Consider the following 46,968-nt stretch of genomic DNA (forward strand, 5'->3'; position numbering starts at 1 on the left):
GATCTTCGGGCATCGCCGTCGAATATGGCGCACATCCAGTGGACCAGCTGGCGGCCTGCAACCCGCTGTTCTCGGCCTGCACGGTGCCGCAACTGCATCAGTGGCTGAACGAGAACGCGTGATGACGGCGGAAATCCTGGTGTGCGCCGCCGAGGCGCTGCTCGAGGGCGGCAAAGGCATCCGTTTTCCATTGCGTGCCGGCGGCGAGGACACGACCGGTTTCGTGGTGCGCTACGGCGGCAAGGTGTATGGCTACCTGAACCGCTGCGCCCATGTGCCGATCGAGCTGGACTGGGCGGAAGGCGAGTTTTTTGAATCGAGCGGCTTATATATTATGTGTTCCACCCACGGCGCGATCTATATGCCGGAAAATGGACAGTGCGCCGGCGGCCCATGCCGCGGCGGCCGTTTACGCCCGATCGCGGTCAGCGAACACGACAACAACATTTACTGGCAGCCTGACGATTACGTAGGGCCACGACCATGAGCGACAATACCGAGAATACTGGCCAGCCGGCATCCAGCCCGGCACCGAACCCGGCGCCGGCGGCGTCCGACAACCCGCCGATCAAGTGGGAACGCGAAGTCCTGGAAAAACTGGTCTTCGCCACTCTGAAGGAACAGCGCGCCAACCGCCGCTGGAGCATCTTCTTCAAAGTGTCGACATTGGCCATCATTTTCTTCGCCGTTGCCAGCTATTTCGGCATTAACCTGATGGGCGGCGATGCCGAAGCGCTGGGCCGCCATACCGCCCTGATCGAAATCGAGGGCAGTATCGAAACTGAAGGCAGCGGCGCGGCCGATGTGGTGATCCCCTCGCTGAACAAGGCGTTTGCCGATACCGGCTCGGTGGCCGTGGTACTGCACATCAACAGCCCGGGCGGCAGTGCCGTCCAGGCCGGCATGATCGTGGACGAGATTCATCGCCTGCGCCGCGGCTATCCGCAAAAACCGCTGTATGTGGTGGTGGACGAGATTTGCGCCTCGGGCGGCTATTACATAGCCTCGGCGGCGGACCGCATCTACGTCAACAAGGCCAGCATCATCGGCTCGATCGGCGTACTGATGGATGGCTTTGGCTTTACCGGCACCATGGAAAAGCTGGGGGTCGAGCGCCGCCTGTTGACTGCCGGCGAGAACAAGGGCTTCATGGACCCGTTCAGCCCGCAGTCGGAAAAGCAGAAGCAGCACGCCCAGACCATGCTGAAGGAAATCCACCAGCAATTCATCGACGTGGTGCGTACCGGGCGCGGCAAGCGCCTGAAGGAAACGCCGGACATGTTCTCCGGCCTGTACTGGACCGGCGCGCGCGCCATCGAGATGGGCCTGGCCGATGACCTGGGCAGCGTGGACAGCGTGGCGCGCGACGTGGTCAAGGCGGAAGACATTGTCGACTACACCCAGCACGAAAACCTGCCGGAACGCGTGTTGAAGAAGTTTGGCGCCGCAGTGGGACATGGCGCCATCAAGGCGGCAGCGGATGCCGCGAAACCTAGCCTGCGCTAGGAGTTGGCTCAGCAGTCAACATTGGCATTTTTGCTTGCCATTTCCCCGACGTGGACTATATTGACGGTGTAGTTCGAGTCAAGGGGAGGGCGACAAGCAATCAATTCTTGAGGCAGACTACGCAGCCGCATCTCGGATGCGGAGTTGAGTGAATTCACATTCCTCGTTACTGTCTCTTTGGGAGGCAAGAGAACGGCGGCCTTTGGCCGCTGTTTTCGTTTCTGCAGCGTCTGCCGCCGTGGCAAAACCGCCCCGCACCATCCAGTCCGCCAGCTCGGCCTGGCGCGCCCGGCGCCAGGCGGCCTGCGGCATGTGCTCCGCCTGGCCGCTCCAGCGCGCCACCGCCAACTGGGTTTCCAGCGCAGCAGCATGGGCCAGCGCCAACGACTTCCGGTTGATGTCCAGTTTCATTTGCTGAGATCTCCCTAAGATATTCCTATAGCCCATTCAGCAGATTCCTAATGCTATTTAAGTGTAACAATTCGATCGTCACACCCTTTGATCTGCGTCAATAGGTAGGCTTGCGGTAACGTAAATCCGGTAAAATCCCGCCCCATGAGTAAATTATCCCTGGACCGAATCCTGCAGTCGCAAGGCTTCGGCACCCGTAAGTACTGCCGCGCCCTGATCGAAGATGGCGACGTGTCGATCGGCGGCGAAGTGCAGGACAACTATAAAGCGACGTATGAGGCCGAGGGCCTGGTGCTGCAAGTTTTCGGCGAAGAGTGGGTGGTGCGCGAGCGCGTCTACATTGCGCTCTACAAGCCATCCAACTACGAATGCTCGCGCAAGCCGAGCCACCACCCTGGTGTGCTGACCTTGCTTCCAGAGCAATTCACCTGGCGCGACGTGCAGCCGGTGGGCCGCCTCGACCATGACACCACCGGCATGCTGCTGATGTCCGACGACGGCCCGTTCATCCATGCCCAATCCTCCCCCAAGCGCCATGTACCCAAGGTGTACCAGGCCACCACCGCCGAGCCGGTAACCGATGAACTGGTGGCCCAGCTGCTGGCCGGGGTCCAGCTGCACGATGAACCGGCGCCGCTGGCTGCCGTCACCTGCATCAAGCGCGGCGAACACCAGCTCGAGATCGTGCTGGAGCAGGGCAAGTACCACCAGGTCAAGCGCATGCTGGCCGCTGCCGGCAACCACTGCGCCGCGCTGCACCGTTCCGCCATCGGCCAGCTGGAACTGGCCTCCCTCGGCATCAAGGAAGGCGAGTGGTGCTACCTGACTCCCGAGCAACTGGCGCTGCTGGCGCCGGCCTGACCTTTTTCTCCCGAATGGCCGCCTGATCCGCGGCCTTTTTCGTTGCCCAGCTTCCGTCTCCATGGAGCGTAGGCGCGTCATGCATGTACGTCGGTACGATGCCGCACCGGTTCGTATGTTTCCTTTGAGCGTTTGCGTATAGCCAAAACTACCAACCTGAGCTGCGCATAGACTGCCGGGATGGCCATGTCTTCGGATTCCGGCTTTAAACAGCTTTTCGCCTTTCCCGAACTGGCGAGGGAACTGTTTTGCTGTGCGGTCCAGGAAAGGTGGGCCAAGCGCCTGAAAATATCGGATTTTGCGCGTGTCAATGGAAGTTATGTCGGGCCACGCGGCCAGCAACGCCATGACGATATGGTTTGGCAAGTCCGTGTTGATCGTGCACTCCGCCTTTATTTCCTGGTGGAGTTTCAGGCGCGACAAGATCACTTAATGGATGCGCGATTGCAAAGCTATGTTGCTTTACTGCGTGAAGACCTCTTAAAACACGGCCAGTTGAGGGGGCGGGAAGTGCCGCTTGTGCTCCCCGTAGTAGTCTATAGTGGGCGGGGGCAATGGAAGTTCCGATCGAACGATAACACCCTGTTGCGACAGAAAAGTGTAGGCCTTGCGGATCTTCAGACGGAACAAAAGTACGTTGTGGTGGATCGAAAGACCAAGTCCGCTGTGATCAGAGCTTTACTTGAACTCGACCAGGGTGACGACCGGATAACCGACCCGAGACCGCTGATCGCAACATTAGCTGGTTGGCTGGCGCACCGCCGGAACAGGGCGCTGGTGGATACGGTGACAGATTGGGTCATTGCACGGTTGGCACAGCAATTTCCCGGCTTGGAAATCGAAGCAGGTCTTACGTTGGAGGAGGTTTACATGATGTTCGAACATGATTTCAGGACGTATACCGATTTGCTTGAGTACCAAACCCTGTTGCGGGGGCGAGAACAAGGCCTGGAGCTAGGTCGCGAGCAGGGTCGAAAGCAAGGTCGCGAAGAAGGTCGCGAGCAAGGTCGCGAGGAAGGTCGCGAAGAAGGTCGCGAGCAAGGTCGCGAGGAAGGTCGCGAGGAAGGCCGCGAGGAAGGCCGCGAGGAAGGTTGGCGCGAGGGACAGTGGGAAGCGACACAGCGCGAACGTCGCAACACGGTAAAGCTGTTGATAAAGCACACTGGAAGGCCACTTTCGTCCAGCGGTGCCGATCGGCTGCAAGCCGCGGGCGCCGAGCAACTACTGGCGTGGATTAACGAGCTCGCTGAAGGGCGGTCCCCGCCAGAGCTTGTCGAATAACTAGGCGGTAACGGTACGCAGCACGTGGCGATCGAACAAGCGGTCGTGCACGGGCAGGGCGATCACGTTGATGATCGGTTCCAGCACGGCCGCCAGGCCGCCGAAGGCGAGCGAGCCGGTGGCGCAGTACATCACGCCGAAGGCCACGCCGGCATGCATCAGCGTTTGCGAGCCTTTTTCGGCGGCGAGCAGCGCCAGGCGGCGACTAACAAAGCGGGCGCGCAGCTTGTGCCAGGTACGCTCGTGGTAAGGCAGCAGCGCGACATTGATCACCGGCTCAAGGACCGCCGCCAGGCCGCCAAAGGCCACCGAGCCGGTCAACACATACATCAGGCCGAACGCGATACCCATATGGGTGGTGACTTGGCTGAATTTTTTCGCTGCGACTGCCATGATGAGGAACTCCTTGATTTGTTGAGTCAAATGGTAATGATTCCCATCTAAGAGGTAAAATTGATTATCTCTACCGAATCGATAGCATTCCCATGAAACTCGCCACCCTGAAGGACGGAACCCGCGACGGCCAGCTGATCGTCGTGTCCCGCGACCTGAAAACTGCCGTGGTCGCCGATGGCATCGCGCGCAGCCTGCAGCGCGCCCTGGATGACTGGGCATTCATCGCGCCCCAGCTCGACGAGCTGTATCGCCAGCTGAACGACGGCAAGGCGCGCCGCAGCTTTGATTTCGAAGCGAAACATTGCATGGCGCCGCTGCCGCGCGCCTACCAGTGGGCCGATGGCTCGGCCTACGTCAACCATGTGGAACTGGTGCGCAAGGCGCGCAACGCCGAAATGCCGGCCTCGTTCTGGGAAGACCCGCTGATGTACCAGGGCGGCAGCGACGATTTCATCGGCTCCTGCGACGATATCGAGCTCAAGCACGAAGAGTGGGGCATCGATTTCGAATCCGAGATTGCCGTCATCACCGACGACGTGCCGATGGGGGCGACGCCCGACCAGGCCTTCCAGCAGATCCGCCTGCTGGTGCTGGTAAACGACGTTTCCCTGCGCAACCTGATCCCGGAAGAGCTTGCCAAAGGTTTCGGCTTCTTCCAGTCCAAGCCGGCCAGCAGCTTCTCGCCGGTGGCGGTGACGCCGGACGAGCTGGGCGAGGCCTGGAAAGACGCCAAGGTCCACCTGCCGCTGCGTTCGACCTGGAATGGCAAGCTGGTCGGCCAGCCGAACGCCGGTGTCGACATGGTGTTCAACTTCGCCCAGCTGATTTCGCACCTGGTGAAAACCCGCAATGCGCGCGCCGGCACCATCGTCGGCTCTGGCACCGTGTCGAACAAGGACGCCAAAAAGGGTTATTCCTGCATCGCCGAGAAGCGCTGCCTGGAAATGATTGCTGATGGCAAACCGATAACTTCCTTCATGTCCTTCGGCGACACCATCAAGATCGAGATGCTGGATGCGGACGGCAAGTCGATTTTCGGCGCCATTGACCAGCAAATCTGGCAATTGGGCCGGCCCAAGGCTGCGCCGGAAGCCGTCCCGGCCCCTGAGGCAGCCGAGTAAAGCCGGAATTCCCTGCCTTTTCCATCGATAGCTCTTGCCCCGCCGCAGCCATAATGGCACGGTCGATAACAGGAGCGGTAGATGGCTGAAGATAGCGAAGCCGAAAAAACAGAACCCGCGTCACAGAGGCGCCTCGAGCAGGCGCGTGAAGAAGGGGACGTACCCAGGTCGCGTGAAGTGGCGACCTTTACCGTCCTGATGGCGGCGGGTGCCGGCCTGTGGATCACCGGTTCCAGCCTGGTGCGCGAGTTGAGCCGCAGCCTCACGTCGGGGCTGTCGCTGACGCGCGAGCAGGTCTATAACCCCGACGTCCTGGTCAACCGCATCCTGGTCGATGTCGTGCATGTGCTGCTGGCCTGCCTGCCGCTCGGTGTGGCGGTGATGGTGGTGGCGCTGGCGTCGCCGCTGCTGGTGGGCGGCTGGCTGTTTTCGAGCAAAGCCTTCACCCCGAATTTCATGAAGCTCAACCCCCTGACGGGCTTGGGCAATATGTTCTCCACCAACTCGCTGGTGGAGCTGGTCAAGGCCATCATCAAATCCATCCTGGTCGGTGTGGTGGCGTATGTGGTCATCGCGCGCCAGCAGCAGGAGGTGATCGGCCTGATGGCCGAGCCGCTGCATATGGGCAGCGTGCACGTGCTGAATATGCTGGCCTTCAGCTTCATGGTGATCGTCGGCGCGCTCGGCTTCATCGCCCTGATCGATGCGCCGTACCAGATGTGGCACTACGCGAACAAGCTGAAAATGACGCGCCAGGAGGTGATCCAGGAGTCCAAGGAATCGGACGGCAACCCGCAAATCAAGGGCAAGATCCGCCAGCTGCAGCGCGAAATGGCGAAGAAACGCATGATGCAGGAAGTGCCGACCGCCGACGTGGTGGTGACCAACCCGACCCACTATGCGGTGGCGCTGAAGTACACCGAGGGCGGGCAGGGCGCGCCGCGCGTGGTGGCCAAGGGTACCGACGAAGTGGCGGCCAAGATCCGCGAGCTGGCGAAGGAGCACCGCGTCGCCATCCTGGAAGCGCCGCCGCTGGCGCGTGCCCTGCACAAGCACACCGAAATCGGCGACGAGATCCCGCCGCGCCTGTACGCCGCCGTGGCGGAAGTGCTGGCCTATGTGTTCCAGGTCAAGGCCTATCGTCCAGGCCTGCGTTATCCAGACCGTCCGACCAGGCTCGATGTGCCGGACGATATGGACCCATTGAACAAGAAACAGTAACGGAGTAGAAGAATGAACGCCCTGAATATGCCGCCATGGATGAAAGGCCTTTCCGGCAACGGACAAGCCTTGGCTGCGCCAATCCTGATCATCATGCTGCTGGCGATGATGATCCTGCCCTTGCCGGCGTTCGTGCTCGACCTGTTCTTCAGCTTCAATATCGCGCTGTCGATCATCGTGCTGCTGACCAGCCTGTACACGGTCAAGCCGCTCGATTTCATGGCCTTCCCGACCGTGCTGCTGATCTCCACCATGCTGCGCCTGGCCCTGAACGTGGCCTCCACCCGCGTCGTGCTGACCGAGGGCCATACCGGCCCGGACGCCGCCGGCAAGGTGATCGAAGCCTTCGGCCACTTCCTGATCGGCGGTAACTACACCGTCGGTATCGTGGTGTTCGTGATCCTGACCATCATTAACTTCGTGGTGGTCACCAAGGGCGCGGGCCGTATCGCCGAAGTGGGCGCGCGTTTCGCCCTGGACGCGATGCCGGGCAAGCAGATGGCGATCGACGCCGACCTGAATGCGGGCCTGATCGGCGAGCCGGAAGCGCGCCGCCGCCGCAACGAAGTGGCACAGGAAGCGGAGTTCTACGGCGCCATGGACGGTGCCTCCAAATACGTGCGCGGCGATGCGATCGCGGGCATCCTGGTCACGGTGATCAATATCGTCGGCGGCCTGCTGGTGGGCATGATCCAGCACGACATGCCGTTTGCCGATGCGCTGAAAAACTATGTGCTGCTGGCTATCGGTGACGGCCTGGTGGCGCAGATCCCGTCGCTGGTGATCTCGATCGCGGCCGGTATCGTGGTCTCGCGCGTGGCGTCGGAATCGGATATCGGCACCCAGGTGATCGGCCAGCTGTTCGCCAAGCCGCAAGTCATGTACATCACCGCTGCCATCATCGGCGGCATGGGCCTGATCCCGGGCATGCCTAACCTGGTCTTCATCCTGCTGGCTGCCGCCCTGGGCGGCGCCGGCTACCTGCTGCAGAAGCAGGCCAAAGAGAAGGCGCAGGCGGCGGAGGCGGAGAAGGCGGCCGGTCCCGGCGGCGCAGGCCCCGGCGGCGGCGCCCAGGCCGCGCCGGAACAGGAAGAGGCAACCTGGCAGGATGTGCTGGCGGTCGATACCCTGGGCCTGGAAGTGGGCTATCGCCTGATCCCGCTGGTGGACAAGACGCAGGGCGGCGAGCTGCTGAAGCGCATCAAGGGCATCCGCAAGAAATTCGCGCAGGAAGTGGGCTTCCTGGCGCCGCCGGTGCATATCCGCGACAACCTGGAACTCAAGCCGTCCGCCTACCGCATCACGCTGAAAGGCGTGGAAGTGGGCACGGGCGAGGCCTTCAACGGCCAGTTCCTGGCGATCAACCCGGGCATGGCCAGCGGCACGCTGCCAGGCATGGTGACCACCGACCCGGCCTTCGGCCTGCCGGCCATCTGGATCGACGCCGCGCTGCGCGACCAGGCCACCGGCATGGGCTATACCGTGGTCGATGCCGGTACCGTGGTGGCGACCCACCTGAACCACCTGATCACCACCCATGCCTCCGAGCTGCTGGGCCGCGCCGAAGTGCAGGCGCTGCTCGACCACCTGGCCAAGGAGTCGCCGAAGCTGGTGGAAGACCTGGTGCCGAAGATGCTGTCGCTGTCGGCCCTGCAGAAAGTGCTGCAGAACCTGCTGGCGGAAGGCGTGCATATCCGCGATATGCGCACCATCATCGAGACCCTGGCCGAGTTCACGCCGCATACGCAGGATCCGAACGACCTGACGGCGCAGGTGCGTATCGCGCTGGGCCGGGCCATCGTGCAGCAGCTGTTCCCGACTGGCGGCGAGCTGTCGGTGATGACGCTGGATAACCGCCTGGAGCGCCTGCTGGTGCAGGCCATGCAGACCGGCGGGGCGGACGCGGCGGGCATCGAGCCGGGGCTGGCCGATACCATTGCGCAGCAGGCGGCGGCGGCCACCGCGCAGCAGGAGGCGCTGGGTGTGACGCCGGTGCTGCTGGTGCCGGGCGCGCTGCGTCCGCTGCTGTCCAGGTTCCTGCGCCGCGCGCTGCCGCAGCTCAAAGTGCTGTCGCATGCGGAGATCCCGGAAACCAAGACCATCCGCGTGACTTCGCTGGTCGGCGCGCAGTAAACCGTGGTTTCCCGGTTTTGAATTAAGAGGCATTTCCCAAGCTATTCCACCGATTGTTACCTCCATGCATCGTCAATAATTTGACCATGTGAGAAATCTGCGGAGTAGCTGGAATGAACGTCAAAAAATTTACCGCCCCAACGTCGCGCGAAGCGCTGCGCAAAGTGCGTGAAGCACTGGGTCCGGATGCGGTGATCCTGTCCAACCGTGCCGTTGACGGCACCGTGGAGATCCTGGCCCTGGCCGGCGACGATGCCGCCGCCCTGGCCCCGCACTCCGCCGATTCCCCCATGTCCGCCCCGGCGCCGCAACTGGAGCTGCCGACCAGCGTGGCGCCGGCTTTCGCCCCGCTGGCCCCGGCCGCCCCGGCAGCGGCCGGCTACGAGCCCGCGCCAGCCCTGGTCGCCCAGCCGGCGGCGCAAGTGGTGCGCGCCAGCCCGCGCCCGGCCCCAGCGGCACCGCGCGCCCCGCTGCGCGCCCCGGCCCCGGCACCAGCACCGGCACCGGCACCGGCCGCGCCCGCGCTCGACATGGACCGCATCTCCAGCCTGGTCGCCGAGGCCGTGGCCAACGCCAAGGCCAACGCCGCGGCCGAAATGAGCAGCATGATGAGCGAGCTGCGCGCCATGCGCGGCATGATGGAAACCCAGCTCAATGAACTGGCCTTCAGCAACACCGCCCAGCGCGAACCGCACAAGACCGCCGTCATGCGCGAGCTGCTGGCGGGCGGCTTCTCGGCCAGCCTGGCGCGCTACCTGGCCGACAAGCTGCCCGCCGCGCGCGACGCCGCCGAAGCGCTGCAGTGGGCGCGCACCGCCCTGGCGCGCAACATCAACGCCATGAGCAACGAGGACGCACTGCTGGAAAAGGGCGGCGTGTTCGCCCTGGTCGGCCCGACCGGTGTCGGCAAGACCACCACCACCGCCAAGCTGGCCGCGCGCTGCGTGATGCGCCACGGCCCGGAAAAACTGGCCCTGATCACCACCGACGCCTACCGTATCGGCGCCCACGAACAGCTGCGCATCTACGGCAAGATCCTGGGCGTGATGGTGCACTCGGTAAAGGACGAAGCCGACCTGCGCATCGCCCTGAATGAACTGAAAAACAAGCACACCGTGCTGATCGACACCGTCGGCGTCAGCCAGCGCGACCAGATGGTGGCCGAGCAGGTCGCCATGCTGCAGGGCGTGTCGAGCGCCGTGCAGCGCATCCTGTGCCTGAACGCCACCTCGACCCAGGAAACTTTGTCGGAAGTGGTGCGCGCCTACCAGGGCAGCGGCCTGGCCGGCGCCATCATCACCAAGCTCGATGAAGCCGCCTCCATCGGCTCCGCGCTGGACGTGGTGATCCGCCATAAACTGCGCCTGTTCTACGCCTCCAACGGCCAGCGCGTGCCGGAAGACCTGCACCTGGCCGACCCGGCGGCGCTGGTGGAACGCGCCTTCGGCGGCCAGTCCGCCCCCAGATTCGGCGACGCCGAGCTGCCGCTGCTGATGGCCGGCGCCGCCCACGACCCAATGCTGCGCGAGGTACGCCTTGGCTAATTTCGATTTCGACCAGGCCGAAGGCCTGCGCCGGATGCTGGCCGGGCCCCGGCCACGCATCATCACCTTCCTCTCGGCCACGCCGCAGGACGACAAGGGCGCCATGCTGGTCAACCTGGGCGCCTCGCTGTCGCAGGCCGGCAACGACGTGCTGCTGGTGGACGCCTGCGCCAGCGCCCATGGCGTCGCCTCGCGCCTCGGCCTGGACGGCGGCGCCAGCCTGCTCGACGTGGCGCGCCAGCGCTGCGGCCTGAACCAGGTGATCCACGCCGCGCCGCAGGGCTTCAATGTGGTGTCGATGACGCGCGGCGAAGCGCGCCGCGGCCCGGACGAAGGGCGCCGCCTGGCCAAGGCCTTCGACGTGCTGGTCAAGCAGACCGGCATCGTGCTGGTGGACGGGGAATTCGACGGCGAGGCCTTCCCGGTGCCGCTGATGGCCAGCTCGGAAATCGTGGTGCAGGTGTCAAACAGCGCCACGTCCATCAAAAATGCTTATATGATGATCAAGCGGCTCAACCATGAACTGGGCCGCCGCCCCTTCGGCATCCTCGTCACCGGCGCTTCGGAGGCCGAAGCGAGGGTGGTTTACGATAATATGGCGCATGCGGCAAGTCGTTACCTGGCAGTCAACCTCGTTTCCATGGGGTCGGTGCCGGCGGACGAATACCTGCAGCGTGCCGCGCGGCTGGGTCGGGCGGTGGTGGACGCCTTCCCGCTGGCTGGGGCTTCGGTGGCGTTTCGCCAGCTGGCCGGTCGTTTTGCAATGGGGAGCTGCAACCATTTTAGAGCCTGAAAAGAATTAGAACCTTTATGTACACGGTCAAAGGGAAGGTGGACAAGGATTCCTTGCTGACGGAGCATATGCCGTTGGTCAAGCGCCTGGCCCACCATATGAAGGCAAAATTGCCGCCCAGTGTGGAAGTGGATGACCTGGTACAGGCAGGCATGATCGGCTTGCTCGACGCAATCAGCCGCTATGAAGAAACCCATGGCGCCCAGTTCGAGACTTACGCGGTGATGCGCATCCGCGGCGCCATGCTGGATGAACTGCGCAGCTCCGACTGGATGCCGCGCTCCATGCGGCAGGACATGCGCAAGATTGAAAACGCCATGGCCACCTTGCAGCAGCGCCTGGGGCGTCCGCCGAGCGAATCGGAAGTGGCCAAATCGCTCAAGCTCTCGCTGGCCGACTACCAGGAAATGCTGTCCGAAGGCGGCGGCCACCAGCTGGTGTACTACGAAGATTTCCACGAGGAGGACGGCAATGACAGCTTCCTCGACCGCTATGCCCATGATGAAGATGCCGATCCGCTGCGCGCGCTGCTCGACACCGACTTCCGCCAGGCTGTGATCGACGCCATTGACGCACTACCGCCACGCGAGAAAATGCTGATGGGCCTCTACTACGAAGAAGAGTTGAACCTGAAAGAGATCGGCGCCGTGATGGGCGTGTCCGAGTCGCGGGTTTCGCAATTGCACACACAAGCCGTGGCGCGCCTGCGTGCCTCGCTGCGGGAGCAGGCATGGACTGGTCCAGCGTAGCCGGGGTGCTGCTGGCGCTGGCCGGCATCATCATCGGCCAGGGACTGGAAGGGGGCAAACTGAGCTCCCTGCTGCAGCCGGCTGCGTTCTCGATCGTGATCATCGGTACCTTCGGCGCCGTCCTGCTGCAGACCCGCGTGCCGACCCTGCGCCGCGGCCTGTCGATGCTGCGCTGGGTGTTCCAGCCGCCGCCGGACACGCGCGCCCAGCTGGCGCGCGACATCAACAACTGGAGCCAGATTGCGCGCCGCGACGGCCTGCTGGCGCTGGAGCGCCCCATGCTCGGCGCCAAGGACAAATTCATCGCCAAGGGCCTGCGCATGATCGTGGACGGCATCCAGCCGGACAAGATGCGCCAGATGCTGGACATGGAAATCACCGCCTTCGAAACGGCCGAACGCCAGGCCGTGCGCATCTGGGAATCGGCGGCCGGCTACTCGCCCACCATCGGCATCCTGGGCGCGGTGCTGGGCCTGATACACGTGATGGAAAACCTGACCGACCCGAGCAAGCTCGGTTCCGGCATTGCGGTGGCTTTCGTCTCGACCATTTACGGCGTCGGCCTGGCCAACCTGTTCTTCTACCCGATCGCCAACAAGCTCAAGGCCATCGTCACGCGCCAGGTCTACCAGCAGGAGCTGGCGGCGGCCGTGTTCTACGATATCGCCACCGGCGACTTCACGCGCGTGATCGACGAACGGATCGCGACGCTGATGCGGGAGCCGTGACATGCAATACCGCCGCGCCCGCCGCAAGTTCGACGACGATCCGGAAAACCACGAGCGCTGGCTGATTTCCTACGCCGATTTCATCACCTTGCTGTTTGCCTTCTTCGTGGTGATGTACGCGATTTCCTCGGTCAACCTGGGCAAGTACAAGGTCTTTTCCGATGCCCTGGGCGACGCCTTCGGCGGGGCCGGGGCCGCGCCGCCGACCAATACCGAAGTCCAGAGCCTGCCGATCCCCAACCCGGCGCAGCGCAAGCGCAATGAGCAGATCAAGCGCGAGAAGGAGCAGATGCAGCGCCTGGCCAAGGACTTGTCGAGCACCCTGGCGCCGCTGGTAAAAGAGGGCAAGGTGCGCGTCACGCAGAACAGCCGCGGCGTGAGCGTGGAGATCAATGCCTCGGTCCTGTTCAATCCCGGCGACGCGCGCCTGACCTACGAATCGCGCGAGGCGCTGACCGCCGTGGCAACCTTGCTGAAGGACGACCCGCACGCGGTGCAGGTGGAAGGGCATACCGACAACACGCCGATCCGCAATGCGCTGTTCCCGTCGAACTGGGAGCTGTCGGCGGTGCGCGCCGGCACCGTGGTGCGGCTGTTCATCGAATCCGGCATCGCGCCTTCGCGCATGACGGCCGTGGGCCACGCCGACAACCAGCCGGTGGCGCCCAACGAAGATCCGGAAGCCCGCGCCCGTAACCGGCGCGTCGCGATCACCATCCTGTCCGGGATTCCCGATCCGGCGACCGAAATTCCAACCCGGTAAACCTGGGTCAGACCCAAGGGTCTGACCCTTGGGTCTGACCCAGGTTTACCGGGTTATACGGGTTCAAGCCCGCAACCGTTCGCGGGTTTCCACCACCACACCGCGCCCGCGCCGCTGCCGGCGCCACCACCACAGCGCCCCCAGTCCCAGCGCCGCCGCCAGTGCCGCCGCTGCGGGCCACAGCGGCGCCTCGGCATGGCGCCGCGCCTTCTCATCCATCAGCTCCTGCGGGAACGGCCGCGGCGCCGTCGGCACCACCTGCCACTTGCTGCGGTCGGCCGGCGCACGCGCCATGAACTCATCGATCGAATAAGCCGGCGCCGAGCCGAACGCACGGCTGGACGGCACCTGCGGAATGCGCACCAGCAGCAAAGCCGCCACATCGGCGCGCAGCTGCTGCTCGAAGCCGCCCAGTTGGCGCCCGGCGCGCCCCTCCAGCATGCGCAGCAGGTCATTGCCCAGCGCATCAAACGCCACCGCCGGGTAAAGGCGCGTCTGCTCCTCCGTGAAATAGGCATACGCCTTGCGCCCGCTGGCGATACTCATCTCGCTTGCCGCCATATAGCCGAACGCGCCGAAGGCCTTGAGCCGGTTGGTCGGCCCGTGCAGCGGCCACTGCCAGCCCAGCTGGCGCAGCACGTCCAGGCTGATGCCGGCGCAGTTTGCCTGCGCATGCTGGTAGCTGAAATGGTGCGCATAGAAGGACTGGAACACCTGCTGCACATTGCGCTGGTAAGCCTGCGCCGTGCGCGCATCGTCCAGCACCGCCACCAGCATGTAGGAGGGGCGGTAGTACTGCTGGCCGCTGTTCAGGTCCATCAGGTAGGCATCCATCGGCACCATGGAGGCCACGATGCCTTTCTCGCTGTACGAATCGAGCCCGTAGAAGTTGTTGACCAGCCAGTCCGACCATTCGCCGCGCGGCCCGATCTTGCCGGTCGCAATGGCAAAGTGGCCGCCGTACGCCTCGTCATCGTCGCCCTGCGCGCCGTTCAGCATGAAGGCCAGCACCGGCTTGCCGGCCAGCGCCTGCGGCGCGGTGCCGGGCCGCTGCCAGATCTTGCGTACGGCGAAGTCGCTACGCGCACCGCCGCCGGCTTCGCGCACAAAGGCTTGCAGGCCGTCCGCGCCGGCCACGGGGCGCACCGGCGCCGCCGTATTGAGCGTGAAGTCGCGCGGCCAGATGGTGCGCGCTACGAACTGCGCACTGCCCGGATCCCATTGGCCGCGCACGCGCACCTCGCGCTGGCGGAAGAACGCTTCCGAGCTGGCATCGAAGTAGGAGCGGTTGCTGGCCAGACGAGGCGCCAGGCGCAGGTCCAGGCTGGCGCCGTCGGGCAGGTGCAGGGCCTTGCCGTCGTAGCGCGCCTGCGGCACCAGCTGCGGCGAACCGAGCCAGATCAGCCCCGGTGATTCAGCTGCAGCGCGGGGCTGGCTCGGCACGGCCACCAGGTCGTCCTGGAAATACCACAGCGCTTGCGGCTGGCCGCAATCCTGGCAACGGCCGTTCGCCAGGCGGAACTGGTCGGCACGGTACAGGCCGAAATGTTCGCCGGCCAGTGCCGGCTGGGTGACCGCGTGGGCGGCGAGGGGGAATGCAGCCTGGGCTGCGAGAAAAAGTGCTGGAAAAAATGGGCGCATTCGCCCATTATGCAATGTTTAATCCCGGCACCGTTTGAGAAAAATCAACCCGCGATAAAGCCGCGGCGGGTACCACTGCCCGTCGTCATGCCGCTCGGGCCGTAGACGGTGGTTTGCTGCGGGCGCAGCGCTTGCAGGGCGCCCTGGGTGTGGCCCAGGTGTTTGTTGATCAGTACGCCGTTCAGGCGGTTCAGTTCTTTGGCGGCGCGGGTCTGGTCCAGCAGGCGCTGCCACAGCATATTGGCGGCGTCGTCATGCTGCGCGTCCAGCCACGATTCCATGCCCGCTTCCATGGCGGGATAGCCGGCATCGGCCAGCGCCTGGTGGCGCACGGTGGCCAGCGCGGCCATTTCATTGACCAGGGCCGATTTTTGCGGCGTCAGCGCGGTCAGGTGCTCGATGTCTGCCGCGACCAGGTCCTGCTGTTCCTGTTTCAGGACCTCCAGCAGTGCGGTGATCTTGTCCAACTCAGCCTGCAGGCTGTGTTTCGGCGAGACAGCGGCCATCATATTTCCTTAACGTTGCTTACGCGAGTGCAGCAGGTCGCGGACTGTTTCCAGCAAACCGTCTGCCACTTTTTCCGAATTGACCTGGAACTGGCCGTCAGCAATCGCCATCTTGATGCGTTCGACTTTCTTGGTGTCGAACACGGCGTTGCTACCGGCAGCGCCACTGGCCGCCAAAGCCTGTCCTTGCGCGGACAGGCGCACATTGTCGGTACTTGCCTGCGGTGCGGACGCGGTCGCGGCGGCGGCTTTTTCCGCGCCACGCGCGTTCGTGCCCGTCGCGGGCGAACTTGGCAAGCCCGGCGTGTTCTTCAATGTATCGTTGATCTTCACAGCTTTATCCTCGTCTGGTTGGAGGCCTTTACCCCGGCATACGAGTCTTTTACGGCAGCCTCCGGCCAAACTTTAGCTGGCGACCGGCAATTCCTTATTATTTTTTGTCAAAATGTCACTTCCACCAAACCGCCCGGGCGGGCAATGCCGCTGATTTGCTGGCCATTGCCGGTACGCACCGCCACCACCTGGCCATCGGCGGCCGAGCCGGCTGCCTTGCCTTCGGCCGACACCGAGAAGCCATTGCCTTTCGAGACCAGCTTGACCAGCTGCCCTTGCAGGACCACCGGTTTCGCTTTCACCAGGTCGAGCCGCAAGGGCGTACCTGCCGAAATGGAAAGATTGCTGGTGCGGCCAATCAATTGCGCCTTGTCCGTAGCAATGCCAGGGGGCAGGGCGGTCAGCTCGCCTTGCATCAGCGCCAGGTGGCCTTCCTCGATCGCCTGGCCCTGGGCCAGCGGCACGGCGGCGGCCACATAGCTGCCCAATACCGATACCTGGGATTGAATATATACCGTCCAAGGCGAAGGCGCCGCACAGCGTACACCCACCGTGGTCTTGCCCCAGGCGCGCGCGCCTGGCATCAGGAAAGCTTCCGGCGCCGGGCAGGGCGCCAGGTTCAGGCGCGGGTCGACGGCGCCCACGCTCACTGTAACCTTGCCCGGCAGACCGGCGGTCTGGACTTGCAGGAACTGCTCTGCCGCCTGACGCAGCGCGGCCGGCTCCATGCGGGTTGGGGCGGACGCTGCCGGGGCGGCCATGGCGACGGCGGTGGCGGCAATGGTGGCCACCAGCAGGGCGGCGGTGAGGAGTTTGCGTTTCATAGGGCACATCTTAGCCCTCGCGCGAAGAGTGAAATGGAGGAATAGGGGTAAAAACCCCGTCTTACTCTTCCGATCAAGCAAGGCCATTGCTCCGTATTATCGAGCCTGTCATCAAGCGGAGAAGCGCCATGTTAGGCAAACTCGACAATCACCTGCTGTTCAACGAAACCGCCCTCAGCCTGCGCGAAAAGCGCCAGGCCGTGCTGGCGTCGAATATTGCCAATGCCGATACGCCGAATTACAAGGCGCGCGACATTGATTTTTCCGCCAACCTGCAGGCGGCGCTGGACCGCGCCAAGAACCCGCCACCGTTGAATACCACCGCCGGCAAGCATTTCCCGCGCCCCCCGCAAGACGGCAGCACGCTGCCCGACGGCACGCCGCTGCTGTACCGCACGCCGGCCCAGGGCGCGGTGGACGGCAATACGGTCGACATGGACGTCGAGCGCAACAACTTTGCCGACAATGCCTTGCGCTATGAGGCGGGGGTGACGTTTATCAACTCGCAGATCAAGGGCCTGATGGCCGCGATCCAGGGAGGCCAGTAATGTCCTTGTTCAGTATTTTCAATGTGTCCGGTTCGGCCATGAGCGCCCAGGCCCAGCGCCTGAACGTGGTGGCCTCCAACCTGGCCAACGCCGACAGCGCCACCTCGGCCAGCGGCGAAGCCTACCGCGCCAAGCAGGTCGTGTTCGAAGCCACGCCGACTGCCAACGGCGCCGCCACCAGCGTCAAAGTGCGCCAGGTGGTGGAAGACCCGTCGCCGATGAAGCAGGTGTACGACCCCAAGCATCCGCTGGCCGACGACAAGGGCTATGTGACGATGCCGAACGTGAATGTGGTCGATGAGATGGTGAATATGCTGTCGGCCTCGCGCTCCTACCAGACCAATGTGGAAACCATGAATGCAGCCAAGACCATGCTGCTGAAAACCTTAACGATTGGACAGTAATCATGGCCGTAGCAAGCACCGATAATTCAAAGACCGTCCCGCCGGCGTTGCTGAACGCCATGAACCCGTCCAAGACCACCAAGACGGGCGTGGAAGCGGACCAGGACAAATTCATGACGCTGCTGATCGCGCAGCTGAAGAACCAGGACCCGATGAATCCGTTGGACAATGCACAGGTGACCAGTCAGCTGGCGCAGTTGAACACCGTGACCGGTATCAACAAGATGAATGAAACGCTGAATTCGCTGAAAGCCGATTACCAGGCCTCTGCGAACTTGGCGGCCACCAACCTGATCAACCATGGCGTGCTGGTCGAAGGCAATCAACTGACGCTGGCAGACGGTAAGTCCCTGTTCGGTGTTGAACTGGCGTCGCGCGCCGACACGGTGGAAGTGGAGATCCGTTCTTCCGGCGGCAAAGTGGTGCAGACCGTCACCATGAAGAATGTCGACGCCGGCGTCCTGCCCCTGGCATGGGACGGGAAAATGGCCGATGGCACGACCGCCGCGAACAACACCTACACCATGACAATCAAGGCGACCCGCGGTACCGAGCAGCTGAAGGACGCCAAGACCCTGCAATTCGGCACCATCGCCAGCATCTCGACCGGTGCCAGCGGCGTCAAACTGAATATCCCGTCGCTTGGCCAAGTGACCATGGACGCAATCAAGCAAGTACTGTAAGCAAGCGCAATCTGAATAGGGGAATACCATGTTTCAACAAGGTCTCAGCGGCCTGAATGCCGCCTCCAAATCGCTGGACGTAATTGGTAACAATATCGCCAATGCCAGTACCGTGGGCTTCAAGGGGTCGCAGGCGCAGTTCGCCGACTTGTACGCGAACTCCCTGAACGGCCTGGCCGGCAACAACCCGGGTATCGGCGTATCGATTTCGCGAATTGCGCAGCAGTTCACCCAGGGCAATATCGAAACCAGCAACAACCCGCTGGATATTTCGATCAATGGCGGCGGTTTCTTCCGCACCGTGACCCCGGGCGGTTCGGTCCAGTACACCCGCAACGGCCAGTTCCAGCTGGACAAAAACGGCACCATCATCAACGCCCAGGGCGCCGCCATTACCGGCTACCTGGCCAACAAGGATGGCGTGATACTGCAAGGTGCACCTACCCCGATCACCATCGATTATTCCGACCTGGTGCCGGTACAAACCACCAAAGCCAATTTCCAGATCAACCTGAGCTCGGCCACCGTTTCGCCGAGCAAAGTGCCGTTCAATGTCAACGATCCTCTGACCTACAACAAGCAGACCGTGATGGACGTGTACGACAGCCTGGGTAACGCCCACGTGATGTCCATGTTCTATGTGCGCACCACAGGGAATAATTGGGACGTGTACACCGCCATCGACGGCGTTGAGATCACCGCGCAGGCAGTGGCGGCAACGGTATTCACCGATAGCACCAACGCTGGTATTGAAGCCGCTGCGCGCCAAGCCTACCTGGATGCGGTTGCCTCCGGTATTCCAGCTGATATCACGACACGTAAAGAAGAGTATGCCGTGGCCGTGGGCACGATTATTTCTGCCGCAGCCGCAGCCGCTGGCGCCAGCCCTGACACCATCGCTGCGATCGACGCCATGTACACCGCCCCCACCAACATTGGCAGCTTAAGCGACGAAACGCCGGACTCGATCCTGCGTAAAATTGGTGCTGCGGTTGTCGTGCCGGCGACCAAGACGGGGACTTTGGTGTTCAGCCGAGATGGCCTGCTGGACGCTACCGCCATGGCCGCGCTGATTCCGGCGCAAACCCTGCCGTTCTCCATCAGCCTGCCGATGTTCCCGGATACTGGCTCCCGTATGCCGCTGGTGGTGGACACCAACTTCACCGGCTCCACCCAGTTCGTGGGCGCCACTTCGGAGAAATTCTCGACCCAGGACGGCTATTCCTCCGGCCAGCTGCAGCGCTTCAGCACCGGCCCGGATGGCGTGATCACCGGCCAGTACAGCAACGGTAAATCGCGCGCCCTGGGCCAGTTCGTGCTGGCCAGCTTCGCCGCGCCGGAGGGCCTGATCCCGCTCGGCAACAATGCCTGGACCGAAAGCGCCGCCTCCGGTGTGCCGCAGATCGGCGCGCCGAACACCGGCTCCTGGGGCCAGCTGCGCTCGTCCTCGATCGAGGCATCGAACGTGGACCTGACCGAAGAACTGGTCGACATGATCACCGCGCAGCGCGTCTACCAGGCCAATGCGCAGACCATCAAGACCCAGGACTCGGTGCTGCAGACCCTGGTCAACCTGCGCTAAGCGTAAGGGAGCGAGCAAGCCATGGACCGCCTCATCTACACCGCCGCCACCGGCGCGCGCCACCTGCTGGAGCAGCAGGCGACGACGTCGAACAACCTGGCCAACGCCACCACGACAGGATTCCGGGCCCAGCTCGATTCCTTCCGCGCGGTGCCGGTGGTGGCCGATGGCTTGCCGACCCGCACCTTCGTGGTCGATAACACGGTCGGTTCCGACTTCCGCCAGGGCGCGATGCAGACCACCGGCCGCGCGCTCGACGTGGCCCTGCGCGGCGATGGCTTCATTGCCGTGCAGTCGGCCGACGGCTCGGAAGCCTACACCCGCAACGGCAGCCTGAAAGTCAGCGAAAACGGCATGCTGCAGACGGCGGCCGGCCTGACCCTGGTGGGCGAGAACGGCCCGATCGCCATTCCGCCCGACGCCCAGGTGGCAATCGCCGCCGACGGCACCGTGTCGGCCATCGACACCACCCAGACCCAGCCCGGCCCATCGAATGTGCTGGGCCGCATCAAGCTGGTCAATCCCGACACGCGCGGCCTGGTGCGCGGCGACGACGGCCTGTTCCGCCAGCAAAGCGGGCAGCCGGCCGACGTCGACCAGGGCGTGCGCCTGGTGGACGGCACGCTGGAGGGCAGCAACGTCAACGCCATCGATGCCATGGTCAACATGATCAGCCTGGCGCGCTCGTTCGAAACGCAGATGAGCCTGCTGAAAAACGCGGAAAACAATGCCGCCAAGGCAACGCAAATCCTGGCCTTGAATTAAGTTGCTTGCATCATTGTTGCCACTTGGCAACAGTGTGGCCTATCCGTCATTGCGCCGGGCGCGCGAATTGCCCATCATGGTGCTTTGCCATCCACCAGAGCCAGCCCATGCGCTCGTCCCAGGAACGATATGCCGCCGTGGTATTGCCGTTCGCGCTCGCCGTTGCCGCGCTGACGCTGGTGGCTGTGCTCAGCGTTTCCATCATGTCCACGCTGCGCGCCTATGTGGCCGGGGAAAGCCACTGGTCGAAAGGGCAGAAGGCCGCCATCGCCACCTTGCAGCGCTACCTGGCCACGGCCGACGAGCAGGATTTCCAGCAATTCCGCGCTGAACTGGCGGTGCCGCTGTCCGACCTCGTGGCGCGGCGCGAGATGGACAAGGAGCAGCCCGACTACGCGGTGGTGCGCGCCGGTTTCGTCGGCGGGCGCAACGCCGCCGAAGATATCGACGGCATGGTCTGGCTGTACCGCAATTTCAAGCACGTGCCACTGATGGCGCGCGCCATCACCTACTGGAAGCACAGCGACGAACACTTGCTGCGCCTGCGCGACCTGGGCGAGCGCCTGCACGCCACGCCGCTGGCGGCGCGCCCGTCGCAAGACGTGTTCCTGCTCGAACTGCAGGAAATCGATCGCCGCCTGTCGCCGCTGGCCATCGGCTTTGCCGCGGCGGTCAACGAAGCGGCGCGCCAGGTCACCAATGCCTTGCTGGGCGTGCTGGTGCTGGCGGCCGCCCTGCTGGCGTTGAGCTGCCACCGCTACCTGCGCCGCTCCTTCCTGCGCCGCGAACGCCTGCTGCAGCAGTTGCAGCACAGCGAAGCCGCAGCCTTTGCCGAGAAAGAGCTGCTGCAGGTCACGCTGGCGTCGATTGCCGACGCCGTCATCACCACCGACCGCGCGCAGCGCGTCAGTTACTGCAACCGCAACGCCGAGCAAATGCTCGGCATGCCGGTCGCCAGCCTGCTCGGGCGCCCCCTGGCCGAGGTATGCCGCCTGGAGGGCGCCGAAGGCGGCCTGCAGCTGCTCGCGGCCGATGGCCGCCAGCTGCCGGTCGACCGCCAGCTGGCGCCGATCCACGCGCCGGACGGCCAGGCCATCGGCCAGGTGATCGTGCTGCACGACGCCAGCGAAGCGCGGCGCCACGCCGCCCAGCTGTCCTACCAGGCTACGCACGACGAGCTGACCGACATCCTCAACCGGCGCGAATTCGAGCGCCGCCTGTGTGAACTGCTGCGCGCCATGCACGAGGGCGAAGAAGGCGAACATGCCGTGCTGTACCTCGACCTGGACCGCTTTAAAGTCGTCAACGACACCAGCGGCCACGCCGCGGGCGACGAGCTGATCCGGCAAGTCAGCCAGCTGCTGCGGGCCACCCTGCGCGAGCGCGACATTGTCGGCCGTCTTGGCGGCGACGAGTTCGGCATCGTGCTGACCTACTGCAGCCACGCCGACGCCGTGCGCGTGGCCGAGAAGGTGCGGCAAGCCGTGGTCGAGCTGCGCTTCCTGTGGGGAGTTCGCAGCTACCGCGTCGGCGTCAGCATCGGCGTGGTGCTGCTGGCCGGGCGCCAGGGCAACCTGAAGGAGGTGATGAAGTCGGCCGACGCCGCCTGCTATATGGCGAAAGAGAAGGGCCGCAACCGCATCCACCTGTACAGCGCCGACGATGCCGAACTGTCGGTGCGCCAGACCGAGATGGAAGCGGTGTCGCGCATCCGCGCCGCGCTGGAAAACGACCGTTTCTGCCTGCACCTGCAAACCATCGCCCCGCTCAAGCCGGGCGGCCAGGCGCATGCCGAAGTGCTGGTGCGCATGCTGGACGAGCAGGGCGGCCTGGTGCCGCCCATGGCCTTCATCCCGGCCGCCGAGCGCTACGACCTGATGCCGCTGCTCGACCGCTGGGTGATCCGGCACGCCTTTGCCGCGCTGGCGCAGCAACCGGCCGGCACCAGCTGGGCCATCAACCTGTCCGGCGCCTCGGTGTGCGACGAGGACTTGCTGGAATATGTGCTGGAACAGCGGCGCGCCAGCGGCGTGGCGCTGGAGAACGTCTGCTTCGAAATTACGGAAACGGCAGCGGTGGGCAACCTGGCGCACGCCGCCGCCCTGATCCAGGACCTGCAGGCCCAGGGCTGCCGCTTCGCCCTCGACGACTTCGGCGCCGGCATGTCGTCCTTCGCCTACCTCAAGCACCTGCCGGTCGATTATGTGAAGATCGACGGCAGCTTCATCCGCGGCATCCTGCACAGCCCGACCGAGCGCGCCATGGTCGAATCGATCAACCAGATCGCCCATGTCATGGGCAAGCAAACCATCGCCGAGTTCGTGGAAGACGAGGCCGTGCTGGACTGCCTGCGTGCCATGGGCGTCGACTACGCCCAGGGCTATGGGGTAGGGCGGCCCGAGCCCATGCAGGAGCTCAGGCAATCATATAAAGAAGCCGCGCTTTGAGCCTGGCGCCTACATCAACTGGACACCCCACCAGAACTGCAGGATCATCGCCATCTCTTGCGACATGCCGTAGAGCTGAAGCGCGCCACTCTTGTTTCTCGAAAAAACAAGCGCTGGGAACGTACCGCGTACCAGGCTGCCATGCGCAGGCAGGGCGGCCTGTTTAAACGCTTGGAGCGCACCGCGGTCGTCCGGATCGAGATCGACATACCAAAGCTCCACCGTGTTTCCGTCATCGATGAAGCTGCCGCCGAATCCAGCCGGGCACGCTTTTCCTTTGATTTTTTCAAGCATGGAACCCAACGGTGAAACTACGCCCCGTGGCGACGGCCGAATGAGCTCGGCCAGCAGCGCATCGCCTTTGGCCCCTGTCGCAACGGTTTCCGCAAAGGCGGTGCGCATCACGTTCAGTGCGGCGGTTTCGCCGATGCGCGATGGCTCGATAGTATCCACGTCATCGATCGCCTTCCGTAGGCGCTTCTGGAAGTCGGCAAACTCCGCTTGCGCCTTCGACTTGTCGAAGCCTGGTTGAATGAAATCGGACGAGGTGCAAAGTGCCTGCCGAAGATCGCGGGGCAGCGCCATGCCTGGCCGCCATTGTGTTGCCGCTGCATTCAAGCGGGCGAGCCGTTCGGGTGGCAGCGTTTGCAGGATCTTGTGTAATTGTTCTGCGTCTTGCTCGCGTCCAGGCAATCGCTCCTGTGAGACTTTCAGCAGGACTCCCGCCAGTTCCGGGTCATAAGGCATTCCTTTGTTTCCCAGGCTCAGTTCGGCCAGGATGCTGGCTGCCACGGGATTCCCATTGTCGGCCATTGGCCAGAGTTGCGCGACAGCCTTCGAATACCATTGCTTGCTCTTGGCCGGGCTGTGCTCAACCCCATCCAGGCCACGCTGGTACTTGTAAGCCAGGCTGAGCTGGGCGAGTATGTATCCTGACGCCGCTGACTTTTCAAGAAGTACGAATGCCAGTTGCTGTTGCGAAGGTTCCGACAGGGATTGCGACAAGGTGAAGTCGGTAATGCGATCGGAGCCGCCTGGCATCAACGCCAAAGCGGCAGGCGGAGCTGCTGCATGCTTTTTGATGTTAGCTTCCCACGCCGCCACCTGCTTTGCCGCTGGCGTCGCAGCGGAGCGGTTTCGCTTATGTTCCTCCACCAGATGCTCTTGTGCGCCAATATGGCCGCCCTCGGCTGCGAGGACGTAAAGTCGCTTCGCTCGCCTGTCATCCCGCCCAAGGTCGCCGCGATACTCATGGGCCCTCGCCAGCAGGAACAGTTTCTCGGGGGTGGGCATATCGGTTTTCTGTTGAAGTTCGAGCATCGCCGTGATGTAGCGATTCTCTTTATCCGTAAACGCGATTTCAGTTCGTGCAACGGAGGTCAAGGGCAGGGCGCTTAGCAGCGCGGCGGCAAGATAGATGGCAGCGGTCTTGTTCATTTTCGGTTCAAACCTGTCTTCCTCTGGACGGTTGCTATTGTCTTTGGGGAAATAATTGTCAAACTTGAAACGATAGCAGGGCTGAGCAATGCATGTCACACGCTTGAATAGGCGGGGGAAAACCAGCCAGATCGACGCTTTGAGTTGACGCTCCGCACGGGATAATGCCTGCATAGGAAAACCGTAATTGGAGCAGGCAAATGATTCGATCACTGTGGATTGCCAAGACTGGCATGGAAGCACAGCAGACCCAGATGGACACCGTGTCCAACAACCTGGCGAACGTGCAAACCAATGGCTTCAAGAAGTCGCGTGCGGTCTTCGAAGACCTGCTGTACCAGAACATCCGCCAGCCGGGCGCGGCCTCGTCGCAGCAGACGCAGCTGCCGTCCGGCATGCAGCTGGGCACGGGCGTGCGCCCGGTGGCCATCGAGCGCATCCATACCCAGGGCAATCCGCAATCGACCGGCAACGACAAGGACATGATGGTCAACGGCAACGGCTTTTTCACCGTGCTGCTGCCCGATGGCACTACCGCCTACACGCGCGACGGTTCGTTCCAGCGCGATAACAATGGCCAGATGGTCACCTCCAGCGGCTTCGTGCTGCAGCCGGCCATCACCATCCCGATCAATGCCCAGAGCATTACGGTCGGCCGCGACGGCACCGTGTCGGTAACGCTGCCGGGGCAGGTGGCGCCGCAGCAGATCGGCAGTATCCAGCTGGCCACCTTCATCAACCCGACCGGCCTGGAGTCGAAAGGCGAGAACCTGTATGTGGAAACCGGCGCCTCCGGCGCGGCCACCGTCAACCAGCCCGGCACCAATGGCACCGGCGTGATCCTGCAGGGTTATGTGGAAACCTCCAACGTCAACGTGGTGGAGGAGATGGTCAACATGATCCAGACCCAGCGCGCTTACGAGATCAATTCGAAGGCGATCACCACCTCCGACCAGATGTTGCAGCGCCTGTCGCAGCTGTAAGGATTTGCCATGCGCCCGAACTTCGCCGCCCTTGCCGCCGCCGCTGCCGCGCTGCTGCTGTCCGCCTGCGCCACGGCGCCGTCGTCCATCGTCAGCGGCCCGACCAGCGCGCGCCCGCTGCCGCCGCCATATCCGCCGCTGGCGCAGACCAATGGCGCGATCTACCAGGCCAATACCTACCGCCCGGCCTTCGAAGACCGGCGCGCGCGCCATGTGGGCGATGTGATCAATGTCGTCATCACGGAAAACACGTCGGCCGTAAAAAATGGCGCCAGCTCGGGCAACAAGTCGGGCAGCGTCAATTTCGGCATCCCGGGCGTGTTCCAGAACAAGCTTGGCACCAACGTCGCCACCAGCGCCGACAACAAGTACGCCGACGCCGACAACCAGAGCATGAGCAACACCTTCACCGGCACCATCGGCGCCACCGTGGTGGAAGTGCTGCCCAACGGTAACCTGATCATTGCCGGCGAAAAGCAGGTCGGCCTGAACAAGGGCACCGAATACATCCGCATTTCCGGCATGGTGAACCCGGATTCGATCGTCAACGGCAATTCGGTCACCTCGACCGCGATTGCCGATGCGCGCGTCGAGTACCGCACCAAGAGCAATATCGACCGCGCCGAAGTGCAGTCCATGCTGTCGCGCTTCTTCCTCAGCCTGCTGCCATTCTGACCATGAAGACTCTCAAGCTCCTCGCCCTGTGCGCCGCGCTGGCGCTGGCGCCCACCGTGCAGGCGGAACGCCTGAAGGACCTGGCCAGCATCGCCGGCGTGCGCCAGAACCAGTTGATGGGTTACGGCCTGGTGGTCGGCCTCGACGGTTCCGGCGACCAGACCACGCAAACCCCGTTCACCGTGCAGTCGGTGGCCTCCATGCTGCAGCAGATGGGCGTGGCGCTGCCGGCCGGCACCACCCTGCAGCTGAAGAATGTGGCCGCCGTGATGGTCACCGCCAGCCTGCCCGCGTTCGCGCAGCCGGGCCAGCAGATCGATGTCACCGTGTCGTCCATGGGCAATGCGAAATCGCTGCGCGGCGGCACTTTGCTGATGACCCCGCTCAAAGGTGCGGACGGCCAGGTGTACGGCATGGCGCAGGGCAATGTGCTGGTGGGCGGCGTCGGCGCGCAGGCGCCGGGCGGCGGTGCCTCGGTGGTGGTCAACCACCTGTCGGTCGGCCGCATTTCCGGCGGCGCCACGGTGGAACGCGCGGTGCCGACGGCGCTGGGCGACGGCAACCAGATCCGCCTTGAGCTGAACAATACCGACTTTGCCACCGCCAGCCGCGTGGTCAGCGCCATCAACGACAAATACGGCGCCGGCGTGGCCTATGCGCAGGATGGCCGCACCATCCGCGTCACCGCGCCATCGTCGAGCGACGCGCGGGTGGCCTTCATCGGCGACCTGGAAAGCCTCGACGTACGGCCGGCGCGCCAGGCGGCCAAAGTCATCATGAATGCGCGCACCGGCTCGGTGGTCATGAACCAGGAAGTCACGCTCGAGACGTGCGCCATTTCGCACGGCAACCTGTCAGTATCGGTCAGTGCCGACACCCAGGTCAGCCAGCCCAACCCGCTCAGCGGTGGCCAGACCGTGGTTGCCCAGCAGGGCAATGTGGACATCAAGAAAGATGCCGGCAAGGTCATCATGCTGAAGGGCGGCGCATCGCTGGCCGAAGTGGTGAAGGCGCTCAACGCCATCGGCGCGTCGCCGCAGGACTTGCTGGCCATCCTGCAGGCGATGAAGGCAGCGGGTTCGCTGCGCGCCGAGCTGGAAATCATTTGAGGACGCAGCCATGATCCCACGGACCGTCTCCACCGACCTGAACAACGGCCTGGCCATCGACAGCAAGGGCTTTGGCGATTTGCGCCAGTCGGCGCGCGCCGGTTCGCCGGAAGCGCTGAAGACCACGGCGGTCCAGTTCGAAGCCATGTTCGTCAATATGATGATGAAGAGCATGCGCGAGGCGACGCCGCAGGATGGCCTGTTCGACAACCAGCAGACCAAGATGTTCACCACCATGCTGGACCAGCAGACCAGCCAGGACATTGCCAAGAAGGGCATCGGCCTGGCCGACGTGCTGGTGCGCCAGCTGTCGAAAACCCTGCAGCAGCAGGACGTCAGCGCCGGCGACCCGATGGCGCGCGCCTTGCTCGACCAGGCCAGGCTGCAGCGCTCGATCGAAGCCAGCGGCGGCGCGGGCGCCATGGCCGGCAAGGCCGACAGGCCGAGCGTCGCCGCGGCCGACAAACCGGCCCACGTGCGCGCCTTCCAGGACAAATTGACCAGCCATGCGGAAGAAGCCAGCCGCGCCTCCGGCATCCCGGCCAAGTTCATGCTCGGCCAGGCGGCGCTGGAATCGGGCTGGGGCCGGCGCGAAATCAAAGGGCGCGACGGCAGCAACAGCCACAACCTGTTCGGCATCAAGGCCGGTCCCGACTGGAAGGGCCGGGTGGTCGAAACCGCCACCACCGAATATGTGAATGGCAAGCCGCAAGTGCGCGTCGAGAAATTCCGCGCCTACGACAGCTATGCCGACAGCTTCAAGGACTATGCGCGCCTGATCACCAAGAATCCGCGTTACGAAAAAGCGCTGGCTGCCGCCAACGGCACCGACGCCGCCGGATTCGCGCGCAACCTGCAGCGCGCCGGCTATGCCACCGACCCCAACTATGCCACCAAGCTGGCCAGCATTATCAAAAGGACATTGGCTTAATTGAGCCATTTCAAGTTTTGCTGCGCAGCGCCGTAAACTGAGACATCATGACTGCACTCTTTGGTATCGCGAAATCCGGATTAATGGCCGCCCAGACCGGGCTGACCACGACCGGCCACAATATCGCCAATGCGGCGGTGCCCGGCTATAGCCGCCAGACCGTCATCCAGGGCACCACGCCGCCGGTCAACCTGGGCGTCGGCTTTATCGGCACCGGTACCGAAGTGGCGCAGGTCAAGCGCGTCTATGATGATTTCGTTAACAAGCAACTGCTGGGCGTGCAAACCCAGCAGGCTTCGGTCGACACCTACCTGAAGCAGATCAGCCAGATTGACAATATGCTGGCCGATGCGACGGTCGGCCTGTCGCCGGCACTGCAAGGTTTCTTCAAAGGCATCCAGGACGCCAATTCGGCGCCGGCCTCGTCGGCCTCGCGCCAGGCCATGCTGTCGGCGGCAGAAACGCTGACCGCGCGCTTCCATACCATGAATGACCGCCTGCAGGACTTGCAGAACGGCACCAACAGTGCGATCACCGCCAACGTGTCGGAATTGAATGCCTTCGCCCGCCGCGTGGCCGACCTGAACAACCAGATCGCCGGCCTGTCGATCGATCCTTCGCGTATCCCGAATGATTTGCTGGACCAGCGCGACCAGATCATCAGCGAGATGAACAAGGTCATCAAGGTCACTGTGACGCAGGCCGACAACCATATGCTGAACGTATCGTTCGGCAGCGGCCAGCCGCTGGTGGTGGGCGGCAACTCGATGGCGCTCGGGGTCGGCACTTCGGATACCGACCCGAGCCGCGTAGTCGTGGGCTACCAGACTCAGAACAAGCTGGCGGTGCTGCCCGATTCGGTGCTGGTCGGTGGCCAGCTGGGTGGCTTGATGCAGTTCCGCAACGAAGGCCTGGACAAGGCGCAGAACCAGCTTGGCCTGATCGCTGCCGGCCTGACCGATACCTTCAACGACCAGCACAAGCTGGGCCTGGACCAGAACGGCCAGCCGGGCGGCAATTTTTTCAAGGATATCCAGGCCTATGTCGGTTACGATCGCGACAACGCTGACGCCAGCACACTGGACATCCAGGCCACGGTGGTCGACGGCGGCGCCCTGACCGGCGCCGACTACGACATGACTTTCGACGGCACCAACCTGGTGCTGACGCGCCGTACCGATGGCCAGCAGACCACTATCACCCCGTTCCCGCAAGGCGGCGTACCGCAAGTGATTGACGGCGTGTCCTTCAATATCACCGGGGTGCCGATGGCGGGCGACCGGGCGGAAATCCGGCCAACCTATTTCGCCGCTTCGCAAATGGCGGTGGCGATTTCCGACGGCACCAAGATTGCATTGGCGGCGCCGATCAGCACCTCGACCCCCAGCACCAATACCGGCAAGGCCAAGATGAGCCCGGGCGAGGTCGATGCCAATTACCTGTTGCCGGGCAATACCCTGGTGGCGCCGGTCAACCTGACCTACGACCTGGCCAGCAATACGCTGAGCGGCTTCCCGGCGGTCGACGTCACGGTGACCGACGAAGCCGGCGTGGCGACCGTGTTCCCGGCCGGCACCCCGGTCACCTATACCTCGGGCGCCAAGATCAGTTTCAGCGGCATCAGCTTCACGCTGAGCGGCACGCCGGGCGACCTCGACAAGTTCGACATCAAGCCCGGCAGTGGCGTCGGCGACAACCGCAACGGCGTGGCGCTGGCCGCGCTGCAAACCAAGAACACCATGCTGGGCGGTACGGCCAGCTACCAGTCCACCTATGCCGGCCTGGTGAATACGATCGGCAACCGCACGCGGGAAGCGGAGATCAACAGTGCCGCGATGGAAACCGCGGTTGCCCAGGCCACCGAAGTGCAGCAATCGATCTCGGGCGTGAACCTCGACGAAGAGGCCGCCAACCTGATCCGCTACCAGCAAGCCTACCAGGCCTCGGCGAAGGTGATGGCCACGGCCGCCACCCTGTTCGACACCTTGCTCTCGCTGGGCGGTTAAGCAATTTGAAGGAATAGCATCATGGTCATGCGCATCAGCTCCAACATCATCTACAACAACGGCGTCGGCCAGTTGAACACGCTGCAGTCGCAACTGCAGCGCGCCCAGCTGCAGCTATCGACCGGCCGCCGCGTGCTGACCCCGGCCGATGACCCGGTAGCTTCCGCGCGTGCGCTGGAGATCAGCCAGTCGAAAGAGATGAACACCCAGTTCGTCACCAACCGCACCAATGCGCGCAGCTCGCTGTCGCTGGTGGACCAGTCGCTGCAGAACACCGACGACCTGCTGCAGGATGTGAAGCGCCTGATCGTCAACGCCGGCAACCCGGCCCTGTCGCAGCAGGACCGCCTGTCGCTGGCGACCGAGCTCGAGGGCCGCCTGGACGACCTGCTGGGCCAGGCCAACGCCACCGACGGCACGGGCGGCTTCCTGTTCTCGGGCTACAAGCTGGCGACCCAGCCCTTTGCCAAGAATTCCACCGGCGCCGTATACCAGGGCGACCAGGGCGCGCGCGACCTGCAGGTAGCCACCTCGCGCAAGCTGCCGATCAGCGTTTCCGGTTCCGAAATTTACGAAGAGGTCCTGACCGGCAACGGCACCTTCGTCACCGGCGCCAATGCCGGCAACCAGACGCGCGGCGGCACCGGCGTGATTTCGCCCGGCTCGGTGGTCGACCGCACCTTGCTGACCGGCCACAAGTACACGATTGATTTCACGGTGGTGCCGGCCACGCCGGGCGTGCCGGAGGTGACCACCTTCACCGTCAACGATGTCACCAATGGCACCCAGCCGCTGCTGAACCAGCCCTACAAACCGGGCGAACCGATCATATTCGACGGCATGCAACTCGACATCAAGGGCAAACCGGCCGACCTGGACCAGTTCTCGGTCGACCCCAGCACCAACCAGTCGATGTTCACCACGATGCGCAACCTGATCACGGCGCTGTCGGCCAGCCCGTCCAATCCGGTCGCCGATGCCGAGCGCACCAACCAGCTCAACCTGGCCAACCAGAACATGAGCAATGCCCTCGACAAGGTCCTGTCGGTACGTGCCAGCGTCGGTTCCGGCCTGAAGGAACTCGACCACCTGGACAGCGCCGGCGACGACCTGAACATCGCCTACGCCCAGCAGATTGGCGACCTGATCGACGCCGACCCGGTGGAAACCATCTCCCGCTTCACCCAGCTGCAAACCAACCTGGAAGCAGCGCAAAAATCCTACAAGGCGTTGACCGGTCTGTCGCTGTTCAACTTCATCTGAGGCTTGCGGCTATCCCACTCGCGCGGCAGTTGCCGCGCTTTTTCTATGCCCTGGTTGACCAGGCTCTGGATCGGCATGTTCATGTAGGGCAGGGTCATGGTCAGCGTCAGGAAGCCGACGCCGAGGGTGATGGGGAAGCCGATGCCGAACAGGTTCAGCTGCGGTGCGGCGCGCGTCAGGATGCCGAGCGCGACGTTGGTGATCAGCAGGGCGGCGACGATCGGCAGCGACAGCTGCAGGCCGGCCGAGAAGATGGTGGCGCCCCATAGCGCCAGTTCCCAGAAGCCGTTGTTGTGGAAGGCGATGGCCGCCACCGGCAGCGTGAAGAAGCTTTCGGCCAGTGCTTCCAGCAGCACCAGGTGGGCGTTCACCGCCAGCACGGCCAGGGTCACCACCCAGACCAGGAACTGCGACACGGCCGACGAGCGGCCCTGCGACATGGGGTCGAAGAAGCTGGCAAAGCCGAGGCCCATGGTCAGGCTGGAAATCTCGCCCGCCATCTCCACCGCGGCAAACACCAGGCGCATCGCGAAGCCCATGCCGGCGCCGATCACGATCTCGCGCGCCAGCACCGACAGGCCGGCCCAGCCGGCCGGGTCGAGCGCCGGCATGGCGGGCACGGCGGGCGCCACCACCATGGCCATCAGCAGCCCCAGCGCGACTTTCACGCGCATCGGGATGCGGGCATTGCCAAAGATGGGGGAGGCGGCAACCAGCGCCAGGATGCGCGCCGTCGGCCACAGCAGGGCGGCAATCCAGGTATTGAGTTCGGCGGCGGTGACGACCAGCATGGTTCAGCTGACCAGGGAGGGGATCCCTGTCAGCACCTGGCGCATGTAGTCGAGCATGACGGACAGCATCCACGGCCCGGCCACCACCAGGGCCACGAACACGCCCACCAGCTTGGGGATGAAGGACAGGGTGGCTTCGTTGATCTGGGTGGCGGCCTGGAAGATCGAGACCACCAGGCCGATCACCAGCGCCACCAGCAGCAGCGGCGCCGCCACCATCAGGGTGACTTCCATGGCCTGGCGGCCCATGGTCATGACGGTTTCCGGATTCATGGCGCGCGCCCCTAATAGAAGCTCTGGGACAGGGAGCCCAGCAGCAGTTGCCAGCCGTCGACCAGCACAAACAGCATCAGTTTGAACGGCAGCGAAATCACGGCCGGCGACATCATCATCATACCCATCGACATCAGCACCGAAGCGACCACCATGTCGATGATGAGGAAGGGGATGAAGATGGCAAAGCCGATCTGGAACGCGGTCTTCAGCTCGGAGGTGATAAAGGCCGGCACCAGCACTTTCAGCGGCACGTCTTCCGGTCCCTGCAGGGCCGGGCTGCGCGAGATCTTGACGAACAGGGCCAGGTCGGACTGGCGCGTCTGCTTCAGCATGAAGGTTTTCAGCGGCGCGGCCGAGCGGTCCATGGCCTGCTGCATGGTGATCTTGTTTTCCTGCAGCGGGATCCAGGCGTCGGTATAAATCTTGTCGAACACCGGGCTCATGACGAAGAAGGTCAAGAACAGCGACAGGCCGATGATCACCTGGTTGGGCGGCGCCGATTGCGTGCCGAGCGCCTGGCGCAGCAGCGACAGCACGATTACGATGCGGGTGAAGCCGGTCATCATCAGCAGCGCGGCCGGGATGAAGGTCAGCGCCGTCATCAGGATCAGCGTCTGCAGCGTCAACCCATAGTTGGTGCCGCCGCCCGGCGCGGGCGTGCTGGTGAAGGCGGGGATGGTGGGCTCGGCGCCGGCCGCCAGCGGCAGCAACAGGGCGAGCGCAGCGCCGCCGGCAGCGGCGAGGCGCAGGGCGTGCTTATTTGCCATTGCGCTTTTCAATCGTCTGTTTGAACCATTCGGCGAAATTGGCGCCGGGCACTGGCTGCGCGCCCGCCAGGTCGGCATCGGCGATTTCCTGGCGCGGCATGGTGGCCAGGGCATTCATGCGGCCGGGCGAGGCGCCGACCACGATCCATTGTTCGCCCACTTCCACCACCAGGATGCGTTCGCGCGCGCCCACGCTCAGGGCGCCAACCAGCTTGACGGTGGTGCCGCCGGTGATGTGTTTCGGGCCAAAGCGCTTGAGCAGCCAGGCCAGGCCGACCAGCAGGGCAATGACAAAGCCGAGCGAGAGGATGGTCTGCAGCAGGGAGCCGGCGGCGGACGGCGCCTGGCCGGCCAGCACATTGGCCGGGGCCGGCGCATTGGCGGCGCGCGCGCCGGCCAGGGCGGCCTGCTGTTCGGGCGTCACCGCAGGCGCGGCGGCGGCCGGAGCTGCGGCAGCCGGTGCGGCGGCATCGGCCGGGGCGGCTTGCTGGCTGGTGGCGATGGTATCGGGGGCGGGGGCTTGCTGCGCCAGCGCGGGGGCGCCGGCAAGGCAGAAGGCGGCCGCCAGGGTGAGCGGCCGCAGGGCGCGAAGGACGGCGTGGCTTTGCTTCATTTATTCAGTTTTCGGATGCGTTCGGATGGCGTGATGATATCGGTCAGGCGGATACCGAACTTGTCGTTCACCACCACCACCTCGCCCTGGGCGATCAGGCAGCCGTTGACCAGCACATCCATCGGCTCGCCGGCCAGGCCGTCCAGCTCGACCACGGAGCCCTGCGCCAGTTGCAGCAGGTTCTTGATGGCGATCTTGGTGCGGCCCAGTTCCACCGTCAGCTGCACCGGGATATCGAGGATGAAGTCGATATCGTTATGGGTTTCAGTCTTGTTCGGCTGCTTGGAAAAATCCTTGAACACGGCGGCAGTGGCGGCCTGGTTCTGCATGGCGGCCGCTTCCGCAGCGGCCTGCTCGGCGATCGCCGCGCCCCACAGATCCTCTTCGCTGCTGGTATCGTCTTCTTGATTGTCCGACATGTTTCTCTCCTGTTTGCTGCTTTACTTCATATTATCGGTGTTTGCCAGCAGTTTCTCCACCTTCAATGCGTATTGCCCGTTCAACACACCATAAGTGCAGTCGATCACGGGCACGCCATCCACGGTGGCTTCGATGGTTTCCGGGATGGTGAGCGGGATCACGTCGCCCACCTTCATATTCAGGATTTCATCGAAACTGACTTTGGCGGTGCCGAGCTTGGCCACCAGTTCCACTTCGGCGATCTGGATCTGCTGCGTCATCAGGCGGATCCAGCGCTTGTCCACTTCCAGCGCTTCGCCCTGCAGCGAGGAGGTCAGCGCGTCGCGGATCGGCTCGATCATCGAGTACGGCATGCAGAAGTGGATCTGGCCCGACACCGAACCGAGTTCAATGGTGAAGGTGGACGCCACCACCACCTCGTTCGGCGTGGCGATGTTGGCGAACTGCGTATTCATTTCGGAACGGATGTACTCGAATTCGACCGGGTACACCGGCTCCCACGACTTGGTATAGGCCTCGAACACGATATCGAGGATGCGCAGGATGATGCGCTGCTCGGTCTGGGTGAAGTCGCGCCCCTCGACCCGGGTGTGGAAGCGGCCGTCGCCGCCGAACAGGTTGTCCACCAGCAGGAACACCAGGCCCGGGTCGAACACCATCAGCGCCGTGCCGCGCAGCGGCTTCATGTGCACCAGGTTGAGGTTGGTCGGCACCACCAGGTTGCGGATGAACTCGGAATACTTGGAAACGCGCACCGAACCGACCGACACTTCGGCGCTGCGGCGCAGGAAGTTGAACAGGCCCACGCGCAGCAGGCGCGCGAAGCGCTCATTGATAATTTCCAGGGTCGGCATACGGCCCCGGACGATGCGTTCCTGCGTCGCCAGGTTGTAGGTGCGGACACCGGTGGACTCCTCGGGCGCCGCGACGTCGTCCTGATCGCCGTTAACGCCCTTTAAAAGGGCATCAACTTCTTCCTGGGAGAGAAAATTATCAGCCATGCTTCACACAAACCTTACTGGATGATAAACGCTGTAAACAAAACTTCCGACACTTCCTGGTTGTCGCCGCCGTTTTCAAACGGCTGGTTGACCGCTTCCAGGATGTCCTTGCTCAGCTGCTGCTTGCCTTCCGGCGTGTTGATTTCGGAGGCGTGCTTGCTCGACAACAGCAGCAGGATGCGGCTGCGCAGCTTGGGCATATTGGTCTTGATCACTTCCGACTCTTCCAGGCTGCTGGCCTGCAGGGTGATCGCCAGTTGCAGGTACTGCTCGCCGTTCTCGGGCTGCAGGTTGACCGTGAACTGGTCCACCGGCACATACACCGGCGGCCCGGCCGGTTTGTTTTTCTTGGCCTTCTTGACCGGCTTGGCTTCCTCGGCATGCTCTTCGCCACCGCTCTTGAGCATGAACCATGCGCCGCCACCGCCGGCCAGGGCGAGCACCAGCACGCCAGCCATGATGATGATCAGCTTCTTCTTGGAACCACCGCCTACCGGTGCTGCTTCTGCCTTCGCATCAGCCTTCATTTTTGGATTCGCTTTCAATTCTGCCCTGGATGCAAGAGTTGGATCATGACGCCATTATGTCATTATCGCGAAAGCTTTCGGGAGGCGATGCGCTGAAAAGAGGCAGGAAGCAGGGCTATCTCTGCCTTAGGCGAAGGTATCGACTGCTCCCAGCACGCTGCGGCGTGCTGCTGGCGCAGCCGATGCCGCCTGGCCGTCATCGCCGGAGTTGTCATTCTGGCCATTGGCAACGCCGCGGCCACGGCCGGCGGCCGCCATCTGTTCGAAGGCCTGCTGCTGCTCCTGGCTGCCGGCCGACACGCTGGCGTCGCCCAGCGTGATGCCGGCTTCGCCCATGGTCTCGCGCAGCTTCGGCAGGGCCTGCTCGAGGGCTTCGCGCACCTCCGGCTGGGCTGCCATGAAGGCGACGCTGGCCTGGTCGTTGGAAACGTTCAGCACCACCTGCAGCGGGCCCAGGTCGGGCGGGTTCAGGGTGAGGGTGGCGCTTTGTTCGCCGCCGTTCACCATCCACACGACTTTCTGGCCGAGCTGGTGGTCCCAGCCCTGGCTGCCGACGCGGGCATGCAGCTGGTTGCTGGCCACCGCTTGCGCTGCTTGGGCATTGGCGGCGCCGGCGGGTGCCTGCGCGGTGGCCGCCTGCACGGCGCCAGCGGCCGGTTGTGCGGCCTGGGCGGCATCGCGTGCTGCAGCGTCGCTGCGGGCCTGGGCCAGGGTGGCCTGGAAGTCGGCTGGGGCGGCTGCTGCCGCGCCTTGCTGGGCATTGGCTGCGGCCCCTTGCGGCGCCAGCGCGGCCGCTGCCAGCTCGGGCGCTTCCGCGCCCGCTGCCGCAGCGGAAGCCTGGCTGGCCGCTGCCGCGCCGCCCTGCTGCGCGCTGCGCGCTTCCAGGGCGGCCAGGGTCTTGGCCATGGCGGCGGTGTCGATCTGCGCGCCGGCGGCGCTTTGTTCGTCGGCCTTGCCCATCATTTTGCGCAGGGCTTCGGCAGCCACTTCGGGGGCGATGCCTGCCGGCGGTTCGGCGCCAGCGTCCATGCCGGGCCAGTGTGGCAGGGCCGCACCAGCGCTGCGTTGGTCCAGCGCGGGGGCATCGCCCTGCGCCAGGCCGGCAATGGCCTGCCCGGCGCCGTCGGCGGGCGCTGCCGCCGGCGTGGCGGCCGGCTGGTTCAGGCTGGCCATCAGCATCAGCATCTCGGCGATCGGGTCGCTGGCCGCCTGGCTGGCGGCTTCCGCCGCGTTCGTCTCATCGGCCGGGGCGCTGGCGCCAGCAGTGGCGCTGGCAGCGGCGCCGGACGGATTGCCGCCCTCCGTTTGCTGGGCGGCGGTCGGGGCGGGCGCGGCCGGCGCGGCGTCCGGGCTGGCTGGGCCGGCCGGGGTGGCCTGGCCCGCCGGCTTGGCGCCGGGCGTCGCTTGCACGGGTTTGGCCGCCTGGGCCGGGCTGGCTTGTGCCGGGCGCGCCGGCGCGGATGGCTGGGCCTGCGGTTGCTGGGCGGCCGGTTTCGGCGCCTCGGCGCGCCGGGCCGGCGCGGCGGAGGGCGCCGGGGTCGGCGGCAAGGCAGCGGCCTGGCGTTCGATCTGGCGGTTCAGGGCTTGCTGGAACTGTCCATCAGCCTGCGCCGTCGGGGCGGTGCCCGCGCGCGGGCTGCCCGGGTTGCCGGTGAGGAGGGGATTGGTCTGGACAGTCTGGGTATTCATCGTAAAACCTAGCGTTTGAAAAATGCCTGGCGGGAGGCGTGTTCATCCATGGCCTTCTGGTCGCGCTTGGCTTCCTTCTTCAGCTCCTGGGCTTGCGCCCGGTCGCGCAGGGTGGAGAAGGACATGCGCTTGCGCTCGGCTTCCTGCCACGCCTGCTTTTCCTGGTCGCCGCGCGCCTTGGTGTGGCGCAGCACATCCTCCTGGCCCTTGATCGCCGCATCCAGCTTCTCCATGAAAGCCTGGAAGTTGCGGTACGCCATGGGCGTGATGCCCTGCTGCTGCGAAGCGTCGAAGCGGCGGCCATACTCGTCGCGGTAGCCGACCAGCATGTTCAGCTTTTCCTCGGCGTCGGCCACGGCTTTCAGGGCCGCGCCAAGGCGCTTGGCCGCATCGTCGGTTTCCCGCCGGGCCAGGTCAATCAGGGTTTCGAGTTGCTGGGTTGAGGCCATGATGGTTCATTATAGGCAAGGCCAGCCGTGTCAATCAGTCGAACAGCGTGGTTAATTGCCCCAAACTCTCGGGCATGGTGACTTGCTCGGTAATCTTTTGTTGCAAGAATTGCTCGATTTTGTCGTGCAGGGCGATGGCCTGGTCCAGCACCGGGTCGGTGCCCGGGGTGTAGGCGCCGACGGCGATCAGGTCGCGGCTGCGTTCGTAGCGTGAAAACAACTGTTTCAGCTTGCGCGCCTGGTCCTGGTGCGCATGCGAGGTGATCGAATGCATGGCGCGGCTGATCGATTGTTCGATATCGATGGCCGGGTAGTGGCCGGCTTCGGCCAGGCGCCGGTTGAGCACGATATGCCCGTCGAGGATGGCGCGCGCCGAGTCGGCGATCGGGTCCTGCTGGTCGTCGCCCTCGGTCAGCACGGTGTAGAAGGCGGTGATGGAACCGCCGCCCAGCTCGCCATTGCCGGCGCGCTCGACCAGCACCGGCAGCTTGGCGAACACCGATGGCGGGTAGCCCTTGGTGGCGGGCGGCTCGCCGATCGCCAGCGCGATTTCGCGCTGCGCCATGGCATAGCGGGTCAGCGAGTCCATGATCAGCAGCACATTCATGCCCTTGTCGCGGAAGTGCTCGGCAATCGCCGTGGCATAGGCCGCGCCCTGCATGCGCATCAGCGGCGGCGTGTCGGCCGGCGCCGCCACCACGCAGGAGCGGCGCAAGCCTTCCTCGCCCAGGATTTGTTCGATGAATTCCTTGACCTCGCGGCCCCGTTCGCCGATCAGGCCGACCACGATGATGTCGGCTTCGGTATAGCGCGCCATCATGCCCAGCAGCACCGATTTGCCGACGCCGGAGCCGGCGAACAGGCCCATGCGCTGGCCACGGCCCACGGTCAGCATGGCGTTGATGCAGCGCACGCCCACGTCCAGCGTTTCCACGATCGGCGCGCGGCCCAGCGGGTTGGCCGGGCGCACATTGATCGGCGCCGAATCGTTGGTCTGGATCGGGCCCAGGCCATCCAGCGGGCGGCCGGCGCCATCGACCACGCGGCCCAGCAGTTCGGGGCCGACCGGCAGGTGGCGCGCGCGGTCGCTCGGGCGCCGACGCGGGTGGCTGACGCTGCCCGGTTTCGGCACGCTTTGTTCGACCGGGAACACGCGGGTGCCGGGCACGATGCCTTCGACATCGCTTTGCGGCATCAGGAACAGCTTGTCGCCCTCAAAGCCCACCACTTCGGCTTCCACCTTGCCGCCGGAGGGCAGGGGCACGGTGCAGGCGGCGCCCACGGCCAGGCGCAGGCCGACCGCTTCCATCACCAGGCCGGCCACGCGCGTGACGCGGCCCGACACTTGCATTGGCTCGACGAAGTCGACCAGGGTGGCGCAGTCGTTCAGGTAGGAACGCCAGCGGCCGGCATGCACTTGCGGGTCAGGCGCGCCCATCTCAGTCCAGCCATTCCACGTCTTTGCCGAGCGCATGGCTCAGGCGCTGCCAGCGCGACTGCACGGTGGCGTCGATCTGGTTGGAGGCGGTATCGACCTTGCAGCCGCCGCGCTCGAGCGTCGGGTCGTCGATCACGCGCCAGCCGCCTTTGTCCAGCTCTTCGGCGATGCTGTCGCGCACCACCACGGCGTCTTCCGGGTTCAGGATCAGCAGGGCGGGCTGCTGCAAAACCGGCAGGTATTCGATGGCTTCGCGCACGATCGGCAGGATCAGCTCCGGCTTCACGTGCAGCGCGTTTTTCAGCATGCCCTTGGCCAGGTGCAGGGCCAGCTCCAGTACTTCGTTGCTGATCACCTGGTCGGCCTCGCGCAGCGCCGCGCTGAAGTTGCCGGCGATCTCGCGCACCGGCGCCAGCGCCTGTTCGGTGGCGGCGCGCTGCTCGTCCAGCGCCTGCGCCATGCCTTCCTCGTGGCCGGCCTTGAAGCCTTCGTTATAGCCTTGCTGGCGCGCGTCCTCGCGGATGGCGGCCAGTTCTTCCTCGGTAGGGTACTCGGGTTGCGGCGGATTGTCGGCCGCGTAGGCGGCTTCCTCCGCTTCGATGACAGCCGCTTCCTCGGCCGCCGCCAGGGCGCGCGCCTCGGCTTCCTCGCGCTCGCGCTGGGCGACCACGCTCGGGCGCGTGTCGCCGAAGGACTGCAATTCCCAGCGCTGGTAGGCGGTCTGCTGTTCTTTTGGAATATTCGACATCAAACGAAGGAATCCTCACCTTTGCCGCCCAGCACGATCTGGCCTTCGTCAGCCAGGCGCCGCACAATCTGCAGGATCTGCTTCTGCTGGGTTTCCACTTCCGACAGGCGGACCGGGCCTTTGTTCTCCAGGTCCTCGCGCATCATTTCCGAGGCGCGCGCCGACATGTTCTTGAAGATCTTGTCGCGCAGGTCGGGCGAGGCGCCTTTCAGCGCGATGATCAGCATTTCGGACTGCACTTCGCGCAGCAGCAGCTGGATGCCGCGGTCGTCGACATCGATCAGGTTGTCGAACACGAACATCTCGTCCATGATCTTCTGCGCCATATCGTTGTCGTAGTTCTTGATATTGTCCATCACGTTCTGTTCCTGCTCGCCGGACATGAAGTTCAGGATCTCGGCCGCTGCGCGGATGCCGCCCAGCGTCGATTTCTTGATGTTCTCGTTGCCGGACAGGAGCTTGGTCAGCACGTCGTTCAGTTCGCGCAGCGCGGCCGGCTGCACGCCGTCCAGGGTGGCGATGCGCAGCACCACGTCGTTGCGCAGGCGGTCGGTGAAGTGGCCCAGGATTTCGCAGGCCTGGTCGCGCTCCAGGTGTACCAGGATGGTGGCGATGATCTGCGGGTGTTCGTTACGGATCAGCTCTGCCACCGACTGCGAGTCCATCCACTTCAGCGACTCGATGCCGGACGCATCCTTGCCGCCCAGAATACGCGACAGCAGCACCGACGCCTTGTCGTCGCCCAGCGCCTTGGTCAGCACCTGGCGGATGTACTCGTCCGAATCGAGGCCGACGGTGGAGGCGGCCGCGTACTGGTCACGGAAATCGTCCAGCACATCGACCACCATCTCGTGCGGGATGTTCTTCATGGTCGCCATCGAGGCGCCCAGCTTCAGCACCTCGCGCGGGCCGAGGAATTTCATGACTTCGGCCGCTTCGGCTTCGCCCATGGCCAGCATCAGGATGGCGGCTTTCTGCAGCCCGGTGTTTTCACTAGTCATTGTTGCCTATCCATTCCTTGATGACGTTGGCGACGATGCGCGGATCTTCCGTCGCGAGTTTCTTCGCCAGCGCCAGGTTGTCGCGGTAGGTGCGGGCAGTGTTTTCTTCCATCTTGGCGATTTCTTCCGCCAGCAATTCTTCCGGCGTCGGGCCGACAGGTTCCACGATAGGCTCCGGTTCTGGTTCCGGTTCCGGCTCGTTGATCTCGTCGATCTTCTTGAATACCGGACGCATCATCGGACGCACGATGCGCAGCAGGATGTACAGCAGGATCAGGGCCGTGATCAGGAACTTGGCCAGCTCCTTCGCCAGCGGCAGGTTGGCCGGGTCGCGCCACCATTCGAGCGGCGGTTCCGGCTCCTTGTCGACGCCGTCGAATGGCGCGTTGGCCACGCTGACCGAGTCGCCGCGGTCCTGGTTGTAGCCCATGGCTTCGCGCACCAGGCTGTTGATCTTGGCCATCTCATCCGCACTGAGCGGCTTTACCACCACCTTGCCGTTTTTATCGATGGTCCGACGGTAGTTTACTACGACCCCGACCGTCATGCGCTTCAAGCCGGCCATGGCTTTCTGCTCATAGCGCACGGTCTTGTCGACTTCATAATTGGTGGTCGATTCCTTATGCGTCGGGCCGGCCGCCGTGGTGGCGGCGCCGGTGCCCGGCTGGCCGGGCGCGCCGGCCGCGCCCGGCGGCGTGGTGGTCAGCGGGGCGGTGGCCACACCCGGCGGCTGGTTCGACAGCGCGCCCGGGATGCCACCCGGGTTCTGGTTGGCATTGCCGGTCGTTTCGGTGCTCTGCTGGCTGCGGATGGCCGAGGCGGCCGGCGGCGAGTTCGGCTTATAGCTTTCCGCCGCCTGCTCGATGGCGGAGAAGTCAACGTCGGCCACTGCCTCGGCGCGCACATTGCCTTCGCCCACGATCGGGGTGACGATCGATTCGACTTGTTTGATGACCTGCTTTTGCAGCTCCTGCACGTACTTGAGCTGGGACGCGTCCAGGTTCTTGGCATTGTTGGCGGCGTTGCCGTTCTTGTTCAGGTCCGACACCAGGTTGCCGGCCTGGTCCACCACGGTGACGTTGGCCGGCGACAGTTCCGGTACCGACGAGGCCACCAGGTGCACGATGGCGCTGACCTGGGCCGGGTCGATCATGCGGTTGGCATGCAGCTGCAGGATGACGGAGGCGGTCGGCTTCTGCTGGTCGCGCACGAAGACCGACGGTTTCGGCATGGCCAGGTGCACGCGCGCCGATTCCACCGCGCCGATGGACTGGATCGAACGCGCCAGCTCGCCTTCCAGCGCGCGCTGGTAATTGACCTGTTCCAGGAACTGCGACACGCCCAGCTTCTGGTTCTCCATCACCTCGAAGCCGACATTGCCGCCCTTGGGCAGGCCCTGCTGCGCCAGGCGCAGGCGCACATTGTGCACCTGGTCGGTCGGCACCAGGATCGCCTGGCCACCCTCGGCCAGCTTGTACTTGACCTGCATCTGGTCCAGCGCCGCCGTGATGGCGCCGCCATCCTTGTCGGTGTAATTGGCGAACAGGACTTTGTAGTCCGGCTCCTTGTTCCACATCCACAGGATCAGGATGAGTGCCAGGATGCCCGCCACGGCCGCGCCGCGGATCACCATCTTGCCCATCGGGGTCTGGAAGAAGGCGAAGCGGCCTTTCGGCGCCTGCTGGGCGTCTGGATCGTCGATATCGAGTTGTTCGGCGGCTGCAGCCATGGGTAATCACTGTGGGTTAATGGGCCTGTTGCACATTATCAGGCGACATTGCGCCGGTTAAAGGCAGGAATAAGCACCCGTTTGCCTTGCTGCTCAGGGCAATCCCCTTGTGCGGGACACCGTATTCTGGAAGCCTGACAGTAGGAATCTATTGTAGCAAGGCAACATCCCACTGCAAAAATTTTGGAGTAAAAAGAAATGAGAACAGGCGGCATAGACAGCAGCCAGATACAAGCGATGATCGCCCAGCTGAAGGCCGCGGCGACCCGGCCCGCAGCCACGCCCCCGGCGATCCAGACTGAAAAAGTCGCCCCCAAGCCCGACTTCACCGACGCCATGAAAGGCGCGCTGGACGCCGTACAGGCCAGCCAGACCAAGGCCGAAGGCCTGACCAAGCGCTTCCAGATGGGCGACGACTCGGTGAATTTATCGGACGTGATGATTTCGATGCAAAAAGCCAGCATCAACTTCCAGGCCACCGTCCAGGTGCGCAACAAGCTGGTGCAGGCTTACCATGACATCATGAATATGCAGGTGTAGTGGAGTAAAAAAATGGGGACGAAAAAAAATGGGGACGTACCCCATTTAATGAGCAACATTCTCGGAGAGAATGTTGCTCATTAAATGGGGTACGTCCCCATTTTTTTCTGTTCAGCCGAGGCCGGCGATGCGGGCGTTGCGTTCGCGCTCGAGCTTGGTGATGTAGCGCTGGACGGCGTTCAGGGCCGAGCGTGGCAGCTCGACGAACTGGCAGCCGAGGCGGCGGTTGGATTTGTTGTTTAAAAGCGTCAGGTCGAGCGAATTGCGGATCTGCAGGCCGGTGGTGACCGTGCCGACCTCGGGCAATTCAATGCGGCAGTCGGTGTATACCTTGCCGATCGTGTCGCCCAGCACCAGGCTGTTGTCGAGGATGGCAATGCCGCCGCAGCTGATGTCGGCCAGCGGGAAGGCTTTGCTGCCGCCGCCCAGCTCGGCCGGCAGCGGTATCATCACGCGCACCGGGTTGCTGACCGGCGTGGCCATGCGGTAGAACTCGCGGCGCTGCAGGCGGATCAGGCTGGCGGGCAGGGCCATTTTGAAGGCCGGGCTGCCTTCGAAGGTGCATGGTTCGATGTGGTCGCCACCGAACATGATGCGGATCTTGTCCAGCGTGGTTTCGAAAGAAAGCCTTTTGGCGCCTAGGATGCGGCGGTTCTGGTCGGGGTTGATCGAGCAGTCGAGGATGACGCTGCCGGCGTCGGCGTCGACTTCCAGGATGGACGTGACGCACACGTCAGACTCGCCATGCACCAGCATGCGGATCAGCTGGCTTTTTTCGCCAATGCTGCGCAGCAGGGCGATGATCTCGCGGCGTGAGGACACCTCGAAGTCGTGCCAATTCTCCAAGTCCGAGTCCGAAATATAGCTGTGCATCAAAGTCCGTTGTCTGGGGATTCATTCGGTACGCTGAGATCGGGCGCCGGGGGCGGGGGCTGGCCTGTCTTTTGCGCTGCTTCAATATGATATAGCCACGCTAACAGTTCCGCAATTACACGGTAGAGCAGGGGCGGGATCTGGTGGTCCAGGTCCACTTCCATCAGCAGCGAGACCAGTTCCTTCGATTCGTGGATGAACACGCCGTGCTCGGCGGCGACGGCAATGATCTGCTCGGCCACCAGGCCGCGCCCTTTGGCCACCACCTTGGGCGCCGCTTCGCCGCTCTTGTAGGCGAGGGCGACGGCGCTTTGCAGCGGCTTGCGCGGCAGCTCGTTGGGGTCACCCTGGGCCATCTTTGCCTTCCGCATTGATGGCCAGTGAGCTCAGCGGTGCGCCGGCCGCTTCCAGCGCCTGCTGCAGGGTGCCGGCCCAGGCGCGCAGGGTGTCGGCGGTTTCCTCGCTGCCCGATTGGACGGCGATGTGGACCTGGTCGCCGACCAGGGTGACGTTGGCGGCCACCTTGCCCAGCAGCGGAAAGCGGAAGCGCACGCCGCTGCGCCAGACGGTTTCCGGCTCGCCGTCGCGGCCCTCGCGCCGGCTGCCCTGGCCGTCGCGCTGCTGTTCGCGTTCGACCAGCCACTGCATGGGCTGGCCCGGCCAGGCTTCGCCTTGCCACAGCACCTTGCCTTGCTCTTGCGTGTGGAGCTGCTGGTTGATCATCTGCGCCGCCGCCAGGTCGGGGCCGGCGGCCAGCCTGGCGGCCGCTTCCAGCGGGTTCTGCTGGGCGCCCTGGGTGGCGGCGTGGCGCTGCATCTGCGGTTCGCGCTGCAGGTCCTGCAGCGGGCGCTTGCCGGCGGCCCATTCGGCGACGTGCGACTCGTAGAACAGGCCGCTGTCGCCGAGGGCGCGCTGCAGGCCTTCGCTGAGCTTGCGGGCCTCGGGCGCGCCGCCGCTGCTGAGCGGTGCCTTGCCATTGATCGTGACCGGCACGCCGGGCGTGGTGTACGCAGTGGCCAGGGCGCTGGCGATGGCGCGCGCGGCCGGGCTGAGGGCCGCTTGCGGCGTGTCTTTGCCCAGTGCCGGCAGCTGTTCGGCGGGAACCAGCGGCGCTTTGCTGAGCAGGGCGGCGCCGGGGCTGAGCGGGCGCGCCTGGGTGTGCGCGGCGCTGGCCTGGTTGGGCTGTGCGGCCGGGCCCTCGGCCTCGGCCCCGGCGGCAGGGGCGCCGGCGGCGGCGGCGCGCGCGGCGGCCGCGGCGTCGCCGGCAACGCTGCCCGGCGGCGTCCCCGGTGCACCGGCCTGGCCAGGCGGCGGCTGCTTGCCGCTCAGGTTGATGATGGCGGCTTCCTGCGCGGGCAGGCGGCCGCCGCTTTCCGGCAGGTCGGGAATCTGGTCGCCGCTGACGAAGGTGGCCATTTGGCCCGCCTGCGGGCTGCCGGCGCCCACCTGCAGGGTGGGGCGCGGCTGGGCGCTGACCACGGTCAGCGGCAGTTCATCGCCGGCATTGAAGCCGGGCGGCAGCAGCATGCGCGCGTTGGTGTCGGCCACCCGCACCAGGAAACTGCCATCGTTGAATTTGCTGAGGACTTGGGCGGGCAGGGTTTGCCCGACCATTTGCGACAGGGCGCGCTGGAAGGCTTCCTGCCGCGGCGCGCCGACCGGCTGCGCCACCGGGGCGGCGCTGGTGGGGCTGACGCCCCGGATGTCCAGGCGCGGGGGCAGCATGCCAGCCGCCCCGCTCAGACGGCGCCGTAGGCGGCGGCCAGGCGCCGTTCAGTGCCGGTGTTGTTGATCAGTTTGGACAGCTGGGCCATCCAGGGCATGGTCAGGTCGCGGATCTGGCGGTCGTCGTCCAGCATCTGCTTGATCAGGCCGAGCTTCTGCTGGCGCTCGCCGGCGTCCAGCGTGACTGCCGCTTCATTGTCGCGCAGCTGGGCGACATGGCTGCTTACCTGCTGCTCCAGGCCTTCCAGGCCATCCCAGTCGGCCGCTGTCGCTGCCGCCACCATCTGCTTGGTCAGTGCTGCCATGGCGGCGTAAGCGCTCAAAACTTCCACGTTCGTCATTGTCATCCTCGGTTACATGCTGGCGAAGGCAGCAGGCTGGGTGTTGGTGGCCTGGGCGGCGCTGCCGCCGATCTGGTTCCAGGTGTCGCGCAAATCGGCCAGCAGGCCGCGCACTTCGTCCAGCGCCTGCTGGTCGTTGTGCAGGTTGGCGTGCAGCAGGCGGTTGCTCATGTATTCATACAGGGCATCCAGGTTGGCCGCGATCTCGCCGCCGACTTCCTTGTCCAGGCTGGCGCGCAGGCCGTTGTCGATGATCTGAATCGCCTTGGAAATGGCCTTGCCTTTTTCCTGGATATTGCCAGCGCCCATCTGCACGCCGGCAGTGGCGATGGCGGCCAGCGCGCCATCGTAGAGCATCACGATCAGCTTGTGCGGCGAGGCGGCGCTGACGCCGGT

Annotated in this window: 51 protein-coding genes (1 of these 51 cut by a window edge); 26 read left to right on the top strand and 25 right to left on the bottom strand. The window is 64.3% G+C overall.

What is annotated here, in order from left to right; translation table 11 throughout:
• The 3 genes in view from ACE3TQ_RS04045 to ACE3TQ_RS04055 are tightly spaced (each overlapping or abutting the next) and all read left to right on the top strand, a layout consistent with a single transcriptional unit that may run on beyond the window.
• Window positions 1-122 carry the 3' end of an HAD-IA family hydrolase gene (locus ACE3TQ_RS04045; RefSeq protein WP_374580659.1) on the top strand. It extends 538 nt beyond the left edge of the window, so the window shows 122 of its 660 coding nt (coding positions 539-660); the start codon falls outside the window, past its left edge; it ends in the stop codon at window positions 120-122.
• Window positions 122-487, top strand: coding sequence for a Rieske (2Fe-2S) protein (locus tag ACE3TQ_RS04050; RefSeq protein ID WP_374580660.1), 366 nt, complete (start codon window positions 122-124; stop codon window positions 485-487). Before ACE3TQ_RS04045 ends, ACE3TQ_RS04050 begins: the two co-directional genes overlap by 1 nt.
• Entirely contained in the window at window positions 484-1,506 is a 1,023-nt protein-coding gene (locus ACE3TQ_RS04055) for a S49 family peptidase (RefSeq protein WP_374580661.1), read from the top strand. The genes ACE3TQ_RS04050 and ACE3TQ_RS04055 overlap by 4 nt, the downstream gene beginning before the upstream one ends.
• A 117-nt stretch (window positions 1,507-1,623) precedes the next feature.
• Here the strand turns inward: ACE3TQ_RS04055 and ACE3TQ_RS04060 are convergent, their stop codons facing one another.
• Window positions 1,624-1,917 (bottom strand): hypothetical protein, encoded by a 294-nt coding sequence (locus tag ACE3TQ_RS04060; RefSeq protein WP_374580662.1) that lies wholly within the window; start codon window positions 1,915-1,917, stop codon window positions 1,624-1,626.
• Window positions 1,918-2,061: 144 nt separating this feature from the next.
• On the opposite strand from ACE3TQ_RS04060, the gene ACE3TQ_RS04065 reads away from it, so the two are divergent.
• Together ACE3TQ_RS04065 and ACE3TQ_RS04070 are read left to right on the top strand one after the other, a co-directional pair.
• A complete protein-coding gene (locus tag ACE3TQ_RS04065; RefSeq protein ID WP_374580663.1) occupies window positions 2,062-2,778 on the top strand; it encodes a pseudouridine synthase in 717 nt (238 codons plus the stop codon).
• A 186-nt stretch (window positions 2,779-2,964) separates the two neighbouring features.
• On the top strand, window positions 2,965-4,059 hold the full coding sequence (locus ACE3TQ_RS04070) for an Rpn family recombination-promoting nuclease/putative transposase (protein ID WP_374580664.1): 1,095 nt from the start codon (window positions 2,965-2,967) through the stop codon (window positions 4,057-4,059).
• Here ACE3TQ_RS04070 and ACE3TQ_RS04075 read toward each other — a convergent pair whose 3' ends face one another.
• The gene (locus ACE3TQ_RS04075; RefSeq protein ID WP_374580665.1) at window positions 4,060-4,452 is read right to left on the bottom strand and encodes a DUF2061 domain-containing protein; all 393 of its coding nucleotides are present in this window, start codon (window positions 4,450-4,452) and stop codon (window positions 4,060-4,062) included.
• A 92-nt stretch (window positions 4,453-4,544) separates the two neighbouring features.
• Between ACE3TQ_RS04075 and ACE3TQ_RS04080 the strand changes: the two genes are divergently transcribed.
• The 8 genes from ACE3TQ_RS04080 (at window position 4,545) to motD (ending at window position 13,507) form a co-directional block, all read left to right on the top strand.
• Window positions 4,545-5,576, top strand: a complete 1,032-nt coding sequence (locus tag ACE3TQ_RS04080) for a fumarylacetoacetate hydrolase family protein (RefSeq protein ID WP_374580666.1) — start codon at window positions 4,545-4,547, stop codon at window positions 5,574-5,576.
• A gap of 81 nt (window positions 5,577-5,657) precedes the next feature.
• A complete protein-coding gene (gene flhB / locus ACE3TQ_RS04085) occupies window positions 5,658-6,797 on the top strand; it encodes a flagellar biosynthesis protein FlhB (protein WP_374580667.1) in 1,140 nt (379 codons plus the stop codon).
• 12 nt (window positions 6,798-6,809) lie between these two features.
• A complete protein-coding gene (flhA, locus tag ACE3TQ_RS04090) occupies window positions 6,810-8,930 on the top strand; it encodes a flagellar biosynthesis protein FlhA (RefSeq protein WP_374580668.1) in 2,121 nt (706 codons plus the stop codon).
• Between the two features lie 113 nt (window positions 8,931-9,043).
• Complete coding sequence (gene flhF, locus ACE3TQ_RS04095; protein ID WP_374580669.1) at window positions 9,044-10,474, top strand: flagellar biosynthesis protein FlhF; 1,431 nt, start codon at window positions 9,044-9,046, stop codon at window positions 10,472-10,474.
• The gene (locus ACE3TQ_RS04100; protein WP_374580670.1) at window positions 10,467-11,267 is read left to right on the top strand and encodes a MinD/ParA family protein; all 801 of its coding nucleotides are present in this window, start codon (window positions 10,467-10,469) and stop codon (window positions 11,265-11,267) included. The genes flhF and ACE3TQ_RS04100 overlap by 8 nt, the downstream gene beginning before the upstream one ends.
• Before the next feature lie 17 nt (window positions 11,268-11,284).
• Entirely contained in the window at window positions 11,285-12,016 is a 732-nt protein-coding gene (locus ACE3TQ_RS04105) for an RNA polymerase sigma factor FliA (protein ID WP_374580671.1), read from the top strand.
• Window positions 11,998-12,744, top strand: coding sequence for a flagellar motor protein (locus tag ACE3TQ_RS04110; RefSeq protein WP_374580672.1), 747 nt, complete (start codon window positions 11,998-12,000; stop codon window positions 12,742-12,744). Before ACE3TQ_RS04105 ends, ACE3TQ_RS04110 begins: the two co-directional genes overlap by 19 nt.
• A gap of 1 nt (window position 12,745) precedes the next feature.
• Window positions 12,746-13,507, top strand: coding sequence for a flagellar motor protein MotD (gene motD / locus ACE3TQ_RS04115; RefSeq protein WP_374580673.1), 762 nt, complete (start codon window positions 12,746-12,748; stop codon window positions 13,505-13,507).
• Between the two features lie 63 nt (window positions 13,508-13,570).
• Here motD and ACE3TQ_RS04120 read toward each other — a convergent pair whose 3' ends face one another.
• The 4 genes from ACE3TQ_RS04120 to flgA all read right to left on the bottom strand — a co-directional run bounded on the left by ACE3TQ_RS04120 (window position 13,571) and on the right by flgA (window position 16,811).
• Complete coding sequence (locus ACE3TQ_RS04120) at window positions 13,571-15,148, bottom strand: hypothetical protein (protein WP_374580674.1); 1,578 nt, start codon at window positions 15,146-15,148, stop codon at window positions 13,571-13,573.
• Between the two features lie 44 nt (window positions 15,149-15,192).
• Complete coding sequence (locus tag ACE3TQ_RS04125) at window positions 15,193-15,657, bottom strand: flagella synthesis protein FlgN (RefSeq protein ID WP_374580675.1); 465 nt, start codon at window positions 15,655-15,657, stop codon at window positions 15,193-15,195.
• Between the two features lie 6 nt (window positions 15,658-15,663).
• Window positions 15,664-15,987, bottom strand: a complete 324-nt coding sequence (gene flgM, locus ACE3TQ_RS04130) for a flagellar biosynthesis anti-sigma factor FlgM (protein WP_374580676.1) — start codon at window positions 15,985-15,987, stop codon at window positions 15,664-15,666.
• Between the two features lie 107 nt (window positions 15,988-16,094).
• Window positions 16,095-16,811 (bottom strand): flagellar basal body P-ring formation chaperone FlgA, encoded by a 717-nt coding sequence (flgA, locus tag ACE3TQ_RS04135; protein WP_374580677.1) that lies wholly within the window; start codon window positions 16,809-16,811, stop codon window positions 16,095-16,097.
• Window positions 16,812-16,939: 128 nt separating this feature from the next.
• Here flgA and flgB point away from each other — a divergent pair, with 128 nt between their 5' ends.
• From flgB to ACE3TQ_RS04165, 6 genes are all read left to right on the top strand, one after another.
• On the top strand, window positions 16,940-17,359 hold the full coding sequence (flgB, locus tag ACE3TQ_RS04140) for a flagellar basal body rod protein FlgB (protein WP_374580678.1): 420 nt from the start codon (window positions 16,940-16,942) through the stop codon (window positions 17,357-17,359).
• Complete coding sequence (gene flgC / locus ACE3TQ_RS04145) at window positions 17,359-17,763, top strand: flagellar basal body rod protein FlgC (protein ID WP_374580679.1); 405 nt, start codon at window positions 17,359-17,361, stop codon at window positions 17,761-17,763. The genes flgB and flgC overlap by 1 nt, the downstream gene beginning before the upstream one ends.
• A gap of 2 nt (window positions 17,764-17,765) precedes the next feature.
• Window positions 17,766-18,446 (top strand): flagellar hook assembly protein FlgD, encoded by a 681-nt coding sequence (locus tag ACE3TQ_RS04150; RefSeq protein WP_374580680.1) that lies wholly within the window; start codon window positions 17,766-17,768, stop codon window positions 18,444-18,446.
• 28 nt (window positions 18,447-18,474) lie between these two features.
• Window positions 18,475-20,028 carry a flagellar hook protein FlgE gene (locus ACE3TQ_RS04155; protein WP_374580681.1) on the top strand — a complete coding sequence of 518 codons (1,554 nt, stop codon included), beginning with the start codon at window positions 18,475-18,477 and terminating at the stop codon, window positions 20,026-20,028.
• A 21-nt stretch (window positions 20,029-20,049) separates the two neighbouring features.
• Entirely contained in the window at window positions 20,050-20,793 is a 744-nt protein-coding gene (flgF, locus tag ACE3TQ_RS04160) for a flagellar basal-body rod protein FlgF (protein WP_374580682.1), read from the top strand.
• A 107-nt stretch (window positions 20,794-20,900) separates the two neighbouring features.
• Complete coding sequence (locus ACE3TQ_RS04165) at window positions 20,901-23,240, top strand: EAL domain-containing protein (protein ID WP_374580683.1); 2,340 nt, start codon at window positions 20,901-20,903, stop codon at window positions 23,238-23,240.
• A 9-nt stretch (window positions 23,241-23,249) separates the two neighbouring features.
• Here the strand turns inward: ACE3TQ_RS04165 and ACE3TQ_RS04170 are convergent, their stop codons facing one another.
• Window positions 23,250-24,890, bottom strand: coding sequence for a tetratricopeptide repeat protein (locus ACE3TQ_RS04170; RefSeq protein WP_374580684.1), 1,641 nt, complete (start codon window positions 24,888-24,890; stop codon window positions 23,250-23,252).
• On the opposite strand from ACE3TQ_RS04170, the gene flgG reads away from it, so the two are divergent.
• From flgG to flgL, 6 genes are read left to right on the top strand one after another with little or no spacing between them, the layout of a single operon-like run.
• Window positions 24,878-25,660, top strand: coding sequence for a flagellar basal-body rod protein FlgG (flgG, locus tag ACE3TQ_RS04175; protein WP_374580685.1), 783 nt, complete (start codon window positions 24,878-24,880; stop codon window positions 25,658-25,660). The genes ACE3TQ_RS04170 and flgG overlap by 13 nt on opposite strands.
• A 9-nt stretch (window positions 25,661-25,669) precedes the next feature.
• Window positions 25,670-26,335, top strand: coding sequence for a flagellar basal body L-ring protein FlgH (locus tag ACE3TQ_RS04180; protein ID WP_374580686.1), 666 nt, complete (start codon window positions 25,670-25,672; stop codon window positions 26,333-26,335).
• A 2-nt stretch (window positions 26,336-26,337) separates the two neighbouring features.
• Window positions 26,338-27,444 (top strand): flagellar basal body P-ring protein FlgI, encoded by a 1,107-nt coding sequence (locus ACE3TQ_RS04185; RefSeq protein ID WP_374580687.1) that lies wholly within the window; start codon window positions 26,338-26,340, stop codon window positions 27,442-27,444.
• A 10-nt stretch (window positions 27,445-27,454) separates the two neighbouring features.
• The gene (gene flgJ / locus ACE3TQ_RS04190) at window positions 27,455-28,375 is read left to right on the top strand and encodes a flagellar assembly peptidoglycan hydrolase FlgJ (protein ID WP_374580688.1); all 921 of its coding nucleotides are present in this window, start codon (window positions 27,455-27,457) and stop codon (window positions 28,373-28,375) included.
• A 47-nt stretch (window positions 28,376-28,422) separates the two neighbouring features.
• Window positions 28,423-30,381, top strand: a complete 1,959-nt coding sequence (gene flgK, locus ACE3TQ_RS04195) for a flagellar hook-associated protein FlgK (RefSeq protein ID WP_374580689.1) — start codon at window positions 28,423-28,425, stop codon at window positions 30,379-30,381.
• A gap of 21 nt (window positions 30,382-30,402) precedes the next feature.
• On the top strand, window positions 30,403-31,644 hold the full coding sequence (gene flgL / locus ACE3TQ_RS04200) for a flagellar hook-associated protein FlgL (protein ID WP_374580690.1): 1,242 nt from the start codon (window positions 30,403-30,405) through the stop codon (window positions 31,642-31,644).
• On the opposite strand, the gene fliR is transcribed toward flgL, so the two are convergent.
• From fliR to fliF, 13 genes are all read right to left on the bottom strand, one after another.
• Window positions 31,602-32,435, bottom strand: coding sequence for a flagellar biosynthetic protein FliR (gene fliR, locus ACE3TQ_RS04205; RefSeq protein ID WP_374580691.1), 834 nt, complete (start codon window positions 32,433-32,435; stop codon window positions 31,602-31,604). The two genes, flgL and fliR, sit on opposite strands and share 43 nt — an antisense overlap.
• A gap of 3 nt (window positions 32,436-32,438) precedes the next feature.
• Window positions 32,439-32,708, bottom strand: a complete 270-nt coding sequence (fliQ, locus tag ACE3TQ_RS04210) for a flagellar biosynthesis protein FliQ (RefSeq protein ID WP_374580692.1) — start codon at window positions 32,706-32,708, stop codon at window positions 32,439-32,441.
• Window positions 32,709-32,719: 11 nt separating this feature from the next.
• A complete protein-coding gene (gene fliP / locus ACE3TQ_RS04215) occupies window positions 32,720-33,478 on the bottom strand; it encodes a flagellar type III secretion system pore protein FliP (RefSeq protein ID WP_374580693.1) in 759 nt (252 codons plus the stop codon).
• Window positions 33,468-34,091, bottom strand: a complete 624-nt coding sequence (gene fliO, locus ACE3TQ_RS04220) for a flagellar biosynthetic protein FliO (RefSeq protein WP_374580694.1) — start codon at window positions 34,089-34,091, stop codon at window positions 33,468-33,470. The genes fliP and fliO overlap by 11 nt, the downstream gene beginning before the upstream one ends.
• A complete protein-coding gene (gene fliN / locus ACE3TQ_RS04225; RefSeq protein ID WP_161024872.1) occupies window positions 34,088-34,510 on the bottom strand; it encodes a flagellar motor switch protein FliN in 423 nt (140 codons plus the stop codon). The genes fliO and fliN overlap by 4 nt, the downstream gene beginning before the upstream one ends.
• A gap of 21 nt (window positions 34,511-34,531) precedes the next feature.
• Window positions 34,532-35,512, bottom strand: coding sequence for a flagellar motor switch protein FliM (gene fliM / locus ACE3TQ_RS04230; protein WP_374580695.1), 981 nt, complete (start codon window positions 35,510-35,512; stop codon window positions 34,532-34,534).
• Window positions 35,513-35,526: 14 nt separating this feature from the next.
• On the bottom strand, window positions 35,527-36,039 hold the full coding sequence (fliL, locus tag ACE3TQ_RS04235; RefSeq protein WP_374580696.1) for a flagellar basal body-associated protein FliL: 513 nt from the start codon (window positions 36,037-36,039) through the stop codon (window positions 35,527-35,529).
• A 126-nt stretch (window positions 36,040-36,165) separates the two neighbouring features.
• Entirely contained in the window at window positions 36,166-37,728 is a 1,563-nt protein-coding gene (locus tag ACE3TQ_RS04240) for a flagellar hook-length control protein FliK (protein WP_374580697.1), read from the bottom strand.
• Between the two features lie 8 nt (window positions 37,729-37,736).
• On the bottom strand, window positions 37,737-38,177 hold the full coding sequence (gene fliJ / locus ACE3TQ_RS04245; RefSeq protein ID WP_374580698.1) for a flagellar export protein FliJ: 441 nt from the start codon (window positions 38,175-38,177) through the stop codon (window positions 37,737-37,739).
• A gap of 34 nt (window positions 38,178-38,211) precedes the next feature.
• Window positions 38,212-39,615: a flagellar protein export ATPase FliI gene (fliI, locus tag ACE3TQ_RS04250; protein WP_374580712.1), complete on the bottom strand. Its 1,404-nt coding sequence runs from the start codon at window positions 39,613-39,615 to the stop codon at window positions 38,212-38,214.
• Between the two features lies 1 nt (window position 39,616).
• Window positions 39,617-40,363, bottom strand: a complete 747-nt coding sequence (locus ACE3TQ_RS04255) for a flagellar assembly protein FliH (protein WP_374580699.1) — start codon at window positions 40,361-40,363, stop codon at window positions 39,617-39,619.
• Window positions 40,363-41,364 carry a flagellar motor switch protein FliG gene (gene fliG / locus ACE3TQ_RS04260; protein WP_374580700.1) on the bottom strand — a complete coding sequence of 334 codons (1,002 nt, stop codon included), beginning with the start codon at window positions 41,362-41,364 and terminating at the stop codon, window positions 40,363-40,365. Before fliG ends, ACE3TQ_RS04255 begins: the two co-directional genes overlap by 1 nt.
• Complete coding sequence (gene fliF, locus ACE3TQ_RS04265; RefSeq protein WP_374580701.1) at window positions 41,357-43,093, bottom strand: flagellar basal-body MS-ring/collar protein FliF; 1,737 nt, start codon at window positions 43,091-43,093, stop codon at window positions 41,357-41,359. The genes fliG and fliF overlap by 8 nt, the downstream gene beginning before the upstream one ends.
• A 198-nt stretch (window positions 43,094-43,291) precedes the next feature.
• Here fliF and fliE point away from each other — a divergent pair, with 198 nt between their 5' ends.
• Window positions 43,292-43,633, top strand: a complete 342-nt coding sequence (gene fliE, locus ACE3TQ_RS04270; protein WP_374580702.1) for a flagellar hook-basal body complex protein FliE — start codon at window positions 43,292-43,294, stop codon at window positions 43,631-43,633.
• Between the two features lie 111 nt (window positions 43,634-43,744).
• On the opposite strand, the gene ACE3TQ_RS04275 is transcribed toward fliE, so the two are convergent.
• The 5 genes from ACE3TQ_RS04275 to fliS all read right to left on the bottom strand — a co-directional run.
• The gene (locus ACE3TQ_RS04275; RefSeq protein ID WP_374580703.1) at window positions 43,745-44,506 is read right to left on the bottom strand and encodes a flagellar brake protein; all 762 of its coding nucleotides are present in this window, start codon (window positions 44,504-44,506) and stop codon (window positions 43,745-43,747) included.
• Window positions 44,506-44,862, bottom strand: a complete 357-nt coding sequence (locus tag ACE3TQ_RS04280) for an EscU/YscU/HrcU family type III secretion system export apparatus switch protein (protein WP_374580704.1) — start codon at window positions 44,860-44,862, stop codon at window positions 44,506-44,508. Before ACE3TQ_RS04280 ends, ACE3TQ_RS04275 begins: the two co-directional genes overlap by 1 nt.
• Entirely contained in the window at window positions 44,849-46,231 is a 1,383-nt protein-coding gene (locus tag ACE3TQ_RS04285) for a flagellar hook-length control protein FliK (RefSeq protein ID WP_374580705.1), read from the bottom strand. Before ACE3TQ_RS04285 ends, ACE3TQ_RS04280 begins: the two co-directional genes overlap by 14 nt.
• Window positions 46,232-46,245: 14 nt before the next feature.
• Window positions 46,246-46,572 carry a flagellar protein FliT gene (locus ACE3TQ_RS04290; protein WP_374580706.1) on the bottom strand — a complete coding sequence of 109 codons (327 nt, stop codon included), beginning with the start codon at window positions 46,570-46,572 and terminating at the stop codon, window positions 46,246-46,248.
• Between the two features lie 12 nt (window positions 46,573-46,584).
• On the bottom strand, window positions 46,585-46,968 hold a 384-nt coding region (gene fliS / locus ACE3TQ_RS04295; RefSeq protein ID WP_374580707.1), incomplete at its 5' end, for a flagellar export chaperone FliS.

Source organism: Pseudoduganella sp., assembly GCF_041914865.1.
Taxonomy (GTDB): Bacteria; Pseudomonadota; Gammaproteobacteria; order Burkholderiales; family Burkholderiaceae_D; genus Rugamonas.

Coding starts and splice junctions, on each gene's coding strand:
- ACE3TQ_RS04050 (WP_374580660.1), top strand. CDS start 122: ATGACGGCGGAAATCCTGGTGTGCGCCGCCGAGGCGCTGCTCGAGGGC.
- ACE3TQ_RS04055 (WP_374580661.1), top strand. CDS start 484: ATGAGCGACAATACCGAGAATACTGGCCAGCCGGCATCCAGCCCGGCA.
- ACE3TQ_RS04060 (WP_374580662.1), bottom strand. CDS start 1,917: ATGAAACTGGACATCAACCGGAAGTCGTTGGCGCTGGCCCATGCTGCT.
- ACE3TQ_RS04065 (WP_374580663.1), top strand. CDS start 2,062: ATGAGTAAATTATCCCTGGACCGAATCCTGCAGTCGCAAGGCTTCGGC.
- ACE3TQ_RS04070 (WP_374580664.1), top strand. CDS start 2,965: ATGTCTTCGGATTCCGGCTTTAAACAGCTTTTCGCCTTTCCCGAACTG.
- ACE3TQ_RS04075 (WP_374580665.1), bottom strand. CDS start 4,452: ATGGCAGTCGCAGCGAAAAAATTCAGCCAAGTCACCACCCATATGGGT.
- ACE3TQ_RS04080 (WP_374580666.1), top strand. CDS start 4,545: ATGAAACTCGCCACCCTGAAGGACGGAACCCGCGACGGCCAGCTGATC.
- flhB (WP_374580667.1), top strand. CDS start 5,658: ATGGCTGAAGATAGCGAAGCCGAAAAAACAGAACCCGCGTCACAGAGG.
- flhA (WP_374580668.1), top strand. CDS start 6,810: ATGAACGCCCTGAATATGCCGCCATGGATGAAAGGCCTTTCCGGCAAC.
- flhF (WP_374580669.1), top strand. CDS start 9,044: ATGAACGTCAAAAAATTTACCGCCCCAACGTCGCGCGAAGCGCTGCGC.
- ACE3TQ_RS04105 (WP_374580671.1), top strand. CDS start 11,285: ATGTACACGGTCAAAGGGAAGGTGGACAAGGATTCCTTGCTGACGGAG.
- ACE3TQ_RS04110 (WP_374580672.1), top strand. CDS start 11,998: ATGGACTGGTCCAGCGTAGCCGGGGTGCTGCTGGCGCTGGCCGGCATC.
- motD (WP_374580673.1), top strand. CDS start 12,746: ATGCAATACCGCCGCGCCCGCCGCAAGTTCGACGACGATCCGGAAAAC.
- ACE3TQ_RS04120 (WP_374580674.1), bottom strand. CDS start 15,148: ATGCGCCCATTTTTTCCAGCACTTTTTCTCGCAGCCCAGGCTGCATTC.
- ACE3TQ_RS04125 (WP_374580675.1), bottom strand. CDS start 15,657: ATGATGGCCGCTGTCTCGCCGAAACACAGCCTGCAGGCTGAGTTGGAC.
- flgA (WP_374580677.1), bottom strand. CDS start 16,811: ATGAAACGCAAACTCCTCACCGCCGCCCTGCTGGTGGCCACCATTGCC.
- flgB (WP_374580678.1), top strand. CDS start 16,940: ATGTTAGGCAAACTCGACAATCACCTGCTGTTCAACGAAACCGCCCTC.
- flgC (WP_374580679.1), top strand. CDS start 17,359: ATGTCCTTGTTCAGTATTTTCAATGTGTCCGGTTCGGCCATGAGCGCC.
- ACE3TQ_RS04150 (WP_374580680.1), top strand. CDS start 17,766: ATGGCCGTAGCAAGCACCGATAATTCAAAGACCGTCCCGCCGGCGTTG.
- ACE3TQ_RS04155 (WP_374580681.1), top strand. CDS start 18,475: ATGTTTCAACAAGGTCTCAGCGGCCTGAATGCCGCCTCCAAATCGCTG.
- flgF (WP_374580682.1), top strand. CDS start 20,050: ATGGACCGCCTCATCTACACCGCCGCCACCGGCGCGCGCCACCTGCTG.
- ACE3TQ_RS04165 (WP_374580683.1), top strand. CDS start 20,901: ATGCGCTCGTCCCAGGAACGATATGCCGCCGTGGTATTGCCGTTCGCG.
- flgG (WP_374580685.1), top strand. CDS start 24,878: ATGATTCGATCACTGTGGATTGCCAAGACTGGCATGGAAGCACAGCAG.
- ACE3TQ_RS04180 (WP_374580686.1), top strand. CDS start 25,670: ATGCGCCCGAACTTCGCCGCCCTTGCCGCCGCCGCTGCCGCGCTGCTG.
- ACE3TQ_RS04185 (WP_374580687.1), top strand. CDS start 26,338: ATGAAGACTCTCAAGCTCCTCGCCCTGTGCGCCGCGCTGGCGCTGGCG.
- flgJ (WP_374580688.1), top strand. CDS start 27,455: ATGATCCCACGGACCGTCTCCACCGACCTGAACAACGGCCTGGCCATC.
- flgK (WP_374580689.1), top strand. CDS start 28,423: ATGACTGCACTCTTTGGTATCGCGAAATCCGGATTAATGGCCGCCCAG.
- flgL (WP_374580690.1), top strand. CDS start 30,403: ATGGTCATGCGCATCAGCTCCAACATCATCTACAACAACGGCGTCGGC.
- fliR (WP_374580691.1), bottom strand. CDS start 32,435: ATGCTGGTCGTCACCGCCGCCGAACTCAATACCTGGATTGCCGCCCTG.
- fliQ (WP_374580692.1), bottom strand. CDS start 32,708: ATGAATCCGGAAACCGTCATGACCATGGGCCGCCAGGCCATGGAAGTC.
- fliP (WP_374580693.1), bottom strand. CDS start 33,478: ATGGCAAATAAGCACGCCCTGCGCCTCGCCGCTGCCGGCGGCGCTGCG.
- fliO (WP_374580694.1), bottom strand. CDS start 34,091: ATGAAGCAAAGCCACGCCGTCCTTCGCGCCCTGCGGCCGCTCACCCTG.
- fliN (WP_161024872.1), bottom strand. CDS start 34,510: ATGTCGGACAATCAAGAAGACGATACCAGCAGCGAAGAGGATCTGTGG.
- fliM (WP_374580695.1), bottom strand. CDS start 35,512: ATGGCTGATAATTTTCTCTCCCAGGAAGAAGTTGATGCCCTTTTAAAG.
- fliL (WP_374580696.1), bottom strand. CDS start 36,039: ATGAAGGCTGATGCGAAGGCAGAAGCAGCACCGGTAGGCGGTGGTTCC.
- ACE3TQ_RS04240 (WP_374580697.1), bottom strand. CDS start 37,728: ATGAATACCCAGACTGTCCAGACCAATCCCCTCCTCACCGGCAACCCG.
- fliJ (WP_374580698.1), bottom strand. CDS start 38,177: ATGGCCTCAACCCAGCAACTCGAAACCCTGATTGACCTGGCCCGGCGG.
- fliI (WP_374580712.1), bottom strand. CDS start 39,615: ATGGGCGCGCCTGACCCGCAAGTGCATGCCGGCCGCTGGCGTTCCTAC.
- ACE3TQ_RS04255 (WP_374580699.1), bottom strand. CDS start 40,363: ATGTCGAATATTCCAAAAGAACAGCAGACCGCCTACCAGCGCTGGGAA.
- fliG (WP_374580700.1), bottom strand. CDS start 41,364: ATGACTAGTGAAAACACCGGGCTGCAGAAAGCCGCCATCCTGATGCTG.
- fliF (WP_374580701.1), bottom strand. CDS start 43,093: ATGGCTGCAGCCGCCGAACAACTCGATATCGACGATCCAGACGCCCAG.
- fliE (WP_374580702.1), top strand. CDS start 43,292: ATGAGAACAGGCGGCATAGACAGCAGCCAGATACAAGCGATGATCGCC.
- ACE3TQ_RS04275 (WP_374580703.1), bottom strand. CDS start 44,506: ATGCACAGCTATATTTCGGACTCGGACTTGGAGAATTGGCACGACTTC.
- ACE3TQ_RS04280 (WP_374580704.1), bottom strand. CDS start 44,862: ATGGCCCAGGGTGACCCCAACGAGCTGCCGCGCAAGCCGCTGCAAAGC.
- ACE3TQ_RS04285 (WP_374580705.1), bottom strand. CDS start 46,231: ATGCTGCCCCCGCGCCTGGACATCCGGGGCGTCAGCCCCACCAGCGCC.
- ACE3TQ_RS04290 (WP_374580706.1), bottom strand. CDS start 46,572: ATGACGAACGTGGAAGTTTTGAGCGCTTACGCCGCCATGGCAGCACTG.